The sequence below is a fragment of the Achromobacter agilis genome (assembly GCF_900496965.1).
Taxonomy (GTDB): domain Bacteria; phylum Pseudomonadota; class Gammaproteobacteria; order Burkholderiales; family Burkholderiaceae_B; genus Achromobacter; species Achromobacter agilis.
In genome coordinates this window covers 1-57,671 of the sequence record NZ_UFQB01000029.1, presented here as the reverse complement: position 1 = coordinate 57,671, position 57,671 = coordinate 1, and the positions used below count along the sequence as shown (strand labels likewise).

Sequence of the window (57,671 nt, the reverse complement as noted above, 5' to 3'; positions counted from 1 at the left end):
GCATTGCCCGCCAGATTCAGGTGCTCGCTGTAGGTCTTGTTGAACAGATTGTCCACGCCCAGCGATAGCCGGACCTGCTTGTTGACCGCGTAGCCGCCATTGATGGAAAACACGCCGAAGCCGGCGCTAGGACCGAAATCCTTGCCGACGACGTTGCCTTCGTTCAGGGCATAACGCTTCTGCGCGGCGACGATGCGCCAGAGGGCGCCGGCCGACCAGGTGCCGTCGTCGTAGGCGGCGCTGAGCTTGGCCTCCAGCGGCGGCATCTGCGGCAAGGCCCTGCCGTCGCTGCGGTTCTGGCCCCAGGCGTAGGCCAGCGTCGCGCCGAGCTTCCAGCTGGGAGCGATCCGATAGGATGCGCCGAGCTCGCCGCCGGCGATCCTGGCGTTCACATTGGTCGCCTGCGAGGACGCGCCCATCATGCCGCCCGATGTGTAGTTGAACAGGATGAAATCATTGACGTAGCCCGCGTAGCCCGAGAACCAGGCATCCACCGTTTCCGTCCTGTACTGCGCGCCGAAATCCAATTGGGTGGTCTTCTCGGGTTTCACGCCCCGGAAGGCATTGACGGAGCCGGTCGGCCCGCGGTCCGGCGAAAACAGCTCCCAGTAATCAGGGAAGCGCTCGACATGCCCGAGGCCGATGTAGACGGTGGCCGGAATTGCCTCCAGGTCCTGCTCGTATCGCAGGAAGCCGCTAGGCAGCGTGTCGTTGCGGCGCTCGCCGGCCGTCGGATTGGGCATGGGCATCATCATCCCGCCGTCGTTCTGGCGGAAATCCTTTGCCGATGCCCAGTCCACCCGCGCGCCGCCGATGACGCGGCTGCCGGGCGCGGCGCGCCAGGTCACTTCGCCGAACAACCCGGCATTGGAAAAGTCCGCGTCCTTGACCCAGGGCTGGCTGCGATAGGAAACCGCCCCCATGCCACTGCGGAGCCGGTGACGGCTTTGCTGGAAGTCCGCGCCGGTCACGAGATCGACGTCGCGCGACAGGTTCCAGGTGCCGGCGAAACGCCCTCCCCACGTGGCGCGGTCGACGTCGGAAGCCATTGCCATGGGCATCGCGCTCATCGGATCCGGCGTGCGCAGCGTGAAGTTATCCATCACGTGGTCCGCGTAGTTGTAGTACAGCTGCGCCTCGACCTGGTTCAGGACCGTCCCGATATTGCGCTTCTCGAACCGCAAGCCGAAACTCTCGCGCTTGAATTGCGAGCCGTCCATGCCGCGCCCGGCATAGCGCGCCTCGCCGTCGCCGGTGCCGGCGGTCAGTTCGTAAACGGTATCGGCGTCCGGCGTGAAGCCCAGCGTGACGTCCGCGTTCCATTTGTCCCAGCGCGACGGCACAGTGTTGCCGTCGCCGTCCTTGTAGTCCTGGGAATGGGAGTGGTTGGCCGTGATGCGGGTGTACACCTTTTCATTGCCCACGGTCAGGTCGGCCGCCTGGTCGTTGCGGCCGAACGAGCCGCCCAGCAGGCTGCCGTCGAATCTCACGCCCGCTTCGGTGAAGCGCGGAGTGTCGCGATCGAATTTGATCGTGCCGGCCGATGCGCCCGGCCCCCACAACACCGTCTGCGGCCCCTTGATGACGGTGAGCTGGTCGAAGTTCTCGGGAGAAATATAGGAACTGGGCGCATCCATGCGGGCGGGGCAGGCGCCGGGCATGGACGTGCCATTGGTCAGGAGGTTCAGGCGCGAGCCGAACATCCCGCGCAGAACCGGGTCGCCGTTGGTTCCGCCATTGCGGATCGACGAGAACCCGGGAATGGTCTTGAGGTAGTCCGTGCCGTCGCTGGCAGGCAAGGGCTGGCGAGGAATCTTCGGATCCGTCGTGAACGTGAGCGGCGCGCTGGGCGCCACCCCAGTGATCACCACCGGATCCATGGTGGAGACGACGCCGGCGTCCGTCGATTGCGGCCAGGCGGGAAACGCGGCGGCCAACGCGGCCGCGAGGAAACTCATCCGCAGAAATTCGTCTTTCTTGTACATGTCGGGTTTCTATTGCTATGCAAGGTCCATGACCACCGCCCGCGCCAGCGACCGCCGGGCCTGTGCGGCGCCAGCGCTGTCGATGTTCGGAGCGAGTGGAAAAGTGCGAAACCGGCTTACGCAGGGGCGTGGCATTCCGGGCCCGGCCGCAGGCCGCGCGCGAAACGCACCGATAACGTCTGGAGGGGAGTCAGGCCAGGAAAGGCGGCGCGCGCGATTTCTGCGGCAGTCGAGCCAGCGCGCTGGAGAAATAGACCGCGATGCCCGGACGCGGCACGCCAGGCGCCGCCACGGGCAGAAGCCAGGCAAGGACGAACAGTTCGGGAAGCGTGGCGCCGCCCAGCATCGCGCAGCCGGCGGCGCAGCAATGCGGCAAGGCGCCGCTGTGCTGCTCGGCGTCCTGTGCGGGACGCTGGATATCGAGGGTCACCACGCGCGGCCCAGTGGCCGTGCAAATGATGGTGGTCGCGCCCGCCTTGCCGGATGCAAGCCCGGACGACGCCAACGCAGAAGAGGCAACCAGGGCCTGAAAGACGAACAGAAGCGCTGCGGCTAGCGCGACGCATCGTCTACTGGCGTGGGCTCCTGTGTACATTCGCATCCCTTGATCGGCGCAGATGGTATCACGCGATAACGGAGCAAATGCCGCCTCAGCGCGGCGCGGCGGGGGGATTCTGGCGCGGACATGATCTCGGACAATAACCGGCGCGTAGCGTGCGGCACGGCCCGCGCCCGGTCCGCCCGTATTTCCTCAGGGCGTCACGATGTTGAACCAGAACTCGAAGTTATCGAGCGCGGCGAACATCTCCGTGATCTGCTGCTGGTCGCCCGTCACTTTCACGTCGCCCTTGGCGATGGCGTCCTTGAGCGTCATTTCCTTGAGCATCATGCGGTTGAGCGTATCGCGGCTGAGCGTCATGCTCGCCGTCGGTTCCTTCGACTGCTTGCCTTCGGTATGGTTGAGCACGCTGTTCACCATCTCCAGCATGTACTTCTGGTTGGTGTCGGTGAAGTCCAGGTTGAGCACGACGTGCTTGCCCGCGGCCTTGTCGCGATTCAGGCGCACCGCGAAATAGTCGAAGAGCATGTCGAGCGTCATCGCGCGTACCGTGTCCGGGCTGGCCGTATCCGGGACGGGCAGTTTCTGCACGCCTTCGCGCAGTTCCTTGGCCCCGGTCAGGTAGAAGTTGCGCCACGGCCCGCTTTCCGCCTGATACCCCATCTGCTCCAGCGCGTCGGCCTGCAGGTTCTTGGCCTCCTGGTTGTTGGGGTCGGCGAAGACCGCGTAGTTCACCACTTCGGCCACCCAGCGGTACTCGCCCTTCTTGTAGTATTCGCGGGCCTTCTTCAGGATGGCCGGTATGCCGCCCATCATGTCCACGTAGCGCTTGGAAGCCTCCTGGATGGGAAGCGTGTGCAGCGTGGCCGGGTTGCCGTTGAACCAGCCCAGATAAAGAACGTAGGTGGCGCGCACGTCATGGTTCACCGAGCCGTAGTAGCCGCGGTTCGAGAACTTGGTGGCGATGGACTCGGGCAGCTTGACCTGCTCGGCGATCTCTTCCTTGTTGTAGCCCATGTTGGCCAGGCGCAAGGTTTCGTCGTTGATGTAGCGGTACATGTCCCGCTGCATGCCAAGCTGCTCCTGCACTTCTTTCTTGCCCCACACCGGCCAATGGTGCATGGCGTACATCACTTCGACATCGTCGCCCCACAGGGCCAGCGCCTCGTTCAGGTACTTCGACCACGCCAGCGGATCGCGGATCTTTGCCCCGCGCAACGAATAGGTGTTGTGCAGCGTGTGGGTGGAATCCTCGGCCGTGTTCAGCGCTTTCTTTTCCTTGATGTAGTACAGCATCTCGGCAGGCGCTTCGCTGCCCGGCGCATACAGGAACTCGTACGTGAGTCCGTCGATAGTGCGCTTTTCGCCGGTTTTCTCGATGATGTCGGTGGGCGGAATGAGCGTAACGGTGCCGGCGGAAGTGGTGGTGCCCAGGCCCGCGCCGACTTGCCCGGTGGCGCTGGGCGGCAGTAGGTTCCCGTACATGTAGCTGGCGCGGCGGCTCATCGCGGTGCCCGCCATGACGTTTTCCGCCACGGCGTGCTCCAGGAAGCCAAGCGGCGCGTAGATCTTCACCTTGCCCGCCTTGACGTCCGCTTCGTCCACCACGCCGCGCACGCCGCCATAATGATCCACGTGGCTGTGCGTGTAGATCACGGCCACCACGGGCTTCTTGGGGCGGTGCTGATAGTAGAGGTCCAGCGCGGCCTTGGCCGTCTCGGTCGAAATGAGGGGATCCATGATCGTCAGCCCTTCCTTGCCTTCGACGATCGTCATGTTGGACAGGTCGTAGTTGCGCACCTGGTAGATGCCGTCAGTGACCTGGAAGAGCCCCGAGATGTTCAGCAACTGGGACTGCCGCCACAGGCTGGGATTGACCGTTTCCGGAGCCGCCGCTCCTTCCTTGATGAAGTCGTACTTTTTCGGATCCCAGACCAGATTGCCCCCGGTGCCCTTGATCATGCCGTCGGGCAGCGGCGCAATAAAGCCTTTGTGCGCCAGTTCGAAGGAGGTCTTGTCAGAGAACGGCAGCGCCTTCAGCAGCGCCGCGTTGGCGTCCTTGGTAGCCGCCTCGGCGGGTTTCGGCTGCTCGGCCGACCACGCGCTCCCCGCCAGCGAGAAAGCGATCGCCGTCAACGCCATCCGCGCCAGCCGGTACCTGGGCGCCTTGGCCCGATGAGACCGGCGGCCATGGGATTCGGACAGGACGTTCACACTGCGGGGGGGCTTCATCATGACATGGTCTCCAAACGTGGGGAATGGATGGGCCGCGCGGGTACGCCGCCCAGTCAGGCAATGAGGTCACGCGAATGCAGGAATGCGCTTGGGCTTGCTTGGGGCGCGAGGGCCCCGTAGAGGCGCGCCGGGCCGGTGGACCGGGCGGGGTCTGGCAATCAGGAAAGAGAGAAAGTAGGCGGGACAGCAGAGCAGAGCCCTGGCGGCGAAGCTGCGTAACGCAGGCCATCGTTGCATCCAACCACCCTCCCGCATTTTGGCAAATAACGTACGAGTGAAACGCCAGAACCGCTTGATGCCCGCGCTCGCGCGCCGAGATGCATTAATCGTACACAAAATTTCGATTGAATCAACCGTGGATGCTACAAATGCAAAGCGCCCGCGCGCCGTATCCGGCGCCGCGCCTGCGGGAAACCCCGCCAGGCGGATCCGGTCGGGCAGCGCCTCACCCCTTCGATGCAGGTCCAAAGCAGGAGCAACGATGATCGGACGGCCTGGCGGGACTCCCAGCGGAAAACACAAGATCGGTCTGCTTGCGGTACTGACCGTCCTTGCAATACTTGGCGTCTCCGTGGGGTTCATCAACGCGCTGTACTCGGGTTATCAGGTGCAGAAGGCGCAAGTGATCGCGAATTCGCTGGCCTCCAACCGCGTCTATGCCGAAAAGCTCGCCGAAGTGATCAACGTCTACATCGGGGCGCTGCACCGCCAGCTCCAGGCGGGCGCGCCGCACCTGGCCGCGCAGCGGGACGATCCCCGTGCGCTGCGCGGCGAACTGCAACGCCTGGCCAGCCAGGCCGATGCCGTGGTGTCGGTCTGGCTGGCGGACGCCGACGGCCGGATCATCGCAAGCACGGCGGACGCCGCGCCGCAGGCCGGCGATGCGCGGCGCCTTGCCGATCTGGGCGTGCGCGAGCTGCGCGTGGGCCAATGGGTCGCACAGCGCCCCGGCGACGGCGGCGCAGCGCTGGTGCTGGTCGAACCGGTAGCGCGCCGCCAAGGCGAGCCCTCAGGCTATGTCGCCATGATGATCGCCCTGGACGACGGCAGCGGCATAGATCGCGTGATCAGCGGCCAGGCCCCGGCGGACGGCACGTCGGTATTCCTGGTCAGCAACGCCGGCCAAGTGCTGTACCGTAGGCAGGCCACCCGCAGTGCGCTCGTGCTAGCCACTCTCGCGCCTATCCGCGAAGCGGGAGCGGCGCCGCTGGAAGATGCGCAGGGCGACACGGTGCTGATCGGCTACTCCCCCCTGGAGAAAGGCAATTGGGCGATCGTGACCCAGCGCTCCCTCGATCAGGTCCTTTCCCCGTTGCGCGCCCTGCTGGCGGAATCGCTGCGCTTCGCGGTCCCTGCGTTCCTGCTGACGCTGCTGTTGGTATGCGCCCTGGCCTATGCCATCGCCTCGCCCCTGTCGCGGCTCTCGCGCGCCATGGCCGCCGGCACGGACGCCGGCCAGGACCTGAACCGGCTCAACGCCTGGTATGCGGAAGCCGACACGCTGCGCGAGGCGGTCAAGACCACCTTGGCCCAGCATCGGCGCGAGGTGGGACGCCTGAACCGCGAGACCCAGACGGACCCGATGACCGGCCTGATGAACCGCCGGGCGCTGGACGAGGCGCTTGCGGAGTACGCGGAAAAGCAATCCCCTTTCGCCGTCATCGCCCTGGACCTGGATCACTTCAAGCGCATCAACGACACCTTCGGCCATGCCGTCGGCGACGAGGTGCTGATCGCGCTGGCGAAGGCGATGCGCGATGGCCTGCGCGGCAAGGACCGGCCGTTCCGGATCGGCGGCGAAGAATTCATCGCCTTGCTGCCGACCGCCTCCGCCGGGCAGGCCGCGGAGGTCGCCGAACGCCTGCGCGCCGCGGTCGCCGGACAACGGATGCCCGATGGCGTGGGCCAGGTCACCGTGTCGATCGGCGTGGCCCTATGGCCGCAAGACGACACCTCGCACCAGACGGTGATCCAGCTTGCCGACCAGGCGCTGTACGCATCCAAGCAGGCAGGGCGCAATCGCGTCACGCTGTGGCGCGCGCTCGGCAGCCGCGCGCGGGATTCTTGAGCAGCCGTCGGCGTCCGTGTAATCTGCCCGGGCCAGACCAGCATGCCGGGCAGCAAGCCTGGCCCGATCGCATTGACAACGCATTCCTTCGGAGATTCGCATGCGGAATTCCGTGAGCAGGGCGAAGCGGCGTCTGCTCAGCCTGTTTGTCGTGCTGTCCTGCTGCGCCGGCGCAGCACAGGCGCAGCAAGGCTTGCGGTTGACCCAGGACGACCTGCAAAAGCGCGCCAATGGCGTGCTCGCCCTGATGTCGTTTTCCATCGTGCCCGACATTACGACCAGTTCCTTGAACATTGGCGGCGGCGGTGGATCGACGACGGGATCGACCGAGTTCTACATGACGCAGTTGGGCGGCGGAGACACGATTTCCGAGTCGGTGCCCATCTATCTGGAAGGCGTGCTGGCGGCCAGCCGCTACGACCCGACCTTCATCGCCACGCAAGGCGCCGAGTCCCGCCGCATCCCCACGAAATGGAACAGCCTGTCGGCCACCGGCGGCATCGGCTGGGACTTCAAGCTGACCGACGAACTGAAGCTGCGCCCCATCTTCAACTTTGCGCTGGGCAACGTCACCAGCGACCTGCGCGCGGCCAGCTGGTATGTCGGCCGCAAGACCGACAGGGACATCGATTTCCTCGACAAGGGCTCGCTCAACGCCTACGGGCTGGGCGGTTCGCTCATGCTGGACTACGAACATTACCGGCCGGGCTATGAGGTGGATGTGGAGCTGCGCTATTCCGACATGCGCTTGCAGAGTTTCGACAGTTCCGCGGCTGTGCGCGGCCACGCCACGGCGCAGTCGGCGAACCTGTGGGCCCGTTACCGCGCCCCCACCGGCGCAATCCTGCTGCAGCGGCCGCTACGCTACGTGCTGGAGCTCACACACTCGGAATTCCTGGGCGACCAGCGCGGCATTCTGGGCTTTGACCGGCTGACCACCGTCGGCGCGGGCCTGGAGCTGGATTCCAGCGCCTACAACGTGTTCATCACGCGCACCCGCCTGGTGGGCCGATACGTTTTCGGCAACAACGTCTCGGGGTTTTCGGTGGGGCTGGCCGTCAGTTTTTGAGGCCGCCGACGACAAGCCCGGACGGGTCGCGCCGGCCCAGGCCCGCATCGTGCGGTTCTTCAGGCAGCCCCGTGAATGCGGCCTCCCCTGTTGCGGGCGGACGACAGCGCGCCGCGCTCGACAACGTAACGACAGGTTGTCCGGAAGTGGCGCCCGCGCCCCGCTTTTCCACTGGCTGCGCCTCGCCGTGCTCCCCCGCGCCACGCTTGCCGCGCCATCTTTCGGCCGGCAGGCTTCGTGACCGCATATTTCCCGACGCCCTTTTTCCATGGAAATAATCCGTCACATATTACGAATGATTTCAATCCATAATCAACGCAAGTAAATGCCACCGGCATTGGAGGGCCGCTCTTGCGATGAAAGTCCTTTCCATATTCGGCACGCGTCCCGAGGCGATCAAGATGGCGCCTTTGGTCTCGGCGTTGCAACGCGAACCCCAGATCCAGAGTGTCGTCTGCGTGACGGGGCAGCATCGCGAAATGCTGGACCAGGTGCTGGCCCTGTTCGATCTGCAGGCGCAGCACGACCTGGACATCATGGTTCCCAACCAGACGCTCAACGGCCTGTACGCCCGCCTGATCAGCCGCGTGGATGGCGTACTGGAGGCGGAACGCCCCGATTGCGTGCTCGTTCATGGCGACACCAGCACCGCCTCCGCGTGCGCGCTGGCCTCTTTCCACCGCCGCGCGCGCATCGGCCACGTCGAAGCGGGCCTGCGGACCGGCAACCTGGCAATGCCCTTCCCGGAAGAAATGAACCGGCGCGTGGTCGACGCGGTGGGCGACTGGCTGTTCGCGCCCACCGCCGAATCGCGGGGCAATCTGTTGCGCGAGAACCTGGCGGGGCACATCACCGTGACCGGCAACACCGTCATCGACGCGCTGGCCACGACCTGCGCCAAGCTGGCATCCGACGGCCCGCTCGCGCGGGAACTTGCCGCCCGCTACGGCTGGCTCGATCCGTCTCGCCGCCTGCTGCTCGTGACCGGACACCGGCGCGAGAGTTTCGGCGAGGGCTTCAGGAACATCTGCGCGGCGCTGGCAGGGCTGGCGAGACGCGAAGACCTGCAGATCGTCTATCCCGTCCACCTGAATCCGCAGGTGCGCAACGTAGTAATGAAAGAGTTGGCCGGCCTGTCGCACGTCCACTTGATCGATCCCCTGGACTACCTGGATTTCGTGTGGTTCATGCAGCGCGCCTATCTGATCCTGACGGATTCCGGCGGCGTGCAGGAAGAGGCGCCCTACCTGGGCAAGCCGGTGCTGGTGATGCGCGATGTCACCGAACGCCCGGAGGCCGTGCGCGCCGGCACGGTGGCGCTGGTCGGCACCGACACGGAACGCATCCTCGCCGAAGTGAACCGGCTGCTGGACAGCCCGGATCTCCACGCGGCGTTCTCGCGGCGCATCAATCCCTATGGCGACGGCCAGGCCAGCCAGCGCATCGTCGATGCGCTCTGCGGCCGCTCCGTATCCGAATTCGATCCCTACGGATCCGCAGCCGCACGCTAGCCCGCCCCCGAGACGCATCCCCAGCCCGGAGCATTCATGTCCCACTCCCCGCACTCTCCCGTTGCCCGCACTCTCTGCCGCGCCTTGACGGCCGCCGGGCTACTGCTTCCGCTGGGCGCATTGGCCAGCCCCGCAGGCGATGCCTTGCGGCGCTTGCAGAGCGACGATTGGGTCTCGCGAGACGTCAGCCTGGAAGACCTGGGCATCCGGGAGCCCGTGGTGTTGAGCAACAGCGACGCGCGCCAGGAGTTCTACCTGCCCGTACCGCGCGGCGTGCCGATCTCGGACGCCGCGCTCGACTTCGACGCCCGCTATACCAAGGGCGAGCCGGGCCGGACCAGCATGGTGCTGTGGGTGGATGGCGTGCCTCAGGCGGCCCAGCGCATCGCCGACGGCGAAGGCTCCGCCACGCGCAGCCTGAACGTGGAACGCCGCAACCGCGAAACCGGCTTCCTGCGGCTGGGCGTGGACTGGCAATCGGAGATTGCGCTGCGCCGATGCGAGAGCAACCGCGCCACCGCCAACGCGCTGACCATTTCACCGCGGACGCACCTGAGCTACCGCTACGACGCCTCGGCAATCGGCAGCCTGGACGACGCCTGGAGCATGCTGCCAGGCAAGCCGGTGCTGATGGTGTCGGGCGGCAAACTCGATCAACAGGCCTTCGACAGCGCCTGGCGCATGGGCGTGGCCATGGAGCGCAGCGGCAAGCACGTGGCGGTCCAGGGCTTCCCGGCCGTGGGCGACGAGGTCGACACACGCGGCCTGCAGGTTCCGAACGGGCTGGGGCAGATTCCCGCATTCGCCGCGGTGGCCGGCAACGAACGGCACAAGCTCGCCAATCCCGCCGAGATCGGTGCGCTGCTCGTCATGGGCGCCCCCGCCGTCAGCGGCGACGTGGTGATCGCGGACGCCAGCCTGCGCGCCCGCTACAACGAAGCGCTGGACGCCTTGCAGGCGCAGCTGGCGTCGGATGCCGACGCCGCGGACGCGTTCAAGGCATGGCGCGGCCGGCGCATGCCGCTGGCCGGCCAGGACCTGCAGCCGAAGGAGATCCGCGTGCTGCCGCTGGGCCGCCAAGCCGTGATCGCGGTGGCCGCCGATGCCGGCGCCCAGGGCGCCGGCGCATTCGACTCGGCCTGGCGCCGCATCCTCGTGACCCGCCAGGTGCAGGTCCAGGCGGCGACGCCGCCGCAAGCCTCGGGGGACGGCGGCCTGCGGCTGACGACGCTGGGCGGCTCGCCTTCCAGCTTCGACGTGGTGGCCCGCGGCGACTGGAACATCACCTTTCCCTTGGCCGCCGTTTCCGCCGACGGCAGCATGCCCGACGAGCTGGTGATGGACCTGGCCGCCGCGCCCGGCGCCTCTAGCACCCGCCCCGTCGCCTCGGTGTTCTGGAACGGCATCCTGCTGGCCGCCAGGCAGATGGACGCGACGGGCAGGCCCGAGCGCCTGACGGCGCGCGTGCCCGGCTATGCGCTGGGCGTCACCAACGCGGTGCGTGTTACGTTCCAGCGCCAGCCGGTATCCGTGGACTGCAACGAGATTCCGCAGGGCTACCCGGTGAACGTGCTGCCGACCAGCTATGTGAAGCCCGGCACGGCGCAGCCCGACGGCACCTTCGTCGGGCTGCTGCCGCTGCTGGCCGGCACCCCCCAGCTGATCGTTCCCGACAGCTACCTGGCCGACGCCCCCGGCAACCTCAAGCGGGTCATCGGCATTGCCTCTGCCAGCGGCCTGTCGGCCACCCGCGCCACCCTGTCCCTCGCGCCAGCCGGGCAGGCGGCCAAGCCGGGCCGGCCTTTCCTGGCGATGGAAGTGGCGCTGGACGGCGCCAAGCCCGCGGTCAAGGTGACGGACCGCAAGCAATTGACGGTGGATGGCAAGGACACGCCCTGGCTGGATATCTCCGGCCTGGACAACCTGAGCACGGCCGAGGTCGTCAGCGCGGGCGGCCAGAGCGGCGTGCTGTGGCGTGCGCTGGGCCAGCAGCCCGGCGTGCTGGACGCGCCCTTCGTGCTGAACCGCGGCAACGTCGCCATCATCGGCGCGGCCGGACCGCTGGCGTGGATCGACAGCGCCAATCCGGGCGCCAGCCATCCGCCCGGCGCGGGCGAAAGCGCCTTTTTCGAATGGCGCCGCTATCTCTCGTGGAGCGTGCCCGCGCTCAGCATCGGGCTGCTGGTGCTGCTTCTGATCCTAATCGTGGCCCTGCGGGTCAATCGCAAGAACAACAAGGAAACCAAGTAACCCGGAGGCGCCGGCGCCATGTCCTCGCTCTATTGGCCCTACCTCGTCGCCGACTACTACCACGGCCTGGAGATCGTGACCGCGGTCGTGGGCGTGATCATCCTGCTGTCGAGCCTGGACGATCTGTTCATCGACGGCTGGTACTGGTTCCGCCAATTGCGCCGGTCGCTCACGGTCAAGCGCCGCTACGCTCCGCTGACGGCCGAGCAACTGCGCGCAAAACCGGAGCAGCCGCTGGCGATCATGGTGCCGGCATGGCTGGAGTACGACGTGATCGCGTCGATGCTCGAGACCATGGTGTCGACGCTGGAATACAAGAATTACATGATCTTCGCCGGCACTTACCAGAACGACGAACGCACGATCCGGGAGGTCGAGCGGATGCGGCGGCGCTACCGCCAGCTGATACGCGTGGAGGTCCCGCATGACGGCCCGACCTGCAAGGCGGACTGCCTGAACTGGATCGTGCAGGCCATCTTCGCGCAAGACACCCGGCAGTCGGTGCCCTTCGCGGGCGTGATCCTGCACGACAGCGAAGACGTGCTGCACCCGCTGGAGCTGAAGTACTACAACTACCTGCTGCCGCGCATCGATTTCATCCAGCTGCCCGTGACGTCGCTCGAGCGGCATTGGTACGAACTGGTCGCCGGCACCTACATGGACGAATTCGCGGAATGGCACACCAAGGACCTGGTGGTGCGCGAAAGCCTGTCGAAGATGGTGCCGTCGGCCGGCGTGGGCACCTGCTTCTCGCGCCGGGCGCTGACCGAGCTGGCGGCGGAAACCGACAACCAGCCTTTCAACACGGACACCCTGACCGAAGACTACGACATCGGCGCCCGCCTGGCCCAGCGAGGCATGCGCCAGATCTTCGGAAAATTCCAGGTGGAATACGTCACCCGCCGCCGGTCCTGGTTCGGCGCCGGACCGGAAAAGATCTCGACCGTGGCCATGCCGCTGGGCGTGCGCGAGTACTTCCCCAACACCTTCCGCACTGCCTACCGGCAAAAGGCGCGCTGGACCCTGGGCATCGGCCTGCAGGGCTGGCAGCAAGTGGGATGGACGGGTTCGCTGGCGACCAAGTACCTGCTGTTTCGCGACCGCAAGGGACTGGTCACGTCGTTCATCGCGATCCTGGCCTATGTGCTGCTGGCCAACTTCTTCGTCTTCTACCTGGCCGACCGCTTCGGCTGGTGGACGGTGTATTACCCGTCGTACTTCCGGCCAGGCGGCTGGCTGGTGACGCTGATGTGGGTCAATGCCGTGGCGCTGCTGCTGCGCGTGGCGCAGCGCGCGTACTTCGTCAACCGCATGTACGGCTGGGAGCACGCGCTGCTGTCCATGCCGCGGATGATCGTGGGCAACTTCATCAATGCCATGGCGGCGGCGCGGGCCTGGCGGCTATTCATCGGCCATCTGATCACGGGCAAGCGCCTGGCCTGGGACAAAACCATGCATGATTTCCCGTCCACGGATCAGCTGACGCAGCAGCGCCAGCGCCTGGGCGACCTGCTGCTGTCCTGGCAGGCGATCGACCACGGCATGCTGGAGCGGGCACTCGAGATCCAGGCGCGCGAGAAGCGGCCGCTGGGCGAAATCCTCATGGAGCAGGGCTGGCTCGACGAAAACACGCTGCGCGAAGCCCTCTCGTTTCAACAAGGCGCGCCGGCGCAGGCAGCGCCGCCCACGGACCCGCTACCGCACAGGCCCTCCCCTCCATGACTCCCCTTTCCCGCTCGCTGGCGCTCGCCGCCCTGCTGACGTGCGCGGCAGCGGCGCCCGAGGCGACCGCACAGCCACAAGCGGCCGCGGAACGGCCGCTCGAAGGCGATGCCTACCAGCTCGCCGACCAGGCCTACAAGCAATACGACGCCGGACATTACGAAACGGCGCAGGTCATGGCCGAGAACGCCATCCGGCTGCGGCCCGACGTGGCTCGGCTGCGGCTGCTGCTGGTGTATTCCCTGGAAAAACAGGGCAAGCGCCAGGAGGCGGCGCGCGCGGCGGACACGGCGATCGCCGATGGGCTGGGCACGCCCGAACTGCGCCAGGCGCTGGCCAACCTGCGGCGCCCGCCGGCCACGGCTGCCGCCCCTCCGCCCGCGGCCGTGCAGACGCCGCCCACGCAGCAGCCGGCCCCAAAGCCCGCGCCGAAGCCGGCGCCGAAAACCGCATATCAGCGGGCCTATCCGGTGGCTGCCCGCGCCTACGCGGACTACGCCCGCCACGATTACGCGGCGGCCGCCGCCGGAGCCGAACGCGCCTTCCGCGCCACGCCAGCGCAAGGCGACTGGGCGCTGCTGTGGGTCGAATCGCTGGCCGCGCAGCAGCAATACGCAGCGGCCAGCCGTGCGGTGGACAGCGCGCTGGCGCTGGGGGCTCCCAACAAGGCCGCCCTGCGCTCCCGGCAGCAGGCCTTCCAGCTGCAGATCACCGCGAGCCAGACGGCAGCCGCCCCCGCCGCGGGCAGCGAGGCCGCCGCCGGCGCCTACGCCGCCTATGGGAAAGGCGATTATCAGGAGGCGATCGCGCTGGCCCGCCAGGCCGCGGCGCAGGCGCCGGGCAACGACGACTACGCCCATCTGCTGACGACCACGCTGGCCGCGGGCAATCGATCCCAGGCGGCCGAAGCAGAAACCCGGCTGAACGGCGAAATCGCCCGCCAGCCGGGATCGGCGCCGTTGCTGACGCAGCGCGGCTACGTGCGCCAGCGCCTGGGCCGGCCCGACGAGGCGGCGGCCGATTTCGCCGCCGCGCGCGCGACCGGCCAGGCGCCGCCGCGCCTCATCCTGGACCAGGCCTACGCGCAATCGGCGATGGGCGACAACCGCGCCGCCACCGCCTCGCTCAAGCAGGCGATCGACCAGGACGACGCCGGCCAGCTGGGCCTGAGCCCGCTGGAACGCTACAACACGCGCAGCGCCATCGCCAATCTGTCCCGGGAATGGGGCGGCTCTTTTTCGGCGTCGTACCGGGGTGCGCGCCCGGCCAGCTCCAGCCTGGGCGGCGCCGCCATCAATACACCCGGGGACGTGGTGTTCAGCACCGCGGAAATCTTCTGGCGTCCGCCGGCCCTGAACAACCGCTGGGGCATGCTCGAAGCCTATGCGCGCAGCTCGAACACGCTGCACGACAGCGGCAGCACGTATGAGTCGCGCAAAAACGTGGATCCCTGCACCGGGCTGAGCACGCCCAACGAGCGCGACGACGAGGAACGGTTCCGCAACAACCGCACGGCCTCGGGCATCCCGAGCACGATCGGCGCGCTGGGCCTGCGCTACCTGCTGGCCGACACGGGCGTGACCTTCGGCATCGAGCGCCGCTTCTACCTGGGGTCCGGCACCCGCCAAGGCTATGCCTACCCCGAATCCAGCGCGGTGCAATGCAACGCGCAGCAAGCCTTCCACAACGCCTATCCGAACCTGCAGGACCAGAGCGCCGTGGCGCGGTACAAGCTCAACGGCAATGCGGGCGGGTGGATGACCTATGTCACCTATGGCTACTACCAGGGCCGCGAACTGCGCGTGGACGTGCCCAGCTGGCTCACCATCGAAGGCTATGCGCAGGCCGGCTATGCCTGGGACGACAACAGCGCCCGCTATACCGCTTACTCGGTAGACGCCAAGGGCAACCGCCAACAGGAGCTGGGCAGCGCCTCAGGCCGCCTCAAGCGCGACCAGGCCTTCCTGTCCGGTGAACTGCGCGTGGGGCGCAGTTTCCGCGCAACCAGCATCAGCGACAAGCTGGTCCTGTTCCCCTACGCGGTCGTCGGCGCCGACTGGCTGTGGCAGAAGGACGTGGCCAAGCTGAACGACCTGCCCGTCTACGGCAACCAGTCCGTCGTGCTCTCGAGCCACGACAGTTCCTGGTCGCTGGGCGTGGGCCCCGGTTTCAATGTGCGCTACTGGTTCCGCGAAGACCACTACAACGCGCCGCGCTCCTACCTGGACCTGGGCGTGCAATACCGGACCAGCATCGGCGGCGGCGCGACCGACCGCGCGAAAGGCTGGTTCATGAACATGACGCTGTCGTACTGACGCGGCCGCAGCCGTCCGCTAGAGCGGCCATTCCCGCCTGAGCCGCTCGGCTTCGGGTGTGGGCCCGATCAGCCAGGGATCCGCCGCGAAGGCGACGACGCGTCGCGCGCGATAGTGCCGGGCGATACGCAGCTGCCTGCGTATCCGCTCGCCGTCGGCCGAGCGGGCGCGGAAGGTGGTGCCGTCCTGCCGCGCCGACGGCAGTTCCTCGAACAATTCGACGATCAGGTCGAACGGCGCGCGCCGCGCGAGCAGCATGCGATGCAGGGGAGCGAGCGCGTCATAGGCGACCATCCCCGCTACGCCCACGCCATCCTGGATCATGAGCCGCAGCGGCACGGCGTCCAGCAGGCCGCTCCACAGTTCGTCCAGGGCCAACGGGCCCGGCAGCTTGCTGTGGTAGGTGGATATCGCGGGCGCAGCGCCCGCCTGCGCGGCGAGCGGGCCGGCAAGACCGCCCAGCCATGCCTGCAGGAGCTCGCGCCGTTGCGGCGCGGCCCAGCTGTGCTGCTCGATCTCGTAGGGGATGTACCAGCCGCGGAATGCCGGGCGCTGCGGCCAGTTCGAGGATTGGGCATAGCCGAGCGCGGCCGACTGCGCGGCCTGCAGGAAGGCGGCCAGCGCGGCGTCATCGGAATCGCCCAGCTGACGCCACCAGCGCTCGTCGTAGGGCAGGCCCAACTGCAGCCCCATGCCCAGGCGCTCCGCTTCGTCGAAAATCAGCGCCAGCGTGGATGCCGGCAGCTGCCACGGTTCGGGTCCGCCGCTGGCCCCCACCCATTGGATGATGATTTCGCGGAATCCCAGCCCGTGCATGGCGGCGATGCGTTCGCGCCACGCCTGCGCAGAGAGCGCGAGGTGGCTGGGCCACAGCTGCCAGAACGTGCTCTGCACCGACCAGGGCGGCGCGCACGCGGACAGGCCGGCGGCGACCGCCGCCATGCCCAGGCCGCGCAACAGGCGCCGCCGGCCGGGGGAAGCAGGCGCTGGCGCCTGCTGGGGCCGCCGGGCGATGGGTATTACCCTGCGCGGTTGCCGAACAGGCCCGACAACGAGGCCAGCAGATCGGCCGGGTTGAATTGGGAATTCGACGGCACCGCGCCGTCGGGCGTGGCCTGGTCCACCAGTTGCGGCAGCAGCGAGGACAGCGAACCCAGCAGCGAATCCGAATCCTGGCCGGTCTTGGCGGCCAGTTCGTTCACGACGCCGGGATCCAGCACGGAACCCAGCTGGTCGGCGCTGACGGGCATGTTCTGGCCCGTGCCCACCCACGAGGCCACGATCTCGCTCAAGCCGCCCTTCTGGAAGCTTTCGATCAGGCCCGAGAGGCCGCCCGGGTATTTGTTCAATTGCTCGATCAGCGCGGGCAACAGCGACGCCGAGCCCCCTTGCTGACCGCCGCCGGCCATCGAGGCCAAGGAATCCAATAGGCTCATCATCGTGCTCCTGAAAAGTCGGAGAATCAGTATAGGCCCGCGCCCGCCGCCGTGGGCGTCATCCGGCGGCTCCGGCGGCGGATCTTTGCAAAGCTTGTCCTTGCAGGCGGCTCAATCCGCCGGCTTGCCCGCTTGCAGCGCCTGCAGCGACTTCAGGCCGGCGCGGCCGTCCGGGCGCAGGCCCAACTCGCGTTGCGCCGCCTGCAAGGCGGTCCGGGTGCGGGCGCCGATCATGCCATCGGGTTCGCCCACGTCATAGCCCCTGGCAATCAGCAGGCGCTGCAATTCGCGCCGCTGCGCCCGCGACAGCCCGGGGTCGTCCGTCGGCCAGGCCTGGACCAGCGGTCCGGCGCCGCGCAGCCGGTCCGACAGATGGGCGATGGCGAGGGCATAGCTTTCCGCCGCGTTGTAGGAATAGAGGGCGTCGAAATTGCGCGTGACCAGGAAGGCGGGGCCGCCCTTGCCCGCCGGCAGCAGCAGGCCGGCCGGGACGTCGCCCGCGGGCAAAGGCTGGCCGTCGGCGCGCCTCACGCCCTGTTTCGCCCAGTAGGACATGGGGCGCTTGTTCTTGCGCCCGGCGCCGGAGGTGGCCAGGCCCGCGGGCAGGCGCACCTCATACCCCCAGTCCAGCGCGCTGTTCCATCCCGCGCGCTTGAGGAAATGCGCGGTCGACGCCAGCGCGTCCGGCACGCTGTCGACCAGGTCGCGGCGGCCGTCGCCGTCGAAATCCACCGCCAGCCGCAGATAGGTCGACGGCATGAACTGGGTCTGGCCGAACGCGCCGGCCCAGGAGCCCACCAGCCGGTCCGGCGCCAGGTGCTCGTCCTGGATGATCTTCAGCGTGGCGTAGAACTCGCCCCGGAAATAGGCCTGGCGGCGGCCGAAGCAGGACAGGGTCGACAGCGAGGTCAGCAGCGGCCTGCCGCCCAGCGTGCGGCCATAGTTGCTTTCCACGCCCCAGACGGCCGCGATGGTGGCCGGATCCACGCCGTAGCGCGACGCCGCCCGGCCCAGCTCGGCCTGCCAGCGCGCCATGCCCGCCTGGCCGTCCGCCACGCGCTCGTCGTCGACCAGGCCGGCCATGTAGTCCCAGATGGGCGTCTTGAATTCCGGTTGCGCGTCCAGCAGGCCAATCACCGCCATGTCGGGCGCCAGGCCCGCGGTATGGGTGTCGAACGTGGCGCCCGACACGCCCGCCTTCAGCGCCGGCCCGCGCAATTGCGCCAGGCAGGCCGCGAACGGCTCCGCGGCCTGCGCCGTGGGCGCCAGCAGCGCCAGCGCAATGCCGGACAACGCGAAAGCCGCGACCCACTTGGCCGCGGCCCGCTCTTGGTTTCGTTTCATGCTTGGGATTCCGTGTGAGGAAGGAGCGCGGCGTCGCCCGCCTGCAGCGCGGCAAGCTCGGCCTCGTCGAACCCGGCGGCACGGCGCGCCTGCAGATTGAACGGACCGCGCAGGCGGGGCGCGCCATGACGCTCTGCCAGTTCCGCATAGCAGGCGATGGGATCCTTGCCCGCCAGCCTGCACAGACGCTTGTACCAGAAGATTCCGATGGCGACGTGGCCAATCTCGTCGGCCAGGATGATGTCCACGATAGCGGCGCTTTCGGCGTCTCCCGCCCCCGCCAGCTTGCTGCGGATCTGGGGCGAGGCGTCCAGGCCTCGCGCCTCCAGCGTGCGCGGCACCAGCGCCAGACGGGCCAGCAGGTCGTCCTGCGTGCGTTGCGCCATTTCCCACAAGCCGTTGTGGGCGGGGAAACCGCCGTAGGCGTAGCCCAGGGCCTCCAGCCGCCGCCTGAGCAGGTCGAAGTGATGGGCTTCTTCGCGCGCCACGCGCAGCCAGTCGCGATAGAACGCCTCAGGCATGCCGGCGAAGCGCCACAGGATGTCCAGCGCCAGGTTCACCGCGTTGAATTCGATATGGGCCAGCGCATGCAGCAGCGCCGCGCGCCCCTCCTGCGTGGCCATGGAACGTTGCCTGACCTGGGAAGGCGCCACCAGCTCCGGCAACGGCGGACGGCCCGGCAGCACGGCGGACGGCGCGAAGGTTTTTCCGCAATCCAGCACGGCGGCGTCGGAGATGGCCTGCACCCCGGCCAGCTTGTCCTGCCAGGCCGTGGCGGCCAACGCCGCCAATGCCAGCCCGCGCAGGCAGTCCTGCCCTTCCCCGCCCAAGGGCGGGACCGTCTTGATATCCATACTCGATCCCCTGCCGGGGCGGCTCCCCGATAAAAACCGCAGCGGTTTCAACACCGTGCAACCACGAAGACTTTATCATTCGCGGATGGATTCCCTGCGCCTGACCATAGAAACCGACCTGTCCCGCATCGATGCCCTGCAATGGGATGCGCTGGCGGGCGACCAGCCCTTCCTGCGCCATGCGTTCCTGCGCGCGCTGCATGAAACCGGCTGCGCCACGCCGGAAACCGGATGGGCGCCGCACTATCTGGCGCTCTGGCGCGACGGCACGCTGGCCGCCGCGGCGCCGCTCTACCTGAAGTCGCATTCACGCGGCGAATATGTCTTCGACTACGCCTGGGCCGACGCCTTCCAGCGCCACGGGCTGCGCTACTACCCCAAGCTGCTGTCGGCGATTCCGTTCACCCCGGTGACAGGGCCGCGGCTGCTGGCGCGCAACGACGAAGACCGCGACACCCTGGTGCGCGGGCTGGTCGCCTTCGCGGAGCAGGTCAACGTGTCGTCGCTGCATCTGCTGTTTCCCGCCGACGCCGACATGCGCGCCTTGCGCGAGGCCGGCTTCATGGTCCGGGAAAGCGTGCAGTTCCACTGGACCAACCCGGGCTACGCGGACTTCGAAGCCTTTCTTGCAGCCATGAGCCACGACAAGCGCAAGAAGATCCGCCAAGACCGCAAGAAGGTCGCCGCGGCCGGGCTGTCGTACCGCTGGCTGCGTGGCGGCGAGATCGGCGCCGACGAGCTCGGCTTCTTCTACGACTGCTATTGCCGCACCTACTTCAGCCATGGCAATCCGCCCTACCTGAGCCGTGAATTCTTCGAGCGGGCGCACCGCGAACAGGCCGAGGCATTCGTGCTGATCCTGGCCGAACGCGGCGATCAGCCGATCGCGGCCGCGCTCAACCTGGCGGGAGGCGATGCGCTCTACGGCCGCTACTGGGGCGCGACCGAATACGTGCCGGGGCTGCATTTCGAGACCTGCTACTTGCAGGCCATCGCCTATTGCATCGCGCACGGCATCGCGCGTTTCGAAGGTGGCGCACAGGGCGAACACAAGATGGCGCGCGGGCTCCTGCCCACGCCCACCTGGTCGGCGCACTGGGTCGCCCACCCGGGATTCGCCGATGCGATCCGGACGTTCCTGGACGAGGAAACGGCGGCAGTGACGGACTACCTGGGAGAACTGGAAACGCACACCCCGTTCAAGCGAACCGCCGAAGATTAGGCCGCCGCCGGCGCGGGCCTACAGGAACCGGTCGAGCAGCTTGCGGCTGTGCTTGTCCAGCGACTGGATGTCGCGCACCAAATAAAAAATGCCGTGGCTATCGGCGATCAGCAGCGTCTGCGGACTCAGCCTGCGGATGTCTTCTTCGCCGCGCAGCGTGAACGAGGTGGGTCCACGGTCGGTATCGACTTTCCAGGTGCTGGGGGTGGCGAAGGTGGACACGCTGGCCAGCTTGCGGATCTCGGGCATGAACTCCCGGCTCGCCAGTTCTTCCTCGATCAGCGCGCGCTGCGGCGCGGGCACGTCGGACAGGTGTTCGATCCAGACCAGTTCGCGTCCGTCGCCGGTCACCAGGGACAGGCCGCGGCCGGCCTCGCTGATCGGGAAGGCGCGCACGGGGATGACCCCTTCGTGGATGTCGCCGTCGGCGGACTGGAATTCCAGGCGCCCGAAGGCGTTGCGGCGCAGCTGAAAAGACGGCAAGGTCATGACGGTAATCCCGGTTCCGTGTCAGGCCACGGCGGCCATGTCTTCGCTGCCCGACGCCTGCGCGTCGGCTTCGGCCTGGCGCGCCTGCGCCTGGTAGAGCCGATAGTAGGCGCCCTCGCGGGCCATGAGTTCTTCGTGCGGCCCCTGCTCGACGATCTGGCCGCGGTCCAGCACCACCAGGCGGTCCGCCTTGCGCAACGTGCTCAGGCGGTGGGCGATGGCGATGGTGGTGCGTCCGCGCACCAGGTTGTCCAGCGCCTTCTGGATTTCCTTTTCGGTGGTGGTGTCGACCGACGAGGTGGCCTCGTCCAGGATCAGGATGCGCGGATCGATCAGCAGCGCGCGCGCGATCGAAATACGCTGCCGTTCGCCGCCCGATAGCGCCTGGCCGCGTTCGCCGACCAGCGAGTCGTAGCCATGCGGCAGCCGCAGGATGAATTCGTGCGCGTGCGCGGCACGCGCCGCCGCCACGATCTCGTCGCGCGTGGCCTCGGGCTTGCCGTAGGCGATGTTCTCGGCGATGGTGCCGAAGAACAGGAACGGCTCTTGCAGCACCAGACCGATATTGCGCCGGTAATCGGCCACGCGCACCGAACGGATGTCGGCGCCGTCCACCAGCACCGCGCCTTCCGACACGTCGTAGAAACGGCAGATCAGGTTGATCAGCGTGCTCTTGCCCGAACCGCTGTGGCCCACCAGGCCGATCATCTCGCCCGGAGCGATATTCAGGTTCAAGCCGCGGATGACCTGGCGGTTGCCGTAGCGGAACCCCACCTCGCGCAGTTCGATGCGGCCGTTGATGTGCGGCAGCCTGGCCGGATTCTGCGGTTCCGGAACGCTGGAAACGTGATCGAGGATATCGAAGATGCGCTTGGCGCCGGCAGCCGCCTTTTGCGTGACCGACACGATGCGGCTCATCGAATCCAGCCGCATATAGAAGCGTCCGATGTACGCGAGGAACGCGGCCAGCACGCCCACGGTGATCTGCTTTTGCGATACCTGCCAGATGCCGAAGATCCACACGATCAGCAGGCCGACCTCAGTCAGCAGCGTGACCGTGGGCGAGAACAGCGACCAGGTGGTGTTGACGCGGTCGTTCACTTCCAGGTTGCGGTTATTGGCTTCGCGAAAGCGCGCGACCTCGCGCTTTTCCTGCGCGAATGCCTTGACCACCCGGATCCCGGGGATCGTGTCGGCCAGCACGTTGGTGATCTCGGACCAGATGCGGTCGACCTTCTCGAACCCATGGCGCAGGCGATCGCGCACGGCATGGATCATCCAGATGATGAAGGGCAGCGGCACCAGCGTGACCAGCGCCAGCCAGGGATTGATGGACACCAGGATGATGGCCGTCATGGTGATCATCAGGATGTCGGTGGCGAAATCCAGCAGGTGCAGCGACAGGAACACGCAGATGCGGTCGGTTTCGCTGCCGATGCGCGAGATCAGGTCGCCGGTGCGCTTGCCGCCGAAGTACTCCAGCGACAACTGCTGCAGGTGTTCGTACGTGGTGGTGCGCAGGTCCGCGCCGATGCGTTCGCTGACCCAGGCAAGAATGTAGGTCCGGGCCCAGCCCAGCGCCCAGGCCACGAACGCCGACGCCAGCAGGCCGCCCAGGTACAGGCGGACTTTGTCGTAGTCGATGGGCGCGCCGTTCTGGAACGGAATCAGCACGTCGTCCATCAGCGGCATCGTCAGGTACGGCGGCACCAGGGTGGCGGCCGTGCCCATCAGGGTCAGCAGGAATCCGGCCAGCAGCGGGCCGCGGTAGGGGCGCGCAAAGCGCCACAGGCGCAGCAGCGCCCAGGTCGACGACGGCGCCGCCTGTTCCTGGTTGCAGACGGGGCACTCTTCCCCGCCGGAAGGAATGACGTTATTGCAGATCGTGCAGTGGCGCTGCTCGGGTTCCTCGGCCTGCCGGCCGGACAGGCGGATGGCCTGCTGGGCCTCGAACTGCGCCAGCAGGCGCAGCGCGGCGGGGTTGCGGGCCAGGGTAAAGCGCCACACGCCCAGGCGGGCGGTTTCGTCGTGCAGTTCCAGTTGGGCGGCGCCCGCGTGGTCGGTCAGGCTGAGCGCTAATTGAGGGCCGTATGGCCAGGATTCCCAGCCGCCATCGTCGGAACGGCGGGCCAGCAAGCGGCGGTCGGTGGCCGCGACCAGGCCGGGTTGGAACTTCAGGCGCTGATCCAGGTCTATTTCAACCCAGGCCAACAGCGTTTCGCCATCCGCCAGGTCGGCACGGATGTCATCCCGCCAGCGGGCAGGAAAGGCTTCGGCAAGGCCGGAAAGCAGGTGTGGTTTTTTCATTGGAACGCATACCGGGCCAGGACTCTGCCCTACGAGGCAACCGGTTCGCCACCGGGAGGGGCGGGAAACGTGTCCCTTCCTTACAACACAACGAGTTCACGCCCTGAAGGCGTCGTATAGTATCAGCCGATTTTTCTAATTAGGAATATCTGGGATCCCCCACTCGTTGGCATTATTCTAAAGTCGCAACCCCAATAAATTCGCGGTATTGCATAGGGGCGTCCGCGCGTGCCAACCTGCTTCTTCAGCAAATTAAAACATGAAAAAGAAAGACATTGAATTTCTCGATGTCGTGGCTTTGCGCGGCCCGAACATTTGGACTTACCGCCCGGTCCTTGAAGCATGGGTGGATATCGGCGAGCTGGAAGATTACCCCTCCAACACCATTCCGGGCTTCTACGAACGCCTGACCGAATGGCTGCCGACGCTGATCGAGCATCGCTGCAGCCCGGGCGTGCGGGGCGGCTTCCTGTCCCGCGTAAAGGAAGGCACCTGGCCGGGCCACATCCTCGAACATGTCACGCTGGAGCTGCAGAACCTCGCGGGGCTGCGCGGCGGTTTCGGCAAGGCCCGCGAAACCTCCACCCGCGGGGTCTACAAGGTCGTCGTGCGCGCCTGGCAAGAGCAGGTCACCCGCGCCGCCCTGAATGAAGCCCGCGACCTGGTCATGGCCGCGATCGAAGACCGTCCTTTCGACGTGCCCGCCACCATCGCGAAACTGCGCGGCCTGATCGACAGGCACTGCCTGGGTCCCAGCACCGCCTGCATCGTGGACGCGGCCGACGACCGCGACATTCCCTACATCCGCCTGTTCGAGGGCAACCTCGTGCAGTTCGGCTACGGCTCGGCCCAGCGCCGCATCTGGACCGCCGAGACCGACCGCACCAGCGCCATCGCCGAGGGCATTTCGCGCGACAAGGACCTGACCAAGGAACTGCTGTCGACCTGCGGCGTGCCCGTGCCGGAAGGACGCCTGGTCGAAAGCGAAGCAGACGCCTGGGAAGCCGCCGAGGACATCGGCCTGCCCGTGGTCGTGAAGCCTTACGACGGCAACCACGGCCGCGGCGTCTTCACCAACCTCACCACCCGCGATGAAGTCGTGTCGGCCTACCGCGTGGCGGTGGACGAAGGCAGCGGCGTAATCGTCGAGCGTTTCGTGCTGGGCAACGAGCACCGCCTGCTGGTCGTCGGCGACCGTATGGTTGCCGCCGCCGCGGGCGAGCCGGCCTGGGTGACGGGCGACGGCAAGTCCACCATCACCGAACTGATCGACAGCCAGATCAACACCGACCCGCGCCGCGGCCGCACCGAAAACCACCCGCTGAACCCGGTGCGCCTGGATTCGGCCGCCCGCCTGGAGATCGCGCGCCAGGGCCTGACCGAGGACGGCGTCCCGGCCGAAGGCCAGCGCGTGCTGGTGCAGCGCAGCGGCAACGTCGCCTTCGACGTCACCGACCGCGTGCATCCCAGCGTCGCCGCCACCGTGACCCTGGCCGCGCGGGTCGTGGGCCTGGACATCGCCGGCGTGGACCTGGTCGCCGAGGACATCACCCGCCCGCTGGACGAACAGCGCGGCGCCATCGTCGAAGTCAATGCCGGTCCGGGCCTGCTCATGCACCTGAAGCCGGCCGACGGCGCGCCGCGCCCCGTGGGCCGCGCCATCGTCGACCATCTGTTCCCCGACGGCGACACCGGCCGCATCCCCATCGTGGGCGTGGCCGGCACCAACGGCAAGACCGTCGTGGCGCGCCTGGTGGCCCGCCTGCTGTACCTGTCGGGCAAGCGCACCGGCCTGGCCTGCAGCGAAGGCCTCTACCTGGACCGCCGCCTGGTGCAAAAGGGCGACCGCGCCGATTTCGCCTCGGGCACGCGCCTGCTCATGAACCGCAACCTTGACGCGGCGGTCATCGAGAACGACAGCGGCGTGATCCTCGGCCAGGGCCTGGCCTATGACCGCTGCCAGGTGGGCGTGGTCACCAACATCGACGACGCCGACCATCTGGGCGACTTCGACATCAACGAAACGGAGCGCATGTTCAATGTGTTCCGCACCCAGGTGGACGTGGTGCTTCCGAGCGGCGCGGCCGTGCTGAACGCGCGCGACCCGCGCGTGGTGGAAATGGCTGAGCTGTGCGACGGCGCTGTGATCTTCTTCGGCATCGACCCTGCGCTGCCGGCCATCGCCGAGCACCTGCGGCAGGATCGCCGCGCCGTGTTCGTGCGCGACGGCAGCATTGTGCTGGCGCAAGGAACCCGCGAGGAAAAGCTGGCCGCCGTGGCCGCCATTCCGCTGACCCATGGCGGGCGCGTGGCCTTCCAGGCCGAGAACGTGCTGGCCGCGGTCGGCGCGGCCTGGGCGCTGGACATCCCCGTCGAACTGATCCGTGCCGGAATCGAAACCTTCGATATCGACCAGGCCGACGCGCCCTGGCAGTTCACGCTGTTCGAACGCAACGGCAGCACCGTGGTGGTGGACGACGTGCACAACGCCTCGGCGCTGCGTCCGCTGATCGCCGCGATCGACCAGTTCCCGGCAACCCTGCGCGCCGCCGTCTATTCCGCCGGCGCCGACCGGCGCGACGAAGACCTGATCGAACAGGGCAAACTGCTGGGCGATGCGTTCGACCGGGTCGTGCTCTACGACGACCTCACCGTGCGCAGCAAGCGCCCCGCGGGACAGGCGCGCGCGCTGCTGCGCCAGGGCCTGGCGCAAGGCGCCCGCGTGAAGGACATCCAGGACGAACCCGACCACGGCAAGGCCATCGAAAGCCAGCTCGACGGTATTGCCGCGGGCGACTTCGTCCTGCTGCAGTCGGACGAGGCGTTCTCCGGCCCCACCATCGACCTGGTCCGCCGCTGGATTCAGCAATACTGACAATATCCGCGCGCGCCCGCCCCAGAACGCGGGCGGGCGTGAGCTAGACAGGAATACCTGCCATGGAAGTTTCCCGTATCCGAGCACTGCGCGGCCCCAACCTGTGGAGCAAGAACACCGCGATCGAGGCCATCGTCTCTTGCGCCGACGCCGAATGCTCCATCGACAACCTGCCTGAATTCGAAGCGCGCCTGCGCGCGCGCATGCCCCAGCTCGGGCTGCTGCGCCCCGAAGGCCACCAGGACGCGGTGTCCATCGCACACGTGCTGCAGATCGTCGCGCTGACGATGCAGGCGTACGCGGGCTGCCCCGTCACGTTCGGCCGCACCGCCTCCACCATCGAGCCCGGCGTGTTCCAGGTGGTGGTCGAATATAGCGAAGAAGACGTCGGCAAGCTGGCGATGGCGCTGGCGCAAGCGCTGGTGCACGCCGCGCTGGACGACGCGCCGTTCGATCTGGCCGACGCCCTGAAGCGCTTGCGCGAGCTGGACGAAGACGTACGCCTGGGGCCCAGCACCGGCTCGATCGTGAACGCCGCGGTCGCGCGCAACATCCCCTACCGGCGCCTGACGCAAGGCAGCATGGTGCAGTTCGGCTGGGGCAGCAAGCAGCGTCGCATCCAGGCCGCCGAAACGGACCAGACCAGCGCAATCTCCGAATCCATCGCGCAGGACAAGGACCTGACGAAGATGCTGCTGGATGCCGCCGGCGTGCCGGTGCCGATGGGGCGTTCGGTGACGACCGCCGAAGAAGCCTGGGCCGCCGCCCAGGAGCTTGGCGGCCCGGTCGTCGTCAAGCCGCGCGACGGCAGCCAGGGACGCGGCGTCGCCGTCAACATCGAAACGCGCGAGCGCGTGATCCAGGCGTTCGAAGCCGCCGAAGAGATCAGCTCCGAGGTCATCGTGGAACGCTACATTCCCGGCCATGACTTCCGCCTGCTGGTGGTGGGCGGCGCGCTGGTGGCGGCGTCGCGCCGCGACCCGCCGCAGGTCACGGGCGACGGGCAGCAGACCATCCGCCAGTTGGTAGAGCAGGTCAACGCCGATCCCCTGCGCGGCGACGGCCACGCGACGTCGCTGACCAAGATCCGCTTCGACGACATCGCCCTGGCCACGCTCAAGAAGCAGGGCTTCGACGCCGACTCGGTGCCGCCCGCCGGCACGCTGATCTTCCTGCGCAACAACGCCAACCTGAGTACCGGCGGATCCGCCACCGACGTGACCGACGAGGTCCACCCCGAGATGGCGGCGCGCGCGGTGTCCGCCGCCCGCATGATCGGGCTGGACATCTGCGGCGTGGACGTGGTGGCCGAAAGCGTGCTGTATCCGCTGGAAGACCAGCATGGCGGCGTGGTGGAAGTGAATGCCGCGCCCGGTCTGCGCATGCATTTGAACCCGTCGTTCGGCAAGGGCCGCGCGGTGGGCGAAGCCATCATCGCCAACATGTACGCGGACGGCGACGACGGCCGCATCCCGGTGGTGGCGGTGGCCGGCACCAATGGCAAGACGACCACCGTGCGCCTGACCGCCCACATCCTGGGGGCGGCCGGAAATCGCGTCGGTATGACGAATTCCGACGGCGTCTACGTGGATAACCTTCGCATCGACACGGGAGACTGCAGCGGCCCCCGCAGCGCGCGCAGCGTGCTCATGCACCCGGACGTGGATGCGGCGGTGTTCGAAACCGCCCGCGGCGGCATCCTGCGCGAAGGCCTGGCGTTCGACCGCTGCAACGTGGCTATCGTCACGAACATCGGCATGGGCGATCACCTCGGCTTGGGCTACATCAGCACGGTCGAAGACCTGGCCGTGGTCAAGCGCGTGATCGTACAGCACGTGCATCCCGCGGGCACCGCGGTCCTGAACGCGGCCGATCCGATCGTGACCGAAATGGCCGTCAGCTGCCCGGGCTCGATCACCTATTTCGCCGAAGACCGGAACCATCCCGTGATGGCGACGCACCGCGCGCAGGGTCTGCGCGCCGTGTACCGCGATGGCGATGCGATCGTGACGGCGCAAGGCGCGGAAGAAACCCGCTATCCGCTGGCCGCGATTCCGCTTACGCGCAACGGCGCGATCACGTTCCAGGTCGAAAACGCCATGGCCTCGATCGCCGCGGCCTGGGCGCTGGGCCTGGACGAAGATGTCATCCGCCGCGGCCTGGCCACGTTCGTCAACGATGCCCAGACCGCGCCCGGACGCTTCAACGTGTTCGACTACCGCGGCGCCACGGTGATCGCGGACTACGGCCACAACCCCGACGCGATCCTCGCCCTGGTACGCGCGGTGGACGCCATGCCCGCCAAGCGGCGCTCCGTCGTCATCAGCGGCGCGGGCGACCGGCGCGACGAAGACATCCGCATGCAGACCGAGATCCTGGGCGATGCGTTCGACGAAGTGGTGCTCTACCAGGACCAATGCCAGCGCGGCCGCGCCGATGGCGAGGTACTGGCCCTGCTGCAGCAAGGCCTGGCCAACGCCACGCGCAGCAAGCTCGTCGAAGAAATCCACGGCGAGTTCCTGGCGATCGATACCGCCCTCGCCCGCCTGGCGCCCGGCGACCTTTGCCTGATCCTGGTGGACCAGGTGGAAGAAGCGCTGGCCCATATCGCGAGCCGGATCTCGCAGGCCTGAGCCGCCTTCGCGGCGCAATGAAAACGGGGCGCCTCGAGCGCCCCGTTTGCTTTTGCCGGCAGCGCCTGGCGGCTCAGCCGTCGGCCGACACCGCAGGCGCCGCAGCCTGGTACTGGTCCGTCACGTGCGTGCACCCCACCGCCGCCATCGCGGCCAGCGTCAACAAGATCGCGCTGCAAAGTCGTTGCGTCATGCGTGCCCCTCTCCCCTTCTTTGTGATCGAACCGCCCAGCGGGTTCCGTCACAACTATACCCTGCAGATCCCGTTACCAGCCCTCCGCAAAAGCGGACAAGACATTGCCGGAATGTAACTTTGCTCCCTAGTGCGCCTGCAACCCCTACCCACCGTGAATCGCGCATCTCGCCAAGACGAGGCCGTTACATTTGCCCACAGCAAGGTTTGACAGGACTCGGCGGCGGCTCGTACGTTGAAGACCAGGGCCTGCACGACCGCATTCGCAAAGCAGGCAGGCCTGACTGATCAGTGTCCCACTCAACCGCGGGGGCAAGGTTTGTAGGCCGCAAACCCGCCGCCGCATGCAGACAGAGAGGTCACCATGAACAACGACGTCATCGCGGGCAAATGGAAGCAACTGGCAGGCAAGGCCAAGGCGGCCTGGGGCGAACTCACCGACGACGAGCTGACCCGCACCGAGGGCAACGCCGAACGCCTGGCGGGCCTGATCCAGGAGCGCTATGGCAAAACCCGGGAGCAAGCGGAGAAGGAAGTCCGGGACTTCTTCGACCGCAATCCCTGATCCATCCCACCACCAGGAGAAGCTGACATGCTGCATTACGCCGTAGTTTTCTTCGTTATTGCCATCATCGCGGCGGTCCTGGGTTTCGGCGGCATCGCCGCCGGCGCCGCGGGCATCGCCAAGATCCTGTTCTTCGTCTTCCTGGTACTGGCGCTGCTGTCCATTCTGGGGGGCGCATTCCGCAAGAAATAGAACCCGTACCCAAGATTTCCCGAGAGCCGTTGCGTCTTCAACGCGCTGAACCACACCAACAAGGAGCATGACTATGGAATTTCGCAAGCTGATCGCCGCCGCTGCACTGGGCACGGGCGCTGCCTTCACTTCCATCGCCTTTGCCGCCGACGACGGCAAGCCGAAACAGTCCGTAGGTGAATACGCGTCCGACGCCACCGTGACTACCAAGGTCAAGGCCGCCTTCGTGGCGGACAAGCAGCTGAGCGCGCTCGACATCGCCGTGGAGACCAACGCGGGCGTCACCACGCTGACGGGTACCGTGGGCTCCGCCGCCGAGGCCGATCACGCGGCCACCGTGACCCGTGGCGTCGAAGGCGTCAAGCAGGTCATGAACAACATCAAGGTCGATCCCGCCAAGAACAAGCGGTAAGGCCTGCATCGCGCCGGGCCGGTCTCGGCGCTCAAACGGCGCCCGCGTTTGCGCGGGCGCCGTTTTTCATGGGTGCCGTTCCGGAAGGCGCCTTATCAGACGTCCACCGTGCCTCGGCCGATCTCCCGCGCGCGTCCGCCCACCTGGATCCGGCCGTCGGCCAGGACGTCGAGCAACAGCCGGCACGGCCTGCCCATCTGGTCGCCCTGCTCCACCAGGATGCTGGCGGGCAGGGCGTAGCCGCGATGCTGCAGCCATCCCCCCAGATTGGCGCAGGCCGAGCCCGTGCCGGCGTCTTCGTTGACGCCGCCGCCGGCCTTGGCATAGAAATACCGGGCCACCACCACCTGCCGGCCGTCCTGCGTCCTGCCTTCGTCGAACGCGAAGACATACAGGGTCTTGCGGCCCAGGCTGCTGGCCTGCCAGCGGCCCAGCCGCCCGGCGTCGGGCACGGCGCGGCGCACGGCATCCACGCTGGCAAGCGGCACCAACAACTGATCGGCGCCCGTGTCCACCCAGATCGGATCGCCCAGCAGATCCGAGGCGTCCAGGCCGGCCAGGCTCGCGATCTCCGCGCGGTCCAGCGCGGGCTGCGCGGTGCGCACGCCGTCCGGACAAGGCGCGGTGAAGGTCCAGGCGTCGCCGCGGGCCGTCACCGGAACGATGCCGGCCGTGAATTCCAGCGTCAGCGCATCGCCGGCCTTGAACAGATCGCGCACGACCTGCGAGGTACCGATGGTGGGATGGCCGGCAAACTTCATTTCGTAGCCTGGCGTGAAAATGCGCACCCGCGCATCCGCCCGTTCCGACGGCAGGATGAACGTGGTTTCGGACAGATTGAATTGCGCCGCCAGGTTCAGCATGGTGGCGTCGTCCATGCCGCGGGCGTCCTCGAAGACGCAGAGCTGGTTGCCGCTGAAAGTGGTGGAAGCGAAGACGTTGAGCAGGCGGAATGCGTAGGAGGCCATGGAGGACAGCGCGGTCGAAGGGACTGGCCGGCATTGAGCCGGCGCGGCCCTCCACTTTATCCCAGCGCTTGCTGGCGGGCTACCAGACCGCGAAGAACAGCACCCAGGCCAGGCAGAACGGCGCCAGGCCGGCCAGCAGCACCAGCCATGCCAGGCCTTTGCGCCATGCGCTGGCTTCGCGCGGCTTCAGCAGCCGCGCATACAGGCGCAGGGTCCACAGCACAGCAAGGCTGAGCAAAGTGAAACGCACGGGCGCGGCCCATGCCGCCTGCACGCCTTCGTGCTTGAGCAGGTTGACCGTGGTGGCCGACAGGCCCAGGAACACGCCGATGCCGGCGGACGGGATCAGGGCCTGGGCCAGCTTGTGCAGACCCGCCCGGCCCCAGCGCTCGGCGTACTCTCCCGCCACGGGCGCCGCGGGCGCCAGGCGGTCGGCGATCCATAGCGAGAGGAACGTCGCGCCGCCCACGCACACCGTGGCGCCGATGACGAACATCAGGATGCCCGCGCCGTCCAGCCACGAAAAACTGTCGTTCACTTCCGGATAATGCGTCAGGATGAACCAGGGCGCGTTATCCAGCAACGGCCACATGATGTCGTGTTCGACCAGCCAGGTCGCGGCCCATTGCTTGGCGGTCACGTACCAGGGGCTGGCGCTCCAGAGAAAGGCGCCGATCGCGATGCCCATCAGGCCGAAGCACAGCAGCGCGGTCTGCCAGGGATCGCCGTGCGCGACACGGACGATTTCCTCTTCCGGCGAACGCGGCGTCAGGGTGATCGCGCCGCGATAGCCGCTGCAGCGTCCACAGACGTGGCAATCGCCCGCGCCCTTCATGTGGCGCAGCGGCACCAGCGGCGCGCAGTTGATGGGCTCGATGCGGATGACCGGATGGCGCCACTTCTCCTCGTCTACCTTGAAGTGCCAGGGCGCCAGCTTGGCCAGCAGGTTGAACACACCGTTGACCGGGCACATGTACTTGCACCACACCCGCTTGCTGCGGCCGTAGCGCCAGCCGACGATCATGGCGGCCACCGTGGACCCGCCCAACACGGCCAGCACGGCCAGCGGATACTGGTACACGCTGACGAGTTGCCCATAGATGGTCGTCAGCGCGAACGCCACGAACGGCCAGCCGCCCCAGCGGATCCATTTCGGAATCGCAAGCCCTTTGCCGCGTTCGCTGGCCCACTCCGTGAGCATGCCCTCGGGGCATAGCCAGCCGCACCAGGCCCTGCCCAGGATCGGCATGGATATAAGCACGAACGGCCACCACACGCCCCAGAACGCGAACTGCGCGACAATCGTCAGGTTGTTGAATACCGACGACGCGTTGTCCGGCAACGGCAGGATCGCGGGCACGATCAAAAGGAAAGCGTATATCGCGACGATGCCCCACTGCAGCTTGCGCAACAGCGGGGCATGGTCGCGGAGGAAGTCGGCGATACGGGAGGTCGCCCTCCCGAGTGCAGCTGCCATGATCAAACCTTCGAATATTTCAGTCTGGTGAGAGTCCGGGTCAGGAAGCGCTGCGGGCCGCGGCCGCCGCCGGGGCGGGTTTGCCGCCCACCCAGCGCAGCAGGGTCCAGACAATTACCCAGTAAGCCACCCACAGCAAGACCGAGATCAGGGCGGGCAAGGCGCGATAACCGGCGAAGTCGGCCAGAACCTTGCCAAAGCCGGTGCTATCGCTCAACAGCCACGAGCTGTCCCAGACCGGGTCGATGATAGTGGGCAGGACGTCCAGCGAGATCAGATGATCCAGGCCGCCCACCAGCAGTGAGCCGGCCAGCAGCAGGAGCAGGATTTCGGTCACGCGGAAGAAACGGCGCCAGGTGATCAGCTTGCCGCCCAGCTGCAGCAGCCAGAACGTCAGCAGCGCCACGGCGAAGCCCGCGACGCCGGCCAGCGCCAGCATCAGCATGCTGCTGCCGTCGCCGCCCGCGGACACCGTGCCATACAGGAACACCACGGTTTCACTGCCTTCGCGGGCCACGGCGATGGCCACCAGCACGAACAGGCCCCACCAGTTATCGCTGGCGACGGATGAGCGCGCGCCGCTTTCGAGTTCGCCCTTGAGCGTGCGGCCATGCTTCTTCATCCATACGACCATCTGCACGACCAGCGCGCAGGCAGCCAGCGACATGATGGCCTGGAACCACTCCTGGCCTTCGTCGCTGAGCCACGAGGACACGCCCAGCAACACCAGTGCCAGCGCCACGGCCAGGCCCAGGCCCGCGGCGACGCCACCCCACAGATAGTTCAGCCCGCGCTTGCCTTCGGGCGTGGCGCGCAGCCAGGTGTACAGGATGCCCACCACCAACATGGCTTCGACGCTTTCACGCCAGACTATGAAAAGGACCTGTTCCATGTATCGGTACCGCGTTATTCCTTGGGCTTGACGACCAAGGTGCCTTTCACGCTCTGGTGAAAGTCGTCAAAAAAGGGATACTCGCCCGGGCGGGAAATCGTAATGACCACGAAGGACTTGACCCCCGGCCCCAGGACTTTTTCCTTGCGCAGCGGGATGCTTTCGAATTCCACCGGCTCGTTGCTCTCGTTGATGAGTTCGATCTTGAAACGGCCCGCCGGGACTTCCAGGGTGGCGGGCTCGAACGTGCCGTCAGGCTTGAACCGCAAGGTAAAGGTAGGCAGCTCGTCCGCCTGCGCGGGCGCCGTGCCGGCCAGGCCGGCCAGGCCGATCAGCAGTGCTGCGGCAACGCGTAGCAGGCGGTTCACGATCAGTAACCGCCCTTCTTGCCGGTGCCGGCAAAGACGAATTCATACTCCAGGTCGAAGGGCTCGAACCACGGGCCGACGCCGGTTTCCTTGTCGACGTGGCGGCCGAAGTGGCTCATTTTGTCGGCGGTCGGCGGCAGGACCGTGTACTTCAGCTTGTACTTGCCCGGACCTTCCAGCTTGACGTTTTCGCCGTAGTGCGGACCGTCGTTGGCGACCATGGGCATGAAGGTGCCCTTCTGCACGTTGTCGCTGCCGACCTTCTGGACCTCGTACTTGACGACCAGGTAAGGCACCCATTCGCCTTCGGGGAAGCCCGTCTTGTTGCCGGCGGTCGCGTGGATATCGGCCTCGAGGTGCACATCCGAATCCTTGGCGGGACGCATCATCCCGGGCGGGTCCATTTCAATCGGCTGCAGGTATACCGCGCCGATTTCCATGCCGCCCTTTTCCACCGGCTTGCCGATGGGGTATTCGGCCGCGTGGGCGGCGGAAACGCTCAGAGCGACAATGGCCAGGGCCAAGGCTTTCTTGATCATGTGCATAATCCTTGAGACACGAATGAAAATGACGGCTCCGAAAACATAAACAAGAACCGTTTTCATTAATGTAACCAAAACAACTGACATATCCCTGAACCCAGGAGCACGAAAATCCGCGATTCATTGCGTTTGGTCAAACCATGAAAAACGCCCCCGGAGGGGCGTGCGCATCGTAAAACGGACCTGCTTGCGCCGCTACTTGCGGCCCGGCCCCTGCGTTCCGCCGGGCGTGAACGGGAACGTCGAGAACATCGCGCGCGTCTGATCCTGCATCTGGTCCTGCATTTGCACGAACAGGTTCTTGCTCTGGTCGATGTAGTTGTTCATCATGTTCTGCAGCATGGGCGTCTGCACGTTCATGAACTGCGCCCAGGCCTCGGGGCCGAACTGGCTTCCGTACAGGCCCTTGGACTGCTCGGCCATCCGCTGCTGGATCTCCATGAAAGCCTGGATATTCTTTTCCAGGTACGAACCCATGATCCCCTGCATGGCATGGCCGTAGAAACGGATGATCTGCGACAGCATGTTCGAAGAGAACATGGGCATGCCGCCGCTTTCCTCTTCGAGGATGATCTGCAGCAGGATGCTGCGGGTCAGGTCTTCGCCGCTCTTGGCGTCGACGACCTGGAATTCCTCGTTGGCCAGGACCAGTTGCTTGACATCTGCGAGAGTGATGTAGGTGCTGGTCCGGGTGTCGTACAGACGACGGTTGGGGTACTTTTTAATCAGGCGCAGGCTGGCGCCGGTTTGTGCTTGCGTCATGGTTGTCCCCGGATCGGGCGATCTCTAAGACTTCGGATAAGGTTAAGTGTAATGCCGGACGGCCCTCTCCCCGAGACCATCCGGCGCCAGCGGGCCGCCCGTGGCGGCCCACGCACGATGCGTCAGCCCATGTGCAGGCCGCCGTTGAGCGAGAAGTCCGCGCCAGTCGAGAAGCCGGACTCATCCGAGGCCAGCCATGACGTAATCGACGCGATTTCCTCCGGCGTGCCCAATCGGCGCACCGGAATGGTGGCAACGATCTTTTCCAGGACGTCGGGGCGGATGGCCCGGACCATGTCCGTGCCGATGTAGCCGGGCGACACCGTGTTGACGGTGATGCCCTTGCTGGCCACTTCCTGGGCCAGCGCCATGGTGAAGCCATGGATGCCGGCCTTCGCCGTGGAATAGTTCGTCTGGCCGAACTGCCCCTTCTGCCCGTTCACCGAGCTGATGTTCACGATCCGGCCCCATTGGCGCTCGACCATGTCGTCGATGACCTGCTTGGTCACGTTGAAGAGGCTGTTCAAATTGGTATCGATAACCGCGCGCCAATCATCGGCGCTCATCTTGCGGAACAGGCCGTCGCGGGTGATCCCTGCGTTGTTGACCAGCACGTCGACCGAGCCCATATCCCGCTTGACCCGTTCGAATGCCTCTACCGTGGAGTCCCAATCGGACACATTGCCCACGGACGCGTAGAACGTATAGCCCTGCGCTGCCTGTTCATCCAGCCATTGCTGGTAATTGCGGCTGGGGCCGCAGCCTGCCACCACGCGAAAGCCATCTTTGGCCAGGCGCTGGCAAATTGAGGTGCCGATACCGCCCATCCCGCCTGTAACGTAAGCCAGTTTTCCGCTCATTGGATTTCCTCCTGTGTGCGACGGACGCCTCGTTGATTAACTTACTGTCCTGGGCCAACCGCAACCGCGGTTTCAGGCAGCCCGGACTTTCACATACCTGCCAGGCGCCGGCTCTATCGGCCTATGCCTGGCATTGCCTAACTTTGTACGCGCCTTGACCTGCTTGCCCGAATGGCCGGCCAGCCAGGCGGCCCAGTCCGGCCACCAGCTGCCGGGTTTTTCGGCTGCCTGCGCGAGCCATGCATTCGGATCGCCCGGCAGGTGATGGCCCGACTGTTCCAACGCATCCGCCACCCAGTAGCTGCGGCGTTTCTTGGCTGGCGGATTCACCACGCCGGCAATATGCCCGGACGCCCCCAGCACGAAGCGCTGCGGCCCGCGCAGCACCTGCGTGGACGCGTAGGCCGACACCCAGGGCACGATGTGATCCTCGCGGGAGCCGAAGATATAGGCCGGCATTTCCAGGCGCGTCAGGTCCAGCGGCATACCTGCGGCCTGCGCCCGACCCGGCACTTTCAGGTTGTTCTCCAGGTAGGTATTGCGGAAGTACCAGGAAAAGAAGGGCCCGGGCAGATTGGTGCTGTCGCCGTTCCAGAACAGCAGGTCGAAGGCGGGCGGCTTCTGGCCCTTCAGGTAGTTGCCGACAACGTAGTTCCATACCAATTCGTTGGGCCGCAGGAACGAGAACGTGGTGGCGAGCTCGCGGCCGGGCATCAGCCCGCCCTTGCCCAGTTGATGGTCGCGCAGCAGCGCATGGGCCTCGTCGACGAAGACCTTCAACACGCCTGTCTCGTGGAAATCCAGCAGCGAGGTCAGCAGGGTCAGCGAGGCCACGGGGTGTTCGCCGCGCGCTTCGGCCAGCGCCAGCGCGGACGCCAGCATGGTGCCGCCCACGCAGAAGCCCAGCGCGTTGACCTGCGGCTGCCCGGTGATGTCGCTGGCCACCCGCAGGGCCTGCAGCACGGCGTTGTCGAGGTAGTCGGACCAGGTGGCGCGGTCCACGCCGTCGGTATCGCTGGCGACGGGATTGCGCCACGAAATCAGGAACACCGTGAAGCCCTGATCCACCGCGTGCCGCACGAAGGAATTCTCGGGCTGCAGGTCCAGGATGTAGAACTTGTTGATGTTCGGCGGCACGATGACGATCGGCCGCGCGTGCACGGCCGCGGTCGACGGCGCGTACTGGATGAGCTGGAACAAGGGGTTTTCGTACACGACCTCGCCGGGCGTCACCGCCACGTTGCGGCCGATCTCGAACTTCGTTTCGTCCGTCTGCGTAATGCGCCCTTTCTTGACGTCGCCAAGCAGGTTCGCGAGCCCTTCGTTCAGTGCCCGGCCCGCGCTCTCCACGATCGATTGCTGGGCGTCCGGGTTCAATGCCAGGAAATTGGACGGCGACAAGGCGTCGACCCATTGCATGATCGAAAAGCGCAGGCGGTCGCGCATGGGTTCGCTGACTTGCGCGGCATCCACCATGCGCGACATCGCGCGAGCGGACAACAGGTAGGTATGCGCCAGCAGCAGGTGCGAATGATTGGCGGCCCAGGCCTCGCCGGCAAAACGGCGGTCTGGCGGCGGCGCGAGCGCGCCGCGGCGGGCGTCATCGCAAAGGCGCTGCCATTCGCGAGAGAACTCGGCCTGGATGTCGGCCAGGACTTCCGGTGCCACGCTCACCGGAATGGGCCCTGCGGCGGAGAGATTGGCATTCACTTCGACACCTTGTTATCGAAACTACGCGATTGATGTTGCATTCCGTGTCCTGGCCTGTCAATGCGGGTATACAAGGAGACCTGCCAGGGCGTGCCGCAGGCGCAAGCGCCCGTCTTGCGCTGGATCAAACCGGATCGAGCCAGGCGATCAAGGCCATGCGTCCGGTTTCTCCATCGCGCCGGTACGAAAAGAACCGGCCCTGCTCCGCCACGGTGCACATCCCGCTCAAGGACACCTCTTGTACCCCAGCCCGGCGCAGACGGAAATCGGCCAATCCGGCGAGGTCGGCCAGCCACTTCCCCGGCCGGCCGGGCCGTTCGGTGAAATACCGCCGGGCGGCCGGATCATCCGCCTCGAAGGCATCCAGCACGTCCTGGCCCACCTCGAATGCCTCGGGACCGATGCCTGGGCCCACCCAGGCGCGCCAGCCCGCGGCCTGCGGCGCCTTGGCGCGCATGGCGGCCAGCGTATGTTCGAGCACGCCGCCGGACAGGCCGCGCCAGCCGGCATGCGCCGCGCCCAGCACCTTGCCCTGCGCGTCCGAGATCACCACCGGCAGACAGTCCGCCACCATGACGGCCAGGACGCGGCCGGGACGCGCCGTGACGCTGGCATCGACCGCCGGCTCGTCCGGCAGGTCCGGCTGATCGGCGTCCACGACTTCGCTGCCGTGGACCTGCCGCAGCCACAGGGGCTCGGCGGGCACGGCCGCGCGCACGCGGCGCCGGTTCTCCGTGACGGTGTCCGGGTCGTCTCCGGCGCGGCGGCCGAGGTTCAGGGTGTCGTGCGGCGCGACGCCCGCGCCGCCCGCGCGAGTGGTGCAGAAATAGTTCACGCCGGTCCATTGGGGGCCGGTCACCACCGGCAGACCTGCCACTACGCGTTCCATGCGATGCTGTCCTGTACCAGGGTCATGTCGGCGGGCGGGGCGGCGGTGAACTCGACCTCGCCGCGGCCGCCCGGATCGTCGAAATGCAGGGCCCGCGCATGCAGCATCTGCCGCTGCGCGCCCGCGATGTTCTTGCCGCCATAAAGCGTATCGGCCAGCAGCGGATGCCCCAGGCTGGCCAGATGCACGCGGATCTGGTGGGTGCGGCCGGTTTCCAGCCGGCATACGACTTCGGTGACTCGGCCGCCCGGTTCGACCTGTCCGCGGCGGGCCGGCGCATAATGGGTAACGGCCGGCTTGGGCGCCACCGGGCGCTCTACGCTCATGCGCACCGGCACGCGAGAATCCCGGCCGATCGGGCGGTCGACCTTGCCGGCCGCGGCCAGCCAGCCATGGGCCAGCGCCACGTACTCGCGGCCCATGCTGCGCGCCTGCAATTGCCGCACAAGATGGGTCTGGGCCGTTTCGTTGCGCGCCACGACCATCAGGCCGGACGTGTCCTTGTCCAGGCGATGCACGATGCCGGCGCGCGCCACCTGGGCCAATTCGGGATAGCGGTGCAGCAGGCCGTTGAGAAGGGTGCCGCTCCAGTTGCCGGCGCCGGGATGCGTGACCAGTCCCGCGGGTTTGTTCACGACAATCCAGTCGGGGCTTTCGTCCACGACCCCGAACGCCACGGGTTCGGGCGCGAAAGCCAGCGATTCGGGAGCGGGCTGCGGCCAGACGGCGATCTCGTCGCCCGGGCCGACGGTCTGGCGGACCTTGCCGGGCGAGCCGTTCACCTGGACGTTGCCCGCCTCGATCCAGCCTTGCAGACGGCTGCGGGAATGGTCGGGCAACAACCCTGCGAGCACCTTGTCCAGCCGGTCGGCCCGTGTACCGTCAGGCACGGTTACAAGTTGCGGTTCACCCCTGGGATTTTGGTCAGGAAGACCCAGGAATTCGTCGTCGGAAACGAGATCTGCGCCGGCGGCTGTATCAGACATGGAGACAAATCATATAATCAGCCTGCCATGCTAACACCAAGGATACGATTCTCGTGATTCACCACTCCGCAGCTCCCTCGAATCCCGCCTCCCGCAGCGGGCCGATCTTGCGCGTGGTCATCGCGCTAGTTGCCGTCGTCGCGATCGCCGGTTGCGGCTCGTCCAACTCCAAGTACGACAAGACCACGAACTGGAGCGCCGAACAGCTCTACGCCGATGCCAAGTCGGAAATGTCCTCGGGTGGCTGGAAGGAAGCCCGCGAACGGCTCACCGCGATCGAAAGCCGCTACCCCTTCGGCGTGTATGCGCAGCAAGCCCTGCTTGAACTGGCCTACGTCAACTGGAAGGACGGCGAGAACGAGCAGGCCCTGGCCGCCATCGACCGCTTCCAGCAGCTCTACCCCAACCATCCCGGCACCGACTACGCGCTGTACCTGAAGGGCCTGATCAACTTCACGCCGGCCAGCGCCTTCATGAGCAACCTCACCGGCCAAGATCCCGCCGAACGCGATCCGAAGGGCCTGCGCGCTTCCTACGACGCCTTCAACGAGCTGATCAAGCGCTACCCGGACAGCAAGTATTCGGCCGACGCCGAAAAGCGCGTGGCCTGGCTGGTCAACACCATCGCCATGAACGAAGTGCACGTCGCCCGCTACTACTACGAGCGCGGCGCCTACGTGGCCGCCGCCAACCGCGCACAGACCGTCATCACCGACTTCGAGGGCGCGCCCGCCACCGAAGAAGCGCTCTACCTGATGGTCGAGTCCTACGACAAGCTCGGCATGACCGAACTGAAGAACGACTCGCAGCGCGTCTACGACAAGAACTTCCCCAACAGCGAATTCCGGACCAAGGGCCTGAAGGCCGACAAGAGCTGGTGGAATCCGTTCAACTGATCCGATTCCCGCATGGAAAAAAAGCCCCTCGCTCGCGAGGGGCTTTTTGCTTGCGGCGGGCACGCGCGGGGCGCGCGGTCGGTGAGCTACCCCTCGCCGCCCTCGCCCTTGCGGCGGTAGAACGCCAGCACTTCTTCCAGCTCGCGGGTCCGCGCGAACGGCGGCAGCCCCCGCCACAGCCGCTTGCCGTAGGGTTTTTCGACCAACCGCCCGTCGCCCACCATGAGCACGCCCCAATCCGATTCGGTGCGGATCAGGCGGCCGGCGCCCTGCTTGAGCGAGATCGCGGCCTCGGGTAGCTGGTATTCCGAGAACGGATTGCCGCCCTGCGCCCGGCAGGCCCGCAGGCGCGCCTCGATGACGGGGTCGTCGGGCGGCGCGAACGGCAGTTTGTCGATCGCGACCAGGGTCAGCACGTCGCCGGGCAGGTCGATGCCCTCCCAGAAGCTGGCGCTGCCCACCAGCACGGGATGCTGGAGCTTGCAGAAGCGGTCGAGCAGGTCGCGGCGCGTGCCGTCGCCCTGCTTGAGCAGGGGCCATTCATGGCCGGCGTCGTCGAACTGGTCGGCCAGCAGGTTGGCGACCTTGTCCACCGCGCGCAGCGTCGTGCACAGCACCAGCGTCCCGCCGGGGCTCGCCTCCAGCAAGGGCATCAGCGTCTGCACGAAGCGCTCTAGGTACTGCGGCGACTGCGGTTCGGGCAGGCCGCGCGGCACGAACAGCAGGGCCTGCTCCGGATAGTTGAACGGCGACTCCCATTTGCCGGTGCGGGCCTTGTCCAGCCCCAGCTGGCTGGTGAAGTGCGTGAACTCGCCGTTCACCGACAGCGTGGCCGAGGTCATGATCCAGGCCTGGCCCGGCTTGCGGTACTTGGAAAAGGCCTGCGCCACGGACAGCGGCGCGGAATGCAGGCGCACGTGGTGCTGCCCATGCTCGACCCAGCGCACCGCCGGGCCGGACCATTGCTCTGCCGCGGCGGCGCCCGCCAGGATGGCGGCCGGCGTGGGCAGGCCGTCGCCCAGCGCCGATTGCACCGCCGGTTCGGGCGCCTGGTCGTCGCGGCCCCAACCTTCGTCGGCCTGCTCGGCGCCTGCCCGTCCCGGCGTGGCCCAGCGCTTGAGCCGCGCGGAAATCTCCGCGCCGCTGCGTGCCGCGGCCATCAGGTCCGGATGCTTTTCGGATACGGCGGCCAGGGCCTGCGCGGCGCTGTCCACGGCCTCGCGCAGCCCCTTCAGCGCCTCGTCGAACTCGTCGGCATTGGGGATCGCATCGAAGGTGGCCTTGCGGCCCGGCATCTTGTCCAGGGGCGCACAGACCAGCCGGAGTTCGCGCGCGGCGGTCTCCAGGTGGCGGCTGACGTCGCTCCATTTGGCCGCTTCGCGCGCGTAGGCCAGGCCGGCGACTTCCAGCGCGCGGCCGAAGTCCATCAGCTGGTGCGTGGACACGCTGCTGCCCAGAAAGCGCGTGGCGGTGTCGGGAAGCTGATGCGCTTCGTCGAAGATCACGGTGTCCGCTTCCGGCAGCAGGTCGGTGACGCCCTCTTCGCGCAGCACCAGATCGGCCATGAACAGGGCATGGTTGACGACCACCACGTCGGCCTCCTGGGCCTGCCGGCGGGCCTTCACGACGAAGCAGTCGCGGATGCGCGGACATTCCTGCCCCAGGCAGTTTTCGCGGGTGGAGGTCACGCGTTGCCAGATGTCGGCATCTTCCGGCACCTGCGCGAGATCGCTGCGGTCGCCCGTTTTGGAAATGCCCGCGAACACCTGGATCTGGCGCAGTTGCTGGATTTCGCTGCGCGACTTCAAGGCGCGCTCGTCGCCCTGCAGGCGATCCAGGTGATAGTGGCAGACGTAATTGCCGCGGCCCTTGAGCAGCGCGGCGGTGACCGGCGCGGCCAGCGCAGCGCGCACGCGCGGAAGATCGCGGGCGAAGAGCTGGTCCTGCAGGGTGCGCGTGCCGGTGGAAATCAGCACCTTGCCGCCCTGGATGAAGGCGGGTACAAGATAGGCCCACGTCTTGCCGATGCCCGTGCCCGCCTCGGCCACCAGCGTAGCGCGGTCCTGGATGGCCTGGCCGATGGCCTGGGACAACTCCACTTGCGCGGGTCGCGGCTTGTAGCCGGGCAAGGCCGTGGCCAGCGGCCCGTCCTCGTCGAAGAATTCGGAAATATCCAGGTCCAGCATCAGAACAGTCTCGCCGGTGCCGCTTGCGGTTCGGGCGCCAGACACTTATGTGGGAAAGGACCAAATGATACCCGCTGCCAGGCCTCGTTCCCGCCGCGAAGCTGCCGCCGGCGCACCGCAAGAGGGACATATCGGCCCCCCTGGCACGTTTCGTAACAACGGCTTATGGCACAATCCGCCCCTTGTTTTCCCTTTTTGTCGTCGTATAGAGATGTCTGAAACTTCCACTATCACGAACGTCGCCGCCGGCGTCGACAACGCCCGCATCGTCGCGCAGCTCGCCACCGAGCTCGAAGCGCGCGCCTCCCAGATCGCCGCGGCGGTGGAACTGCTGGACGACGGCGCCACCGTGCCCTTCATCGCCCGCTACCGCAAGGAAGCCACCGGCGGCCTGGACGATACCGTGCTGCGCAACCTGGAAGTGCGCCTGGGGTATCTGCGCGAACTCGAAGAGCGCCGCGGGGCCATTCTTGAATCCATTTCGCAGCAGGGCAAGCTCACGCCCGAATTGCAGCAGGAGATCGGCTCCGCCGATACCAAGCAGCGCCTCGAAGACCTGTACGCGCCGTACAAGCCCAAGCGCCGCACGCGCGCCCAGATCGCCCGCGAAGCCGGCCTGGAACCGCTGGCCGATGCCATCCTGGCCGATCCGGCCTGCGACCCCGCCGCGCTGGCCGCCCAGTACCTGAACCCCGAAGCGTCCATCAACGACGCCAAGGCCGCGCTCGACGGCGCGCGCGACATCCTGGCCGAGCGCTACGCGGAAAACGCGGACCTGCTGGCCGACCTGCGCGAACACCTCTGGTCCACCGGCCTGCTGTACTCCAAGATGGTCGACGGCAAGGAAGCCGAGGGCGCCAACTTCCGCGACTGGTTCGACTTCAACGAGCCGCTGCGCACCCTGCCCTCGCACCGCATCCTGGCGCTGCTGCGCGGCCGCCAGCAAGGCGTGCTGGAATTGCGCCTGGGCCTCGAAGCCGAACTGGAAGCGCAGCTGCCGCATCCCTGCGTGGCCCGCGTCGCCAACTTCCTGAAGCTGGGCAATGGCCTGTTCGCGCTGGACGCTTCACCGCGCGCGCGCTGGCTGGGCGAAGTCTGCCGCTGGACCTGGCGCGTCAAGCTGCTGACGGCGTTTGAAAGCGAACTGATCGGCCGCCTGCGCGAAAGCGGCGAAACCGAAGCCATCCGCGTGTTCGCCGCCAACCTGAAAGACCTGCTGCTGGCCGCGCCGGCCGGCCCCAAGGCCGTGCTGGGCCTGGATCCCGGCATCCGCACCGGCTGCAAGATCGCTGTCATCGACGTGACCGGCAAGGTCGTGGACACCACCACCGTCTACCCGTTCGAGCCGCGCCGCGACCGCGAGGGCACGATCAACACCCTGGCCGCGCTCGTCGCGCGCCACAAGGTGGACCTGATCGCCATCGGCAACGGCACCGCCTCGCGCGAAAGCGAGAAGCTGGTGGGCGACATGATGGAACGCTTCCCGGATCTCAAGGTTACCCGCGTGGTAGTCTCCGAAGCCGGCGCGTCCGTGTACTCCGCTTCCGAAACCGCCGCACAGGAATTCCCCGACCTGGACGTTACCCTGCGCGGCGCCGTGTCCATTGCGCGCCGCCTGCAGGATCCGCTGGCCGAGCTGGTCAAGATCGATCCCAAGGCCATCGGCGTGGGCCAGTACCAGCACGACGTCAACCAGCGCGAGCTGGCTCGTTCGCTGGACGCCGTCGTCGAGGACTGCGTGAACGCCGTGGGCGTGGACGTGAACACCGCCTCCGCCGCGCTGCTGGCCCGCGTGTCCGGCCTGAACTCGCTCCTGGCCAAGAACATCGTGGCCTGGCGCAACGAGAACGGCGCCTTCCCCACCCGCGAAATCCTGCGCAAGGTGCCCCGCTTCGGCGACAAGGCGTTCGAGCAGGCGGCTGGCTTCCTGCGTATCCCCAACGGCGACAACCCGCTGGACGCGTCGTCGGTCCACCCGGAAGCCTATCCGGTGGTCGAGCGCATCGTCGCCAAGATCAAGGCCGAGGTAAAGCAGATCATCGGCCAGCGCGAAGCGCTCAAGGGCGTTTCACCCAGCGACTTCACCGATGAACGCTTCGGCTTGCCCACGGTGCGCGACATCTTCGCCGAACTGGAAAAGCCCGGCCGCGACCCGCGCCCCGAATTCAAGACGGCGCAGTTCAAGGAAGGCGTCGAAACCCTGAACGACCTGTACCCGGGCATGGTGCTGGAAGGTGTCGTGACCAACGTCGCCAACTTCGGCGCGTTCGTCGACATCGGCGTGCACCAGGACGGCCTGGTCCACATCTCGGCCCTGGCCGAGAAGTTCGTGAAGGATCCGCGCGACGTCGTGCGCGTGGGCCAGACGGTCAGCGTAAAGGTGCTGGAAGTAGACGCCGCGCGCAAGCGTGTCGCGCTGACCATGCGCCTGAACGACACCGCGGCCCCCGCCCGCCGCAGCGGCGACGCCCCCAAGGGCGGCGATCGCTCCGGCCGCCGCCCGCAAGGCGACGGCGGCCGCGGCGCCGCTGGCGGCGCTGCGATGAACAGCGCCATGGCCGACGCCTTCGCCAAGCTCAAGCGCTGAACGCCGCGGTCCGGCCTGCCGGATCAGCTCCCAAAAAAAACCCGGCGCATGATGCGCCGGGCTTTTTTTCAAGGCGCCGCAGCGCCCGGCATTCCGCTTACTCCTGGGCCAGCGAGGCCAGTGCTTCGCGCGCGCGCGCCAGCAAGGCGCCCGCTTCGACTTGCGCGCCGGCCGGCGCGGCCGCCACGGCCACACCATCGATCACCGCGGCATAGCCTTGCTGCCCGTCAGCCTGCAGCACCGTCTCCGCCGGTTCCGATTGCAGGCGGCGCATCAGCGCGCCGGCTTCCTTCGGGTCGGCGAAACGCTGCGACAGCAGCAGTTCCTCGCCGTCGGCGGCCAGCAGGCGGAAGCGGAAGCCGCCGTCTTCGTCGCGGAAGCTGACGAAGCGCGCGCCCTTGCTCTTTTCCTTCTTGGCCGGCGCGCCCTTGCCGCCCGCGGACGCGGCTTCCAGGTTGCGCAGGCCCACGGCCTGGCGCAGCTCGTGCATGAAGGGCGCCGACAGCTTGCGGGCCTTGGCGGCGCCTGCCTGCAGGATGTCTTCGATGCGGCCGGGGTTGGCCATCAGGTCGAAGTACTTCTCGCGCATGGGCGCCAGCAGGTTCTCCAGGTGATCGTAGAGGGCCTGCTTGGCGTCGCCCCAGCCCAGCCCGTCTTCCAGCTGCTTGCGGAACGCCGCGGACTGCGCCTGCGTGGCGAACGCACGGTAGATCGTGTACAGGTGCGAGTTCTCGGCGTCCTTGGGTTCGCCGGGCTGGCGCGAATCGGTCACGATGCGCATCACCGAGGCGCGCAGCGCGCTTGCGCCGCCCTCGAACAACGGAATCGTGTTGTTGTAGCTCTTGGACATCTTGCGGCCGTCCAAGCCCGGCAGCGTCGCCACTTCTTCCTCGATCACCACCTCCGGCAACGTGAAGTAATCGCGGCCGTACAGGTGGTTGAAGCGCTGCGCGATGTCGCGCGCCATCTCCAGATGCTGGATCTGGTCGCGGCCTACCGGCACCTTGTTCGCGTTGAACATGACGATGTCCGCCGCCATCAGCACCGGATACGAGAACAGGCCCATGGTGACGCCGTCGTCCGGCTCTACGCCCTTCGCCTCGTTCTGGTCCACCGCCGCCTTGTACGCGTGCGCCCGGTTCATCAGGCCCTTGGCCGTGACGCAGTTCAGCATCCAAGTCAGTTCGGGGATCTCGGGGATGTCCGACTGGCGGTAGAAGGTCACGCGTTCGTGGTCCAGCCCCACCGCCAGCCAGGTAGCGGCGATTTCAAGGCGCGAGCGCGCCACACGGGCGGGGTCGTCGCACTTGATCAGCGCGTGGTAATCGGCCATGAAGAAAAATGCGTCCACGCCGGGCTGCGTACTGGCCTGGACGGCGGGGCGGATCGCGCCCGCGTAGTTGCCGAGGTGGGGGGTTCCAGAGGTGGTGATGCCGGTAAGGACGCGGGTATTCATGAGGCGAAGATGCGTTTGGGGGAAAACACCCAGTGTAACGTGCCGGGCGGCCGCGGCGCCCTCGCCGCTACAGAACGGCCAGCACCGGCGCCGCCAGCGCGCACAGGCCGCCGGCGGTCAATGCGGCGCGCGGCCGGAACGTCAGGAACCAGATCAGCAGCAGGCCGGCGATGCTGAGGATGCCGATCCATTCGACCGTGCCGTAGCTCCAGCCCCAGACCGCCGCCGAGGCGCACAGGGACAGGCCCAGCGCGATCCAGCCGAACGCCCGCAGCGGCACGCGATGCCGCCGCGGCAACGCGCGGTCGAAGAGGTCCTCGTAGTGGCGGTCCATTCCCAGGCACAGGGCGGAGAAGCCGGCGTAAGCCAGGCAGAAGGCGGCAAGCGTCATGGCGTATCACCTCTCGGTTCGTAGGCAGCCTGCGAAGGCGCCGGTTGGGACGGAACGCGCGGCGCGGCGGGATGGCCCTTGGCCTGCGCCTTGCCAGCCCGGGCCGCTTTGCGGGCCATCCAAGCGAGCAACAGCGCGCCGGCCAGGCAAGTCAGGTCGAAACCCGCCATGACCCAGTCGCCCGCCGGCAGCGACACGCCCAGATGGCGCGAGGTCGTCAGCGCATTGACCACGGGCACCAGCGCCAGCGCCGCCGCGCCGGCCGCGAGCAGGTCGCGCCACTTGCGTTGCTGGAACAGGAACGCATAGACGAGCGACAGGCCCCAGCCGGCGAAGAAAGCGCGCACCTCCCAGACCTGCCGGCCGGCCATGTCCGCGGGCAGCAGGCGGTTGGCCCAGAAAAAGGCCGCGACCGAGATGAACAGGCCCGCGATGGTGCCGGCGTTGAGCGCATCCACGAGGCGCAGCGAGAACGCCTCGCGGGCTCCCGGACGCGCCTTCTGGCGGCGCTTGGCGATCCACAGCACCAGGCCCGAGCCCACCATCCCCGTGCCCGCCAGGCTGACCAGGAAATAGAGCCAGCGCAGCAGCGGCGCGGCGAACAGGCCCAGGTGCAGGCCGCTCACCACGCCGGCCGTGCGCACCGTGGCGCTGAGCTCGTCCTCGCCTTCCAGCAGCTTGCCGCTCACGCCGTCCAGGCGCATGTAGGGCGCCAGGCGGCCGAACGAGACGCCGTCGGCGGCGTCGCGCACCAACGTGACGGTCGCGCCGGCATCGCCGGGGTGGTTGACGACGACGCGGCCCACGCGGCCCTGCCAATGCTGCTGGGCCTGCTCTACCAACGGCGCGAGCGGCAACAAGGGCGCAGGTTCTTTGCGAGAGGGCGTGACCTTGAAGGACTTGAAGACTTCGTCGGTGTACTGGCGCGGGCTTTCATAGACGGCCTGGATGCCCGCCGGCATCAGCATGGTCATGAACAGCACCAGGCCGCTGAAGGTGATCATCAGGTGGAACGGCAGCCCCAGCACCGACAAGGCGTTGTGGCCGTCCATCCAGGCGCGTTGACCGCCTTTTTTTGGCCGGAACGTAAAGAAATCCGCGAATATTTTCTTGTGGGTGATGATGCCGCTGATGATCGCCACCAGCATGAACATGCCCGCGATGCTGGCCAACCATCGGCCCCAGGGAAATGCGGTTTCGAGCTCGAAATGGAATCGGTAGAAGAAATCGCCGCCGCGCGTCTCGCGCGCGGTCACCGCCTGCCCGGTGGCGGGGTCCAGCTTGGCCCGCACGAAACCGCGCTCGCCCGGCTTGGGCTTGGGCACCTGATAGAGCAGTTGAATGAGGGGCTCGCGGTCCGAAGGGGGAGTGATGAACCAGCGGGTGGCATCGGGCGCGTGCGCGTCGAGGTAGCGCTGCGCCGTCGCCACGGCCTGCGCGGCGGGCACGGGCTTCGCGTCGATCTCGGGCTGCATCCAGTGCGTGATCTCGGGACGGAAGAACGCCAGGGTGCCGGTCAGGAACATCGCGAACAACACCCAGCCGAAGATCAGCCCCGACCAGGTATGCAACCAGGACATGGACTGGCGCAGGCCTTCTTCGCCCTGCGCCTTGCCACCCTGCCCTTTTGTCCGTGCCCCCGTCATGCCACCCCCATCGTGCGCCCGGCCAGGAACAGGAAGCCCAACAGGGCGGCCGGCATCAGGATGCCGGCCCAGGCGCGCCAGGCGTTGCGCGTGGCGAATACCCAGATCACGCCGCAGGCATAGAACACAAAGGACAACATCTGCGCCGTCACCACCGCGTCCGGACGCCGCATGGGCAGCCAGACCGCCAGGCAGGCCGCGGCCGCGGAGGCCAGGAGATAGCCGCCCAGAATGGCGGCCGCCGCCCGGGAAAAGACGGCGAGGCGGTAGCGCATCATGCCTGCGCCGGCAGCGGGAGCTTTCACTGGGACACGTTGAAGGTCAGGGTGGATACGTAGCGGATCTTGGCGTAGGTCTTGCCGCCGGCCTCGCCCGCCTTGTCTTCGACGTGGGCGGCTTCCAGCACGTATTGGCCCGGCCAGGGCGTCGTGATCTCGATGCGGCCGTTCTCGTCGCTATGGAAACGCTTTTCCCATTTGGGCGGGCCGAACACGGTGACTTCCGTCTTGGCCAGGGGCTTGCCCTTGAACTGCAGCACGAAAGCATTGGCGCCCGCGGCGGCCGGCACGAGCTCCAGGTCCAGCTTGGCGGCGGTATCTTCGCGGCCGGCCTTGGCGCCGTACTGCACCAGGGTGTCCTTGAACTGATAGGGCTGGCGCAGGCGCACGTCGCCCTTGCCCGCCGCCGCGAATTCGATGAAATCCACGCCATCGGCCGAGGCCTTCAATTCCTTGCCGTCGGCGCCCGTCACCACGGGCGAAATCATGATTTTGCCGAGCAGACCGTCGCGCTTCTCGCGCAAATCGTCCGCCCACTCGCCGAAGTATGCCTTGGCCGGCCCCTGGGCGCTGCGTTCCAGCCAAACGAAATGCGCCTGCGCAGCGCCCGCCGCGCCCAGGAGAGCGATGGCGGCCAAAGTCCTTGCGAATGCCATTATTGATTTTCCTTTAGTCGAGGCGCCTGGCCGGACCCTGCCCCGCGGCAGGATCCGATTCGGCTGAGCTTAAATTATAACCATTCTCAATACGATATGAGAGAAAATGCCTGCCCTACCAGCGGTACCTCAGGCTGGCCCTGATCGAGCGTTGATAGCCGTACCAGCACCAGGAATCCCCCGCGCACGAGGCGATGTACTCCTTGTCGAACAGGTTCTGCACGTTGAGCGCCACCTGCATGCCTTTCAGCGAAGGCGAGGCGCGGCCCAGGTCATAGTCCAGCATCAGGTCGAACAGCGTGACCGAGGGAATCTTCAGGGAGTTGGTCTCGTCTCCGTACGACGAACCGATATAGCGCACGCCGCCGCCCACGCCCAGGCCCGCCAGCGGGCCTTCCTGCAACTGGTAGCGCGCCCAGGCGGAGGCCTGTTGCGACGGCACGCCCACCGGCGTCTTGCCTTTCAGATTCAGCCCCGCCACGCTGGGATAGGCCTTGGAATACTCGTTGTCCATCAGCGAATACGCCGCCACCAGCGTCAGCCCGCGCAGGGGCTCGGTCTTGGCTTCCAGCTCGATGCCCTGCGTGCGCAGTTCGCCCGCCTGGATGGAGCAGCGTCCGCCCGTCGTCCCGCAGATATGGGCGGGATCCGGATCGGTGGTCGTCATGTTCTCGCGGCGGATATCGAAGGCGGCCGCCGTCAGCATCGTGGCGCTGCCCGGAGGCTGGTACTTGATGCCCACTTCGTACTGCTTGCCCTCGATCGGCTTGAACGGCGTATTGTTCCAGCCCGTTCCCGATTGCGGCTCGAACGATTCCGAGTAGCTGAAGTACGGCGCCACGCCGTTGTCGAAGTTGTAGATGACGCCCAGCCGGCCCGAGAAGGCCTCGGCGTCCAGCTTCGAAGGCGCGACGCGGCCGGTCGCGAGCGTGGTGGTTTCGCCGACGGTGCGCGACCAATCGTAGCGCCCGCCCAGCAGCACCGACAGGCGGTCGATCCGGATCTGGTCCTGGAAGTACAGGCCCGTCTGGTATTGCTTGGAGGTGGCGTCGGTGGAGAACGCCGGCACGGGAATGTGCTGGCGGTTGTCCGGATTCAGCACGTTGAGCGCCGGCGCGGTGCCGAACCCGGACAACGTATCCGTCTTCACGTGCTGGTAATCGAGGCCCAGCAGCACGGTGTGATCGAAGGCGCCGGTGTTGAAGCGCGCCTGCAGGTTATTGTCGAGCGTCAGCGCCCCCACGTCGACGTCGGTCGCGATCGACGAGCGCTGCTGGTACAGGTAGGTGTTGTCCGTATAGCCGTAGTTGCTGGTCATCGCGCCGTAGACGCTGCGGTACCGGGCTTCGGCGTGCGTCCAGCGCAGGCTTTGCGACGCCTTGAAGGTGTCGTTGAACCGGTGTTCCAGCACGTAGCCCAGCGAATAGCTCTTGCGGTCGCTTTCTTCGAAGTTGGCATCGCCGTCGTAGTAGTCCGCCGGCAGGCGGATGCCGTCCGGCGCCGAGCGCAGCGTGCGCATGGACGAGACGCTGCCATACGAGCCCATATCGGGGTCGTGCTGGAAATTCGTCAGCACCGTGAGCGACGTGTCGCCATTGGGCCGCCACGTGAAGGCCGGCGACACGAAGTACCGGCGCTCCTTGGTGTCCTTGACCTGGCCGTCGGACATATAGCCCGAGCCAACCAGCCGGTACAGGTACTTGCCTTCGCCGTCCAGCGCCCCGCCGAAGTCGAAGTTGGCGCGGCGGTAATCGTAGTTGCCGACCTGCACTTCGACTTCGCGCAGCGTCTCATCCAGCGGGCGCTTGCTGACCTGGTTGACCACGCCGCCCGGGCCGCCCTGCCCGTACATGACCGACGCCGGCCCCTTCAGCACGTCCACGCGCTCCAGGCGGTAGGCATCCACCTGCGGCAAGGCGTCGCGGCCGCCGAACACCCGCAGTCCGTCCAGGTAGGTCGAGGCCGAGAATCCGCGCACGCTGAACTGGTCCAGCCGCGTAGCCGTGGCGCCGCGCGTCTCCGTCGCCACGCCCGCGGTATAGCGCAGCACCTGGTTCAGCGTCTGCGCGCCCTGCTCCGTCATCTGCTCGCGGGTGACGACGGACACGGACTGCGGCGTCTCGATCAGCGGCGTGTCGGTCTTGGTGGCGCTGGCGCTGGCCGTGGCCACGTAGCCCACCGTCGGCGCCAGCGCGCTGTCGGACATGCCCGACACCGTCACGGGCGCCAGCGTCGTCGTGTCGCCCTCGAACGACGACGCCTGTACCAGGGTCCAGCTGTTGCCCGACTGTGCGCGCGCCTGCAGGCCGCTGCCCGACAGGAGGCGGGCAAACCCGGCGCTCACCGAATAGGCGCCGTCCAGGCCTTCCGAGCGGCGGCCACGCACCAGCGCGGGATCGAACGACAGGACTACTCCGGCGCCGCGCGCGAACTGCGTCAAGGCGTCGGCCAGCGGCCCCGCGGCGATCTGGTAGCTGCGCTGCGCATTGGCGGCGGGAACGGATTGCGCCCAGGCCTGCGGCATGCCGGCGGCGAACGCGCCTGCGCAGGTGGCGGCCAGCACGGCCAGGCGGCCTGCGGTCAGGGATGCGCGCAAGCGCGAGTGGAGTGAAGCGGACACGAAACTCTCCCAGTACGGTGATGTCTATTCCTGCTTTCCGCACGGGATCCGAAAACCTGCAAGGTGCAGGCCGGGAAATTTGTAACGGTCAGATGTCGCGGGGCCCCACCCACAACAAGTACTGCGTGTGCCGCGTTACGCTGATGGGCAAGGCGGCCTCCAGCGCCTTGAGCGCGCGCTCGGCGTCGTCCAGCGGAAAGACGCCCGACAGCCGCAACCCGGCCACCGCCGGGTCCACACGGATCATGCCGACCCGTTGGCGGGCCAGGTAGCGCGCGAAATGGTCCAGGCGCCAGTCCTTCGCCACCACCATGCCGTCGACCCAGGCCAGCCCGTCCCGATCCGAGGCCTCGCGGCCGATCTCGCCGCCATCCGAGAACGTCAACCGCTCCCCCGCCGCTGCCAGCGTCGTCGCGTCCGCGCGCAGCAGTTGCACACTGCCTTCGTAGACGCTCATGCGCGCCCCCCGTCCGTGCGCCGCAGGTCAAAGCGCGCGGTGTCGGCGCGCAACTCGCCGTAGCCGGCATCCACGCGCAGCGCGGCGACGCCGGGGCGCGATTCGGTGTGCACCAGCATTTCGCCGCGCAGCAGATCGATGCCGCGGGCCTCGCGCTGCAGGTGCAGGCGCACCGCGCTATCGCTGTTCAGGGTGATGTGCAGTCCGTCGGCCAGCTGCACGGCGCGCCGCTCGCCGATGCGGGTGCTCAGGTCCGCGGCCAGGCGCTGCCAGGGCGCATGGCGGTAGCCCGCCCAGCCGGTCATGGCGGCGCCCGAGACCGCCAACAGTCCGCGCAGGACCGCCCGGCGGCCCGCCGATTGCGGCGCGGCCAGCGCCGCGTGCGCCAGTTCGGAAGGCACGCGGCGCGCATCGCGGCCGATGCGCTGGAGCCGGTCCCAGGCCTGGCGATGCGCGGGATCCTGCGCCAGCCAGGACTCGCACGATCGGCGATCGTCCGCGCCGGCCACGCCCGACTGCAGCCGGACCCACCAGGCTATCGCCTGGCTCACCACGGCATCCGGCGGCGCGCCGCCCGCGCTATCCATAGAAGGCCGCATAGCAGGCGGATATCGCGCGCACCATGTATTGCTGCACGGAACTCAGGGATACGCCCAGGCGTTCGGCGATTTCGGGATAGGTCAGGCCATCCAGCTGCGACAGCAGGAAGGCCGAGCGCGCCTTGGGCGGCAAGCCATCCAGCAGGCGGTCGAGTTCCGCCAACGATTGCAGCTGCTCGGCCTGCGCTTCGGGGGAAGGCGCATAAGCCTCGGGGATGGCCGCCAGGTAGGCAAGGTAGGCGCGCTCGAGCGCGGCGTGCCGCCGGTGGTCCACCACCAGGCCCCGGGCGATCGTGGTCAGCAGCGCCCGGGCATCACAGGCGCGCACCGCCTTGCGGCCCTGGATCACGCGGACGAATACGTCCTGCGCAAGGTCTTCGGCGCGATGCTCGCACCCCAGCCGGCGGCGCAGCCATCCGAACAGCCACGGACGGTGATCGCGGTACAGGCCATCGACGGGTGCGGCCGAGGCGTCCGCGCGCGGGGCCGAAGAGGACAGGAAGGGGGAAGGCACGGTTGAGACTGCGGCGCTGGACCAGAAGTCTCAAAATCTTAATTGATAATGACTTGCATTACTAATTCTATCCGCCCGCCGCCCGGAAAATCCGGGCGGATGCGGCATAACTACAACGACACGGTCTGCCGGCGTTCGGACTCGAGGTATTCTCGCGACTGCATTTCGAGAATGCGCGAAACGGTGCGGTGGAACTCATTGGCCAGCGCGCCTTCCGTGTAGATCTCTTCAGGTTCGCATTCGGCCGACATAATGAGCTTTACGCGATGGTCGTAGAACACGTCGATCAGCCAGGTGAAGCGGCGCGCCTCGGATGCCTGGCGCGGCCCCATCCGGGGCACGCCGGACAGGATCACCGCGTGGAAACGGTTGGCCAGTTCCAGGTAGTCGTTCTGCGAACGCGGACCGCCGCAAAGCGTGGCGAAGTCGAACCACACCACCGAGCCCGCAAGCGCGAGCGCACGGATTTCGCGGTGTTCGATGTGCAGCACCGGTTCCTGGGGCGGCGTATCGGCCAGCGTGTCGAAGGCCTTCTGCAGCGCCTGCTGGGCATGCTCATCCAGCGGCGTGTGATAGCACTGCACCTGCTCCAGCGAACGGCGGCGGTAGTCGACGCCGGCGTCCACGTTCATGACGTCCATGCGCGCCTGGATCAGCTTGATCGCGGGCAGCACGCGGTCCCGGTGCAGGCCGTCGGTGTACAGCGTGGACGGCTCGTAATTGGACGTCATCACGAATGACGTGCCGTATTCGAACAGCTTGAGCAGCAGACGGTGCAGGATCATCGCGTCCGCCACGTCGGACACGTGGAACTCGTCGAAGCAGATCAGGCGGTAGCGCTTTGCCACCCGCCGGGCCACTTCGTCCAGCGGATCCTGCATGCCCTTCACTTCTTCCAGCTCGCGATGCACGCCCCGCATGAATTCGTGGAAGTGCAGGCGCGTCTTGCGCACCACGGGCACCGTGGCGTAGAAGGCGTCCATCAGGAAGCTCTTGCCCCGCCCCACCCCGCCCCACAGGTACACGCCGCGCGGCACGTCAGGGCGGTTCAGCAGTTTCTTCAGCGCGTTCGAGCGCATCGATTTGAACCTGACCCAATCGTCGTAGTAGCGCTGCAGCCGGTCGATCGCCAGCTTCTGGGCGCTGTCGGGCTTGTAGCCGCGTTCGGCCAGGGCGTGTTCGTAGTATTCGCTGACGTTCATGTGGGAAAGCAGGTAAGAAGCAAAATGAAAAAAGGGCGGATCCGTGAACCCGCCCCCGTCTTGCATCGGCTACGCGTCGATCAGAAGTTCAACGCGCGCTTGTCCACGGCCAATGCGGCTTCCTTCACGGCTTCCGACAGGGTCGGGTGAGCGTGGCAGATGCGGGCGATGTCTTCGGCGGCGCCGCGGAATTCCATGATGGTCACGGCTTCCGAGATCAGCTCCGAGGCCATCGGGCCCACGATGTGCACGCCCAGGACCTCATCGGTCTTGGCATCGGCGATCACCTTGGCGAAGCCGGTGGTGTCGCCCAGCGCGCGGGCGCGGCCGTTGGCCAGGAAGGGGAAGCTGCCGGCCTTGTACTCGCGGCCTTCGGCCTTGAGCTGCTGTTCGGTCTTACCCACCCAGGCGATTTCCGGCGACGTGTAGATGACCCACGGCACGGTGTCGAAGTTGACGTGGCCGTGCTGGCCGGCGATGCGCTCGGCAACCGCCACACCCTCTTCCTCGGCCTTGTGCGCCAGCATCGGACCGCGCACCACGTCGCCCACCGCCCAAACGTTCGGCAGGTTGGTCTTGCAGTCGCCGTCCACGGCCACGAAGCCGCGCTCGTCGAGCTTCAGGCCCACGGCGTCGGCGTTCAGGCCGCCGGTGTAGGGCACGCGGCCGATCGAGACGATCAGCTTGTCCACCACCAGCTTCTGCTCGGCGCCCTTGGCATCGACGTAGGGCACGGTCACCGACTTGGCAGTGGCCTTGATCTCGCCGATCTTGACGCCCATCTGGATGTTCAGGCCTTGCTTGGTGAAGGCCTTGAGGGCTTCCTTGGCCACTTGCTGATCTGCGGCGGCCAGGAATTCCGGCATCGCTTCCAGGATGGTGACTTCGGCGCCCAGGCGGCGCCACACGCTGCCCATTTCCAGGCCGATCACGCCAGCGCCGATCACGCCCAGTGTCTTCGGCACAGCGCCGATGTTCAGCGCGCCGTCGTTGGACAGCACGACCTTTTCGTCGAACGGCAGGCCCGGCAGTTCACGCGCCGACGAGCCGGTCGCGACCACCACGTGCTTGGCAACCAGATCGGCTTCGGCGGTGCCGGTGACCTTGATGGCCCAGCCGCCTTCCACCTGGCCGGTGAACGCGCCCTTGCCATGGAAGAAGGTGACCTTGTTCTTCTTGAACAGGTACAGGATGCCGTCGTTGTTCTGCTTGACCACCGTGTTCTTGCGGCCGATCAGCGTGTCGAGCTTCAGGCTGACGCCCTTGACTTCGATGCCGTGCTCGGCGAAGTGGTGGTTGGCCTGTTCGAAATGCTCGGACGATTGCAGCAGCGCCTTGGACGGGATGCAGCCGACGTTGGTGCAGGTGCCGCCGGGGGCCGGGCCGCCTTGGCCGTTCTGCCACGCGTCGATGCACGCCACCGACATGCCGAGTTGGGCCGCGCGGATGGCGGCGATGTAGCCGCCGGGGCCGGCGCCGATCACGACGACGTCAAATTGTTGGGACATAGTGTTCTCGCAGTGAGGTATTGAGTGAAACACGCCCCGCCCTGCGGGCCGGCTGGAAGCCGGCCGGGGCGCCGCCGCGGGCGCCGGGCCGGGGCGTCGAGATTACAGGTCCAGCAACAGGCGCTGCGGATCTTCCAGGGCGTCCTTCATGGCGACCAGGCCCAGCACGGCTTCGCGGCCGTCGATGATGCGGTGGTCGTAGGACAGCGCCAGGTAGTTCATCGGGCGGATGACGATCTGGCCGTTTTCCACCACGGCGCGGTCCTTGGTGGCGTGCACGCCCAGGATGGCCGATTGCGGCGGGTTGATGATCGGGGTCGACAGCATCGAGCCGAACACGCCGCCGTTGGAGATCGAGAACGTGCCACCGGTCATTTCTTCGATGCCCAGCTTGCCGTCGGCAGCGCGGCGGCCGAAGTCGGCGATGGTCTTTTCGATGTCGGCGATGGACAGCTGGTCAGCGTTGCGCAGGATCGGCACGACCAGGCCGCGCGGGCTGCCCACGGCGATGCCGATGTCGAAGTAGCCGTGGTAGATGATGTCCTTGCCGTCGATCGAGGCGTTGATCAGCGGGTACTTCTTCAGGGCTGCTACGGCGGCCTTGACGAAGAACGACATGAAGCCCAGCTTGATGCCGTGTTCTTTCTCGAACTTGTCCTTGTACTTCGCGCGCAGGTCGATGACAGCCTGCATGTTGACTTCGTTGAACGTCGTCAGGATCGCGTTTTCCTGCTGCGATTGCAGCAGGCGTTCGGCGATGCGGGCGCGCAGGCGGCTCATCGGCACGCGCTGTTCCGGACGGCCGTCCAGCGACAGCGTGGTCGGGGCGGGAGCGGCGGCGGGAGCGGCGGCCGGAGCGGCCTTGGCGGGCGCGCTGGCGGCCAGGGCGTCGCCCTTGGTGACGCGGCCGTCGCGGCCGGTGCCGGCAACGCTGGCGGCGTCCACGCCCTTCTCGGCCAGGATCTTGGCAGCGGCGGGCGAAGCC

45 protein-coding genes and 1 pseudogene (1 of these 46 running past the window's edge) are annotated in these 57,671 nt (G+C 67.0%); 14 read left to right on the top strand and 32 right to left on the bottom strand.

Translation table 11 applies throughout. From position 1 onward, the window contains the following. The 3 genes from AGI3411_RS25925 to AGI3411_RS25915 form a co-directional block, all read right to left on the bottom strand. Positions 1 to 1,985: the 5' portion of a TonB-dependent copper receptor gene (locus AGI3411_RS25925; RefSeq protein WP_129530187.1), read on the bottom strand. 79 nt of this gene lie to the left of the window's left edge; the window shows 1,985 of its 2,064 coding nt (coding positions 1-1,985); its start codon is at positions 1,983 to 1,985; its stop codon lies off the left edge, out of view. A gap of 190 nt (positions 1,986 to 2,175) precedes the next feature. Then, positions 2,176 to 2,580, bottom strand: a complete 405-nt coding sequence (locus AGI3411_RS30590) for a DUF2946 family protein (protein ID WP_129530186.1) — start codon at positions 2,578 to 2,580, stop codon at positions 2,176 to 2,178. A 156-nt stretch (positions 2,581 to 2,736) separates the two neighbouring features. After that, positions 2,737 to 4,686 carry an alkyl/aryl-sulfatase gene (locus AGI3411_RS25915; RefSeq protein WP_129530213.1) on the bottom strand — a complete coding sequence of 650 codons (1,950 nt, stop codon included), beginning with the start codon at positions 4,684 to 4,686 and terminating at the stop codon, positions 2,737 to 2,739. Between the two features lie 574 nt (positions 4,687 to 5,260). Between AGI3411_RS25915 and AGI3411_RS25910 the strand changes: the two genes are divergently transcribed. The 6 genes from AGI3411_RS25910 (at position 5,261) to AGI3411_RS25885 (ending at position 15,714) form a co-directional block, all read left to right on the top strand. Then, positions 5,261 to 6,847, top strand: a complete 1,587-nt coding sequence (locus AGI3411_RS25910; protein ID WP_129530185.1) for a GGDEF domain-containing protein — start codon at positions 5,261 to 5,263, stop codon at positions 6,845 to 6,847. 100 nt (positions 6,848 to 6,947) lie between these two features. Next, a complete protein-coding gene (locus AGI3411_RS25905) occupies positions 6,948 to 7,916 on the top strand; it encodes a hypothetical protein (protein WP_165359276.1) in 969 nt (322 codons plus the stop codon). A gap of 356 nt (positions 7,917 to 8,272) precedes the next feature. Continuing rightward, complete coding sequence (wecB, locus tag AGI3411_RS25900; RefSeq protein WP_129530184.1) at positions 8,273 to 9,427, top strand: non-hydrolyzing UDP-N-acetylglucosamine 2-epimerase; 1,155 nt, start codon at positions 8,273 to 8,275, stop codon at positions 9,425 to 9,427. 36 nt (positions 9,428 to 9,463) lie between these two features. Next, complete coding sequence (locus AGI3411_RS25895; protein WP_129530183.1) at positions 9,464 to 11,677, top strand: cellulose biosynthesis cyclic di-GMP-binding regulatory protein BcsB; 2,214 nt, start codon at positions 9,464 to 9,466, stop codon at positions 11,675 to 11,677. 18 nt (positions 11,678 to 11,695) lie between these two features. Continuing rightward, positions 11,696 to 13,399, top strand: coding sequence for a glycosyl transferase family protein (locus tag AGI3411_RS25890; protein WP_129530182.1), 1,704 nt, complete (start codon positions 11,696 to 11,698; stop codon positions 13,397 to 13,399). Then, positions 13,396 to 15,714 (top strand): NfrA family protein, encoded by a 2,319-nt coding sequence (locus AGI3411_RS25885; RefSeq protein ID WP_129530181.1) that lies wholly within the window; start codon positions 13,396 to 13,398, stop codon positions 15,712 to 15,714. The genes AGI3411_RS25890 and AGI3411_RS25885 overlap by 4 nt, the downstream gene beginning before the upstream one ends. An 18-nt stretch (positions 15,715 to 15,732) precedes the next feature. On the opposite strand, the gene AGI3411_RS25880 is transcribed toward AGI3411_RS25885, so the two are convergent. The 4 genes and pseudogenes from AGI3411_RS25880 to AGI3411_RS25865 form a co-directional block, all read right to left on the bottom strand. Next, positions 15,733 to 16,656, bottom strand: coding sequence for a DUF4434 domain-containing protein (locus tag AGI3411_RS25880; RefSeq protein WP_129530211.1), 924 nt, complete (start codon positions 16,654 to 16,656; stop codon positions 15,733 to 15,735). A 77-nt stretch (positions 16,657 to 16,733) separates the two neighbouring features. Continuing rightward, positions 16,734 to 17,198: pseudogene (locus AGI3411_RS25875) on the bottom strand (YidB family protein); the annotation flags it as partial. Between the two features lie 63 nt (positions 17,199 to 17,261). Beyond that, a complete protein-coding gene (locus tag AGI3411_RS25870; protein WP_129530179.1) occupies positions 17,262 to 18,494 on the bottom strand; it encodes a lytic murein transglycosylase in 1,233 nt (410 codons plus the stop codon). Beyond that, positions 18,491 to 19,348 (bottom strand): ferritin-like domain-containing protein, encoded by an 858-nt coding sequence (locus AGI3411_RS25865; RefSeq protein ID WP_129530178.1) that lies wholly within the window; start codon positions 19,346 to 19,348, stop codon positions 18,491 to 18,493. The genes AGI3411_RS25870 and AGI3411_RS25865 overlap by 4 nt, the downstream gene beginning before the upstream one ends. Positions 19,349 to 19,433: 85 nt before the next feature. Between AGI3411_RS25865 and AGI3411_RS25860 the strand changes: the two genes are divergently transcribed. Further along, positions 19,434 to 20,570: a GNAT family N-acetyltransferase gene (locus AGI3411_RS25860; protein ID WP_129530177.1), complete on the top strand. Its 1,137-nt coding sequence runs from the start codon at positions 19,434 to 19,436 to the stop codon at positions 20,568 to 20,570. Between the two features lie 18 nt (positions 20,571 to 20,588). Here AGI3411_RS25860 and AGI3411_RS25855 read toward each other — a convergent pair whose 3' ends face one another. After that, positions 20,589 to 21,059, bottom strand: coding sequence for a cyanophycin metabolism-associated DUF1854 family protein (locus AGI3411_RS25855; protein WP_129530176.1), 471 nt, complete (start codon positions 21,057 to 21,059; stop codon positions 20,589 to 20,591). Positions 21,060 to 21,080: 21 nt separating this feature from the next. Then, a complete protein-coding gene (locus tag AGI3411_RS25850) occupies positions 21,081 to 23,366 on the bottom strand; it encodes a cyanophycin metabolism-associated ABC transporter (protein ID WP_129530175.1) in 2,286 nt (761 codons plus the stop codon). A 259-nt stretch (positions 23,367 to 23,625) separates the two neighbouring features. Between AGI3411_RS25850 and cphA (AGI3411_RS25845) the strand changes: the two genes are divergently transcribed. The 5 genes from cphA (AGI3411_RS25845) to AGI3411_RS25825 all read left to right on the top strand — a co-directional run bounded on the left by cphA (AGI3411_RS25845) (position 23,626) and on the right by AGI3411_RS25825 (position 30,236). Beyond that, the gene (cphA, locus tag AGI3411_RS25845) at positions 23,626 to 26,241 is read left to right on the top strand and encodes a cyanophycin synthetase (RefSeq protein WP_129530174.1); all 2,616 of its coding nucleotides are present in this window, start codon (positions 23,626 to 23,628) and stop codon (positions 26,239 to 26,241) included. A 62-nt stretch (positions 26,242 to 26,303) separates the two neighbouring features. Then, the gene (gene cphA, locus AGI3411_RS25840) at positions 26,304 to 28,874 is read left to right on the top strand and encodes a cyanophycin synthetase (protein WP_129530173.1); all 2,571 of its coding nucleotides are present in this window, start codon (positions 26,304 to 26,306) and stop codon (positions 28,872 to 28,874) included. 557 nt (positions 28,875 to 29,431) lie between these two features. Beyond that, the gene (locus tag AGI3411_RS25835) at positions 29,432 to 29,632 is read left to right on the top strand and encodes a CsbD family protein (RefSeq protein ID WP_043542954.1); all 201 of its coding nucleotides are present in this window, start codon (positions 29,432 to 29,434) and stop codon (positions 29,630 to 29,632) included. A gap of 27 nt (positions 29,633 to 29,659) precedes the next feature. Beyond that, complete coding sequence (locus tag AGI3411_RS25830) at positions 29,660 to 29,824, top strand: DUF1328 domain-containing protein (RefSeq protein ID WP_006389411.1); 165 nt, start codon at positions 29,660 to 29,662, stop codon at positions 29,822 to 29,824. Between the two features lie 73 nt (positions 29,825 to 29,897). Continuing rightward, positions 29,898 to 30,236, top strand: coding sequence for a BON domain-containing protein (locus AGI3411_RS25825; protein WP_129530172.1), 339 nt, complete (start codon positions 29,898 to 29,900; stop codon positions 30,234 to 30,236). A gap of 95 nt (positions 30,237 to 30,331) precedes the next feature. Here AGI3411_RS25825 and AGI3411_RS25820 read toward each other — a convergent pair whose 3' ends face one another. The 10 genes from AGI3411_RS25820 to AGI3411_RS25775 all read right to left on the bottom strand — a co-directional run bounded on the left by AGI3411_RS25820 (position 30,332) and on the right by AGI3411_RS25775 (position 39,690). Then, positions 30,332 to 31,204 carry a PhzF family phenazine biosynthesis protein gene (locus tag AGI3411_RS25820; protein WP_129530171.1) on the bottom strand — a complete coding sequence of 291 codons (873 nt, stop codon included), beginning with the start codon at positions 31,202 to 31,204 and terminating at the stop codon, positions 30,332 to 30,334. A 79-nt stretch (positions 31,205 to 31,283) separates the two neighbouring features. Further along, entirely contained in the window at positions 31,284 to 32,681 is a 1,398-nt protein-coding gene (locus AGI3411_RS25815) for a 4Fe-4S binding protein (RefSeq protein ID WP_129530170.1), read from the bottom strand. A gap of 40 nt (positions 32,682 to 32,721) precedes the next feature. Next, positions 32,722 to 33,573, bottom strand: a complete 852-nt coding sequence (locus tag AGI3411_RS25810; protein ID WP_129530169.1) for an FTR1 family iron permease — start codon at positions 33,571 to 33,573, stop codon at positions 32,722 to 32,724. A 14-nt stretch (positions 33,574 to 33,587) separates the two neighbouring features. Beyond that, positions 33,588 to 33,941 carry a cupredoxin domain-containing protein gene (locus AGI3411_RS25805; RefSeq protein ID WP_244240457.1) on the bottom strand — a complete coding sequence of 118 codons (354 nt, stop codon included), beginning with the start codon at positions 33,939 to 33,941 and terminating at the stop codon, positions 33,588 to 33,590. A 2-nt stretch (positions 33,942 to 33,943) separates the two neighbouring features. Beyond that, entirely contained in the window at positions 33,944 to 34,480 is a 537-nt protein-coding gene (locus tag AGI3411_RS25800; protein WP_129530168.1) for an iron transporter, read from the bottom strand. Between the two features lie 198 nt (positions 34,481 to 34,678). Then, entirely contained in the window at positions 34,679 to 35,245 is a 567-nt protein-coding gene (gene phaR / locus AGI3411_RS25795) for a polyhydroxyalkanoate synthesis repressor PhaR (protein WP_129530167.1), read from the bottom strand. A gap of 122 nt (positions 35,246 to 35,367) precedes the next feature. Continuing rightward, positions 35,368 to 36,105, bottom strand: coding sequence for an acetoacetyl-CoA reductase (gene phbB / locus AGI3411_RS25790; protein ID WP_129530166.1), 738 nt, complete (start codon positions 36,103 to 36,105; stop codon positions 35,368 to 35,370). 72 nt (positions 36,106 to 36,177) lie between these two features. Further along, positions 36,178 to 37,815 carry a PHA/PHB synthase family protein gene (locus tag AGI3411_RS25785; protein ID WP_129530165.1) on the bottom strand — a complete coding sequence of 546 codons (1,638 nt, stop codon included), beginning with the start codon at positions 37,813 to 37,815 and terminating at the stop codon, positions 36,178 to 36,180. A 124-nt stretch (positions 37,816 to 37,939) separates the two neighbouring features. Then, positions 37,940 to 38,704, bottom strand: a complete 765-nt coding sequence (pgeF, locus tag AGI3411_RS25780) for a peptidoglycan editing factor PgeF (RefSeq protein WP_129530164.1) — start codon at positions 38,702 to 38,704, stop codon at positions 37,940 to 37,942. Further along, positions 38,692 to 39,690 carry an RluA family pseudouridine synthase gene (locus AGI3411_RS25775; RefSeq protein WP_129530163.1) on the bottom strand — a complete coding sequence of 333 codons (999 nt, stop codon included), beginning with the start codon at positions 39,688 to 39,690 and terminating at the stop codon, positions 38,692 to 38,694. Before AGI3411_RS25775 ends, pgeF begins: the two co-directional genes overlap by 13 nt. A gap of 107 nt (positions 39,691 to 39,797) precedes the next feature. Between AGI3411_RS25775 and AGI3411_RS25770 the strand changes: the two genes are divergently transcribed. Beyond that, complete coding sequence (locus AGI3411_RS25770) at positions 39,798 to 40,586, top strand: outer membrane protein assembly factor BamD (RefSeq protein ID WP_129530209.1); 789 nt, start codon at positions 39,798 to 39,800, stop codon at positions 40,584 to 40,586. Positions 40,587 to 40,672: 86 nt separating this feature from the next. Here AGI3411_RS25770 and yoaA read toward each other — a convergent pair whose 3' ends face one another. Continuing rightward, the gene (gene yoaA, locus AGI3411_RS25765) at positions 40,673 to 42,772 is read right to left on the bottom strand and encodes a DNA repair helicase YoaA (protein WP_129530162.1); all 2,100 of its coding nucleotides are present in this window, start codon (positions 42,770 to 42,772) and stop codon (positions 40,673 to 40,675) included. 211 nt (positions 42,773 to 42,983) lie between these two features. On the opposite strand from yoaA, the gene tex reads away from it, so the two are divergent. Then, the gene (tex, locus tag AGI3411_RS25760; protein ID WP_129530161.1) at positions 42,984 to 45,359 is read left to right on the top strand and encodes an RNA-binding transcriptional accessory protein Tex; all 2,376 of its coding nucleotides are present in this window, start codon (positions 42,984 to 42,986) and stop codon (positions 45,357 to 45,359) included. A gap of 97 nt (positions 45,360 to 45,456) precedes the next feature. Here the strand turns inward: tex and AGI3411_RS25755 are convergent, their stop codons facing one another. The 12 genes from AGI3411_RS25755 to odhB form a co-directional block, all read right to left on the bottom strand. Further along, positions 45,457 to 46,815, bottom strand: a complete 1,359-nt coding sequence (locus AGI3411_RS25755; RefSeq protein WP_129530160.1) for a tryptophan--tRNA ligase — start codon at positions 46,813 to 46,815, stop codon at positions 45,457 to 45,459. A 67-nt stretch (positions 46,816 to 46,882) separates the two neighbouring features. Continuing rightward, positions 46,883 to 47,206, bottom strand: a complete 324-nt coding sequence (locus tag AGI3411_RS25750; RefSeq protein ID WP_129530159.1) for a DUF3325 domain-containing protein — start codon at positions 47,204 to 47,206, stop codon at positions 46,883 to 46,885. Then, on the bottom strand, positions 47,203 to 48,852 hold the full coding sequence (locus tag AGI3411_RS25745; RefSeq protein ID WP_129530158.1) for a PepSY-associated TM helix domain-containing protein: 1,650 nt from the start codon (positions 48,850 to 48,852) through the stop codon (positions 47,203 to 47,205). The genes AGI3411_RS25750 and AGI3411_RS25745 overlap by 4 nt, the downstream gene beginning before the upstream one ends. Further along, complete coding sequence (locus AGI3411_RS25740) at positions 48,849 to 49,130, bottom strand: DUF3649 domain-containing protein (protein WP_165359279.1); 282 nt, start codon at positions 49,128 to 49,130, stop codon at positions 48,849 to 48,851. Before AGI3411_RS25740 ends, AGI3411_RS25745 begins: the two co-directional genes overlap by 4 nt. A 23-nt stretch (positions 49,131 to 49,153) precedes the next feature. Further along, positions 49,154 to 49,786 carry a DUF4198 domain-containing protein gene (locus tag AGI3411_RS25735; protein WP_129530156.1) on the bottom strand — a complete coding sequence of 211 codons (633 nt, stop codon included), beginning with the start codon at positions 49,784 to 49,786 and terminating at the stop codon, positions 49,154 to 49,156. Positions 49,787 to 49,901: 115 nt separating this feature from the next. After that, a complete protein-coding gene (locus tag AGI3411_RS25730; RefSeq protein WP_129530208.1) occupies positions 49,902 to 52,310 on the bottom strand; it encodes a TonB-dependent siderophore receptor in 2,409 nt (802 codons plus the stop codon). 184 nt (positions 52,311 to 52,494) lie between these two features. Next, the gene (locus tag AGI3411_RS30470; RefSeq protein WP_244240455.1) at positions 52,495 to 52,863 is read right to left on the bottom strand and encodes a FecR family protein; all 369 of its coding nucleotides are present in this window, start codon (positions 52,861 to 52,863) and stop codon (positions 52,495 to 52,497) included. After that, positions 52,860 to 53,450, bottom strand: a complete 591-nt coding sequence (locus tag AGI3411_RS30465; protein WP_244240454.1) for a DUF4880 domain-containing protein — start codon at positions 53,448 to 53,450, stop codon at positions 52,860 to 52,862. The genes AGI3411_RS30470 and AGI3411_RS30465 overlap by 4 nt, the downstream gene beginning before the upstream one ends. Then, positions 53,443 to 53,976, bottom strand: a complete 534-nt coding sequence (locus AGI3411_RS25720; protein WP_129530155.1) for a sigma-70 family RNA polymerase sigma factor — start codon at positions 53,974 to 53,976, stop codon at positions 53,443 to 53,445. Before AGI3411_RS25720 ends, AGI3411_RS30465 begins: the two co-directional genes overlap by 8 nt. A gap of 110 nt (positions 53,977 to 54,086) precedes the next feature. Continuing rightward, positions 54,087 to 55,178: a cell division protein ZapE gene (zapE, locus tag AGI3411_RS25715; protein WP_129530154.1), complete on the bottom strand. Its 1,092-nt coding sequence runs from the start codon at positions 55,176 to 55,178 to the stop codon at positions 54,087 to 54,089. A gap of 80 nt (positions 55,179 to 55,258) precedes the next feature. Next, positions 55,259 to 56,686 (bottom strand): dihydrolipoyl dehydrogenase, encoded by a 1,428-nt coding sequence (gene lpdA, locus AGI3411_RS25710; RefSeq protein ID WP_129530153.1) that lies wholly within the window; start codon positions 56,684 to 56,686, stop codon positions 55,259 to 55,261. Between the two features lie 102 nt (positions 56,687 to 56,788). Further along, the coding region (gene odhB / locus AGI3411_RS25705) for a 2-oxoglutarate dehydrogenase complex dihydrolipoyllysine-residue succinyltransferase (protein ID WP_129530152.1) at positions 56,789 to 57,671 on the bottom strand (883 nt) is incomplete at its 5' end.

Excerpts from the sequence above, each read along its gene's own strand:
- AGI3411_RS30590 (WP_129530186.1), bottom strand. The coding sequence starts at position 2,580 with ATGTACACAGGAGCCCACGCCAGTAGACGATGCGTCGCGCTAGCCGCA.
- AGI3411_RS25915 (WP_129530213.1), bottom strand. The coding sequence starts at position 4,686 with ATGGCGTTGACGGCGATCGCTTTCTCGCTGGCGGGGAGCGCGTGGTCG.
- AGI3411_RS25910 (WP_129530185.1), top strand. The coding sequence starts at position 5,261 with ATGATCGGACGGCCTGGCGGGACTCCCAGCGGAAAACACAAGATCGGT.
- AGI3411_RS25905 (WP_165359276.1), top strand. The coding sequence starts at position 6,948 with ATGCGGAATTCCGTGAGCAGGGCGAAGCGGCGTCTGCTCAGCCTGTTT.
- wecB (WP_129530184.1), top strand. The coding sequence starts at position 8,273 with ATGAAAGTCCTTTCCATATTCGGCACGCGTCCCGAGGCGATCAAGATG.
- AGI3411_RS25895 (WP_129530183.1), top strand. The coding sequence starts at position 9,464 with ATGTCCCACTCCCCGCACTCTCCCGTTGCCCGCACTCTCTGCCGCGCC.
- AGI3411_RS25890 (WP_129530182.1), top strand. The coding sequence starts at position 11,696 with ATGTCCTCGCTCTATTGGCCCTACCTCGTCGCCGACTACTACCACGGC.
- AGI3411_RS25885 (WP_129530181.1), top strand. The coding sequence starts at position 13,396 with ATGACTCCCCTTTCCCGCTCGCTGGCGCTCGCCGCCCTGCTGACGTGC.
- AGI3411_RS25880 (WP_129530211.1), bottom strand. The coding sequence starts at position 16,656 with ATGGCGGCGGTCGCCGCCGGCCTGTCCGCGTGCGCGCCGCCCTGGTCG.
- AGI3411_RS25870 (WP_129530179.1), bottom strand. The coding sequence starts at position 18,494 with ATGAAACGAAACCAAGAGCGGGCCGCGGCCAAGTGGGTCGCGGCTTTC.
- AGI3411_RS25865 (WP_129530178.1), bottom strand. The coding sequence starts at position 19,348 with ATGGATATCAAGACGGTCCCGCCCTTGGGCGGGGAAGGGCAGGACTGC.
- AGI3411_RS25860 (WP_129530177.1), top strand. The coding sequence starts at position 19,434 with ATGGATTCCCTGCGCCTGACCATAGAAACCGACCTGTCCCGCATCGAT.
- AGI3411_RS25855 (WP_129530176.1), bottom strand. The coding sequence starts at position 21,059 with ATGACCTTGCCGTCTTTTCAGCTGCGCCGCAACGCCTTCGGGCGCCTG.
- AGI3411_RS25850 (WP_129530175.1), bottom strand. The coding sequence starts at position 23,366 with ATGAAAAAACCACACCTGCTTTCCGGCCTTGCCGAAGCCTTTCCTGCC.
- cphA (WP_129530174.1), top strand. The coding sequence starts at position 23,626 with ATGAAAAAGAAAGACATTGAATTTCTCGATGTCGTGGCTTTGCGCGGC.
- cphA (WP_129530173.1), top strand. The coding sequence starts at position 26,304 with ATGGAAGTTTCCCGTATCCGAGCACTGCGCGGCCCCAACCTGTGGAGC.
- AGI3411_RS25835 (WP_043542954.1), top strand. The coding sequence starts at position 29,432 with ATGAACAACGACGTCATCGCGGGCAAATGGAAGCAACTGGCAGGCAAG.
- AGI3411_RS25830 (WP_006389411.1), top strand. The coding sequence starts at position 29,660 with ATGCTGCATTACGCCGTAGTTTTCTTCGTTATTGCCATCATCGCGGCG.
- AGI3411_RS25825 (WP_129530172.1), top strand. The coding sequence starts at position 29,898 with ATGGAATTTCGCAAGCTGATCGCCGCCGCTGCACTGGGCACGGGCGCT.
- AGI3411_RS25820 (WP_129530171.1), bottom strand. The coding sequence starts at position 31,204 with ATGGCCTCCTACGCATTCCGCCTGCTCAACGTCTTCGCTTCCACCACT.
- AGI3411_RS25815 (WP_129530170.1), bottom strand. The coding sequence starts at position 32,681 with ATGGCAGCTGCACTCGGGAGGGCGACCTCCCGTATCGCCGACTTCCTC.
- AGI3411_RS25810 (WP_129530169.1), bottom strand. The coding sequence starts at position 33,573 with ATGGAACAGGTCCTTTTCATAGTCTGGCGTGAAAGCGTCGAAGCCATG.
- AGI3411_RS25800 (WP_129530168.1), bottom strand. The coding sequence starts at position 34,480 with ATGATCAAGAAAGCCTTGGCCCTGGCCATTGTCGCTCTGAGCGTTTCC.
- phaR (WP_129530167.1), bottom strand. The coding sequence starts at position 35,245 with ATGACGCAAGCACAAACCGGCGCCAGCCTGCGCCTGATTAAAAAGTAC.
- phbB (WP_129530166.1), bottom strand. The coding sequence starts at position 36,105 with ATGAGCGGAAAACTGGCTTACGTTACAGGCGGGATGGGCGGTATCGGC.
- pgeF (WP_129530164.1), bottom strand. The coding sequence starts at position 38,704 with ATGGAACGCGTAGTGGCAGGTCTGCCGGTGGTGACCGGCCCCCAATGG.
- AGI3411_RS25775 (WP_129530163.1), bottom strand. The coding sequence starts at position 39,690 with ATGTCTGATACAGCCGCCGGCGCAGATCTCGTTTCCGACGACGAATTC.
- yoaA (WP_129530162.1), bottom strand. The coding sequence starts at position 42,772 with ATGCTGGACCTGGATATTTCCGAATTCTTCGACGAGGACGGGCCGCTG.
- tex (WP_129530161.1), top strand. The coding sequence starts at position 42,984 with ATGTCTGAAACTTCCACTATCACGAACGTCGCCGCCGGCGTCGACAAC.
- AGI3411_RS25755 (WP_129530160.1), bottom strand. The coding sequence starts at position 46,815 with ATGAATACCCGCGTCCTTACCGGCATCACCACCTCTGGAACCCCCCAC.
- AGI3411_RS25750 (WP_129530159.1), bottom strand. The coding sequence starts at position 47,206 with ATGACGCTTGCCGCCTTCTGCCTGGCTTACGCCGGCTTCTCCGCCCTG.
- AGI3411_RS25745 (WP_129530158.1), bottom strand. The coding sequence starts at position 48,852 with ATGACGGGGGCACGGACAAAAGGGCAGGGTGGCAAGGCGCAGGGCGAA.
- AGI3411_RS25740 (WP_165359279.1), bottom strand. The coding sequence starts at position 49,130 with ATGATGCGCTACCGCCTCGCCGTCTTTTCCCGGGCGGCGGCCGCCATT.
- AGI3411_RS25735 (WP_129530156.1), bottom strand. The coding sequence starts at position 49,786 with ATGGCATTCGCAAGGACTTTGGCCGCCATCGCTCTCCTGGGCGCGGCG.
- AGI3411_RS25730 (WP_129530208.1), bottom strand. The coding sequence starts at position 52,310 with ATGCCGCAGGCCTGGGCGCAATCCGTTCCCGCCGCCAATGCGCAGCGC.
- AGI3411_RS30470 (WP_244240455.1), bottom strand. The coding sequence starts at position 52,863 with ATGAGCGTCTACGAAGGCAGTGTGCAACTGCTGCGCGCGGACGCGACG.
- AGI3411_RS30465 (WP_244240454.1), bottom strand. The coding sequence starts at position 53,450 with ATGGATAGCGCGGGCGGCGCGCCGCCGGATGCCGTGGTGAGCCAGGCG.
- zapE (WP_129530154.1), bottom strand. The coding sequence starts at position 55,178 with ATGAACGTCAGCGAATACTACGAACACGCCCTGGCCGAACGCGGCTAC.
- lpdA (WP_129530153.1), bottom strand. The coding sequence starts at position 56,686 with ATGTCCCAACAATTTGACGTCGTCGTGATCGGCGCCGGCCCCGGCGGC.